This is a genomic window from Amaricoccus macauensis (genome assembly GCF_049800915.1).
In the GTDB taxonomy this organism is placed as follows: Bacteria; Pseudomonadota; Alphaproteobacteria; order Rhodobacterales; family Rhodobacteraceae; genus Amaricoccus; species Amaricoccus macauensis_A.
In genome coordinates, this window is the sequence record NZ_JBNAFY010000009.1 from 57,672 (window position 1) to 115,342 (window position 57,671).

Here is a 57,671-nt window from a genome sequence, read left to right on the forward strand (position 1 = left end):
TGCGCCAGAGTGCGTCTTTCTTGATCTGGGCAACGGTGGGGTAGTCGACGAGATCACTTCCGCGCGCTTCCTCAAGCAGTTCAGCATTGCAATCGCCGGGCTTGAAACCTTCGACCGCATCCACCGCTATGTAAAGCGGATTGAGAAAGCGCCGGTTGGATGGGGAGAAGGGGCTGCAATGGGCCGGATTCGCAAGGAAGAGGGCGTGCAGGGGGTTGAGGCCGACGAAATCGGCACCCGCCGCCCCGGCGATCTTCGCGAACTCCGCGAGGTCGTTGAAATCCCCTATCCCCCAGTTGCGGTCGGAGCGAAGCTGGTAGAGCTGGAGCGCGATGCCCCAGAGCCGTCCATTGCCATGCAAGGCGTCGGGGAGGTGGCAATGCGTGCCGGGCGGTGCTGCCAGTTCGGGCGCGGCGTCTGCTGGTGGTGCCGCAGCGAGCGCAGCCTCGGGGTCGCTCGTGTCGACACCAAAGGCGCTCAACAGGGCTTCGAGCGTGGTGTCGGGTGCTGTACGCTCGACACCGTCCACGTCTTCGTAGGTATCCGCGATCGCGTAGCGGCGGGCGAGGTCTGCAATTTTGCTCATGGCATATGTGCGGTTTCTGTGGCGAAGGCAACACTGAGGCCGGGCAGTTCACCCGAGAGCCCGGCGCCATTCTCGGCGTGCAGCAAGGACCCGCGAAGCCGGGGGCCCCTGCGGGGCGTCTGGTCGAGATTCGCGCGCATGTGAAGCATGAGCCGGTCGAGCGCCCACGACACGGCGATCACACCATCCTTCGCGGCGAGCGTGCGGCCCGCGCGTGGCCCGGTGCCCGCGAGACGCGGTACGATCACCCTGTGACGTATCTCGAGCAGGGTGCGGTGGAGGGCGAGCCATTCCGATCCCGGGGGTGTGTCGCGGGCCTGCCAGTCGATCTTCGAGGCCTCGAACGTCGCAGGATCGTTGGGATCGGGAATGCGTGCGCGCTGCTCGGGGTCCTTGAAGGCCGAGAAGTGCTGGAATTCCTTTCGTCGACCTTCGCGCACGGCATCAGCCAGCTCGCCGTGGAAATCGGTGAAGAAGTTGAAGGGACGGGTCTCGCCCCATTCCTCCCCCATGAAGAGCATGGGGATGTGAGGCGATAGCAGCAGGATGGTCGAGAGCGTTCGCAACATCTGCGGCGAAGCAAGCGAGATGAGGCGCTCTCCCATGGCGCGGTTGCCGGCCTGGTCGTGGTTCTGGAGAAAATCCACGAAAGCAAGCGGCGGGAGATGCCGACTGTCGACCCCACGGGGTTCGGGCGATTCGCCGGTTGGTTCGCCCTGGAAGACGAAGCCCTCAGCCAGCGCACGCGCGAGTTTGGTCCAGCGGTCCTCGGCAAAATCGGCGTAATAGCCTTCGGTCTCATCCGTGGCGATCACATGGGCGATATTGTGGAAGTCGTCGTTCCATTCGGCCGAATAGAGCGGAACCTCGCCGTTCGGCCCACGCTCATGCAGCCGCGTGATGTTGCGGTTGTCCTCGGTCGTGAGAAGGATGTGGCGGTCGGGAAAGGTTGAGCGGATCTTCCGGGCAATCTCGACCAGGATTTCAGGTTCGGACTTGGGATCGCGGACGTTATCGATAGCGTCGAGCCGGAGGCCATCGAAATGGTATTCGCCGATCCACATGAGCGCGTTGTCGATGAAGAAGCGGCGCACCTGCGGGCGTGAATAGTCGATGGCCGCGCCCCAGGGCGTATGTCGGCTCTCGTCGAAGAACTCCCGCGCATAGGCGTGGAGGTAATTTCCGTCCGGACCGAAATGGTTGTAGACCACGTCAAGCAGGACCATGAGCCCGAGCCCATGCGCGGCGTCCACCAGCGCCTTCAGATCGTCGGGGGTTCCGTAGGCATTGTGGGGCGCGTAGAGCAGGACACCGTCATAGCCCCAGCCGCGATTGCCGGCGAACTGCGCGACCGGCATGATCTCGATGACCGTAACACCAAGTTCCGCAAGATGCGGAAGCTTTTCCATCGCCGCCCGATATGTGCCTTCGGGGGTGAATGTGCCGACATGAAGTTCATAGATCACCGCCTCTTCGAGCGGGCGCCCTCGCCATTCGGTGTTCTGCCACGCAAAGCTCGTCGGATCGCAGACGAGCGAGGGACCGTGCACGTCGCCCGCCTGTGCGCGGGCGGCGGGGTCCGGGACGACCTGCCCGTCATCGAGGACGAAGGCATATTCCGAGCCGGGGTTCGCGCCGGGAATGTCGAGGGTGAACCAGCCGTCCCCGGCCTCTCGCATCTTCCTGTTCTGGCCGTCGAGGCGCAGCGAAACGCCGCTACGGGATGGCGCCCAGAACCGGAAACGGACTTCGTCTTCCCGCAGAACCGTGCCCCAGGAACGCGCCTCGCCGGCGTTGGCGAATGTCATCATTTCGGTCTTACCTCGAGAACTTTAAGGCTTCGGCCCTCCACGGGATAGGGTTCCGAAAGGTCTGCCGGAATGCCCACGCGTGTCGCCAGGCCGGTAGCGGTATCCACGAGCAAGGACCAATCTCCGGCGTCTGCGAATGCGCCGAGATCGAAGGGAACTGTTTCGAAATGAGCGTTGAAGAGCATGATCGTCTTCAATTCCTCGGTGTCGAGCAGGAAACCCAAGGTGCGCGACTCGCCGTTTTCCCAATCTTCTTCCTGCATAGGTTTGCCGTCGGGTCGAAGCCATTCGACATCGATTGGGTCCTTGCCCTCTGCGGTCTTGTGAATGAAGTTCGGGTAGCGGAAAAGCAGGCATGACTTGCGAAGCGATATCATCGCCGAGATGAAATCGAAGAAATCCTGATCGCGCTCGGAGACGTTTTCGAGGTCGAGCCAGTTGAGTGGTGTGTCCTGGCAATAGGTGTTGTTGTTGCCGTCCTGGGTGCGGCCGATCTCGTCGCCCATCAGCATCATGGGTGTGCCTTGCGAGAGCAGCATGGTCGCGGCCATGGCGCGCCGCAGCCGGTCGCGGAGGTCAAGGATTTCCTCGTCGTCGGTCGGGCCTTCTGCGCCGCAGTTCCAGCTCTTGTTGTCATCGTGGCCGTCGTTGTTGCCCTCGCCGTTGGCCTCGTTGTGCTTGTCGTTGTAAGATACGGTGTCCATCAGGGTGAAACCGTCATGGGCGGTGATGAAATTCACGCTGGCCCAGGGCCTGCGCCCGCGCTTGTCGAAGAGTCCGGCGGAGCCCATGAGATGGGCCGAGAGCCCGCCGATCTGGCCGGCATCGCCCTTCCAGTAGGAGCGGATCGTGTCGCGATACTGGTCGTTCCATTCGGCCCAGCCGGGAGGGAAGTTCCCGACCTGATAGCCGTAGGGGCCGGTGTCCCAGGGTTCGGCGATCAGTTTGACGCGGGACAGCACCGGATCCTGGCGTACCGCATCGAGGAAGGTCGCGTCCGATGAGAATGTGTCGCGGTCGCGCCCCAGGGAACTTGCGAGGTCGAAGCGGAACCCGTCCACATGGCAGGTCTCGACCCAGTAGCGCAAGGAATCCATTACCATCTGAAGCACGCGGTTGTGCTTGAGGTTGACCGTGTTCCCGCAGCCCGTGGTGTCGTAGTAGTAGCGCGGATCGTCCGCCAAGATGTAGTAGGAGGCGTTGTCGATCCCGCGGAAGCTGAGGGTCGGCCCCATTTGGTTGCCTTCGGCCGTGTGATTGTAGACCACATCGAGGATCACCTCGATATTGGCCTCATGTAGGCGTCGGACCATCAGCTTGAACTCATGCAGGTCCGAACCGGAGGATAAGTAGCGCGTGGCGGGCGCGAAGAAGCCGACCGTATTGTAGCCCCAGTAGTTCGTGAGGTTCTTCTCGATCAGATAGCGGTCGTCGAAAAATGCCTGCACCGGCATCAACTCGACGGCCGTTACGCCGAGCTTGACCAGATGGTCGATGGCACGCGGATCGGCGAGGCCGGCGAACGTGCCGCGAAACTGATCGGGAATGTCGCGATTGAGGGCGGTGAGGCCTTTCACGTGCGCCTCATAGATGATCGTCTCGGCCCAGGGGTGCGCGGGGCGAATATCTGGACCCCAGGTGACCGCGGGATCGACCACGACGCATTTCGGCATCACGAAAGCCGAGTTGCGGCGGTCGAAGGACAGATCCTCCGCACGGTGCCCGATCCGGTAGCCGAAGACGGAATCGTGCCAGCGGATTTCGGTGTTGAACTGCTTCGCGTAGGGGTCGAGCAGAAGCTTGTTGGGATTGAAGCGGTGCCCGGACTGCGGCTCGTAAGGACCATGAACCCGGTAGCCGTAAAGTTGGCCCGGACGGACCTCGGGCAGATAGCCGTGCCAGACCTCGTGGGTGTATTCGGGCAACGGAATGCGCGCGGTTTCGCGGCGGCCATTCGCATCAAAGAGGCAGAGCTCAACCTTCGTGGCGTTGGCCGAGAAAAGCGCAAAGTTGACCCCGGACCCGTCCCAAGTCGCTCCGAGCGGGAACGGGCTGCCTTCCCTTACCCTGTAGCCTTGGACCTGCATTCGCTCTGCCCCCTATGTTCCGCAGGGCAGTCCCTGATCGCCGCCCGCTTATCCTTAACGGAGACTTGGCTGAGGGGTTTCAAAAGGCAAGCAAGATGATCGCGAAAATCGTGGATGTGCACATAAAAGCGGCTGGTCGATTCAGGCGACGTCGCGCGTCTCGTGATCGAGCGAGAACCGCTCCACCGAGGCGGCGAGCGTCCGTGCCTCCGCCGACAGGGACGCGGCCGCGGTCGTGGTTTCCTCGAAGGCGGCGGCGTTGTCCTGCGTCATGCTGTCGAGCCGCGTCGTGGTGGCATTGATTTCCTGCAGTCCGGCAGATTGCGCCTCGACCGATTCCGCGATCTCGGTCACGTTTTGCGAAATCAGGGTGATTGCCGTTGCAATGGCCTCGATGAAGGCCCCTGTCTGACCTACGAGTTCCACACCCTGCCGTGTGTGTTCGCCACTCTGGGACAGAAGTTGGCCGATTTCCCGCGCGGCGTCGGATGACCGCTGCGCCAGCGCCCGGACCTCGGACGCCACGACCGCGAAACCGCGACCGGCCTCGCCTGCGCGCGCTGCTTCAACACCCGCGTTGAGAGCAAGAAGGTTGGTCTGGAAGGCAATATCCTCGATCACACTGATGATCTTGGTCACGCTTTCCGAAGAATCCGCAATACGCTGCATTGCTTCTTCCGTGTTGCGGACAATCCCGCTCGACCTGTCGGCTTCGGATTTTGCCTTGCGCGCGGCCTCATCCGTCGCGCGCGACTTCTCGGCGGCGACGCGGGTTGATTGTGTCAGCCCGTCCAGCGTTCTTGCCGCGGTCTGCAGCGACTGGGCCGAGCTCTCGATGCGACTGGAAAGTTCGCTCGTCGAGGCGCTGATACCGGAAGAACCGCTCTGGACATTGGCGGCGCTCTCCCGGATTGCGGACATCACCTCGGACAGAGTGCTGACGGTCGCGTTGAAATCGGCGCGCAGCGGCTCGTAGCCTTTTGGGAATTTCCGGTCGATCCGAGAGGCGAGGTCGCCTGATGCGAGGCGGCTCAATGCATTGGCGAGTTCGCTCACGACCTTGGCCTGTTCCTCGTGGCGGGCGCGTCTTTCGGCCTCCGCCATTTCTTCGAGGCTGCGTCTCTCGGCTTCCTGCTCCGCCCGGCGCCGTTGTTCTTCCCGCTGTCTTTCTCCTCTGCGGCGCTCTTCCTCGAGGAGGGCTTCCGCGCTTCTGCGCTCTGCCTCGCGCCTGTTCTCTGCGGCCTCCTGCGCCTGGCGGGCCTCATATTCGGCGGCGTCCTTCTCCCGCTTGGCGAGGCGTTCGGCCTCGATCATGTTGTCGCGGAATACTTGCAGGGCGTTCATGAGTTGGCCGATTTCGCCGCCCATTCCGGTCTTGCTGACGGCGTCGAGTGCGGAGCGATCTCGTCTCGCCAGTTTTTGCGTGGCGCTGATCGCCGATTTCAGCGGCCGGATCAGAAGGAACTGGATGCCGACTTGCGCAAGGACGAAGACGATAGCGGTGGCGGCACCGACGGTCAGAAGTTGCCGCTGTGCGCCCTCCATGTTGCCATTGAGAGCCGCCCCGGCAATTTCGATATTATCGACAACCGAGTTGCCGTAGTTTGCCGTTTCCAGAGCGATTTCTCCAACGAGCGCCGCCACATTGCGGGTGGAGGTGGCCATTTCCCGGCGGGACAGCAATACTTCGCGGCGAGAGGCGGCAATCCCTGTTTCTGGCGCGATGAAGGGGCGCATCCGGTCGATCTCGTCTACATAGTCCGGCAGGGTGCGTTCGGTGAAGCGTTTCATCTTGTCCCAAGCATCGCGCAATTCCGCTTCCGCCACATCAAGGTCATCCAGTCCGTCGATGACACCGATTGCCTGGGCCTGTGACAGAAGAGCGAAGATCTGGGTCGAAAGATCGGATGCATCGAGAATGATCCTGGCTTCCTTGTCCACCAGAGCATGGATGTCGAACCGATACTCGACCGTGGCGTCGTCGACCTGGTCTTCAAGGTGGTTCCGGATCTGGTCGATAATGTCAGTCAGCGCCGCGTCGCTTTCCTCACGCAGGTCAAGAACGCGTGGTGCCAGCCGGGAGGTGGCTGCCGGGTTCGCGAGTGCGCTCCGGGACGTGTCGATCAGGGAGCGGATGAGGTCCGGATCGGCGATCATGGGAGCGGCATGACCCGTCACGGCGGGTAGGGCTTCTTCGGCGCGGGAAAGCGCCGCCTCGGCAACACGAATCGTGTCCCGAGTGGCGTTTGAACTCTCCATGCCGCTGAGGCCGACAACGATGCCGGAGGCCAGGTTCAGGTCGGCCTGGAGTGCGAGTGCAGTCTGGAGCTGTGCGAGATCCTCTTCGACGAGGTGTTCGAACGCGATCCCGATATTTCTGACCGTCTCGCTGCCCGAAGTGCTCAGGCGTTCGAAGCTCACGCGGGAGAGGTTCCTGATCCTCCTTGAGATGACGGCGCTCATGTCTGCAAGTACCGTCTGAGCCGTCTTCTGGGCATAGTCGTTGCTGAATTCACGCGCTCGGATGACAACAAGTTGCTGGATCCGGATTCGCACATCCGCGAGGGGACCGGACATTGCCTCCCGCTGTTCGTCGGGCAGTTTCTCGACGACCTTCGTAAAGTCCGATAGCAGGGACATGTTCTTGTCCAGTGCGGCCTGCAGTTGCTCGGAATTTTCGGCAGCAACCAGCTCGGCGAAGCCATCCTTGAGCCTGACGGTTTGTACGATCACGTCGCGGCCGATGCTGATTTCGGGAACACGTTTGGTTGTCAGCGTGGCGACCGATTGCGACAGATCGACGAAGACGAAATAGGCAACGGCAATGGCCGCGAGCGTGCCCAAGCCCATGAGTGCCATGACTGCACCGAGTTTGACCGCCATGCTGCCGAAAAGGCTGCCGAATCTGCTCATTCTCTTCCTCGAACCGTCCCTCATCCGAAGTTGTCCGGGGCAACCGGATCTCGTGGGCGAGGGGGCGAGCAGATTGGCCCGCACAAGTCTCGAATTTGGTTCGGGAATACCGGGTGAGAAGCTAAAATTCCGCTAACCATGGTCGAATTGGCGGCGCCCGTGCCGCTATCCGGTAGTCATGCGCGAGGCTTCCGGGAAGAACAGGGGTCCGATGGAGTTCGTTTTCGAAAATTTCCAGGCCGCCTCGGGTCGCATTGCAGCGCGCACGCGCTCCTGACTTCGGTGAAAGGGACAGAGGTCCCTCGGCTGCTCTGCCGAGGCCTCTATCGACCCGCTCAGCTCTTCAGGGTGAAATCGGCGAGACGTGGTGAAAGCGCGTTTGCAAGCGCCTGAGGGGCGATTTCAAACACGTGATGCGGGGTGCCGGCTGCGGCCCAGATCGTTTCGTATTGCAAGATATCCGGGTCGAGGAAGGTTTCGATCGGGGTCAGGTGCCCAAGCGGCGAGACCCCGCCAATTGCGAAACCGGTATGCTTGCGCACGCCCGCTGCATCCGCCTTTTCGAGAGTAACACCCGCGGCGGCACTGGCCTTCGCCGGGTCCACCCGGTTGTCGCCGGCGGTGAGAAAAAGTACGTGCCTGTCGCTTCCCGTCACACGGAAGATGACCGATTTCACGATCTGGCCGACTGTGCAGTTGCAGGCCGCCGCGGCATCCGCAGCGGTCCGTGTTCCGTCGTCAAGCCGCAGCGGGGTGATCCCGAGGCCGAGTTTCTCGGCTTCGGCAATCACCCGCAGGAGCGACTTGCTCTGTTTCGGCTCAGCGCTTTTCGACATCCACGTAATCGCGGGGGCCGGAGCCGGTGTAGAGCTGGCGCGGCCGGCCGATCTTGAGCTTCGGATCTTCGAGCATTTCCTTCCACTGCGAGATCCAGCCGACGGTGCGCGCCAAAGCAAAGATCGGCGTGAACATGGAGGTTGGGAAGCCCATGGCATCAAGGATGATGCCCGAATAGAAGTCCACGTTCGGGTAGAGCTTCTTCTCGACGAAATACTCATCCTCGAGCGCGATCTTCTCGAGTTCCTTCGCGACCTGGAGCGTCGGATTGTTCTCGATGCCGAGAAGGCCGAGCACCTCGTCCGCCGACTGCTTCATCACCTTCGCGCGCGGATCGAAGTTCTTGTAGACCCGGTGACCGAAGCCCATGAGGCGGAACGGATCGTCCTTGTCCTTGGCCTTCTTGATGTACTCCGGGATGCGATCGGGTGTGCCGATTTCGCGCAGCATGCGCAGGCAGGCCTCGTTCGCGCCGCCATGAGCCGGTCCCCAGAGACAGGCCACGCCTGCCGCGATGCAGGCGAACGGGTTCGCGCCCGAGGACGAGGCGAGACGCACGGTCGAGGTCGAGGCGTTCTGCTCGTGGTCCGCATGGAGTGTGAAGATACGGTCCATCGCCCGCGAAAGGATCGGATCGATGTGATACTCCGAAGCGGGAACCGAGAAACACATGTTCAGGAAGTTCGACGCGTAATCGAGGGAGTTGTTCGGATACACGAACGGCTGCCCGATTGAATACTTATACGCCCATGCGCAGACGGTCGGCAGCTTGGCAATCATGCGGATTGTCGCGACCTCGCGCTGCCAGGGATCCGCGATGTCGGTCGAGTCGTGATAGAAGGCCGACATTGCGCCCATGGCGCCGCAGACGATGGCCATCGGATGCGCGTCGCGGCGGAATCCGCGGAAGAAGTAGGCCATCTGCTCGTGGAGCATCGTGTGGTTGGTCACACGGCTCTCGAAATCCTCGATCTGTGTGGCGTTGGGAAGCTCACCGTAGAGAAGGAGGTAGCAGACTTCGAGGAAGTGGGATTTTTCCGCCAGCTGCTCGATCGGATAGCCGCGGTAGAGAAGCTCGCCCTTTTCGCCGTCGATGTAGGTGATCTCGCTCTCGCAGGAGCCGGTCGAGGTATAGCCAGGGTCGAAGGTGAAGACGCCAGCCTGTCCGTAGAGCTTGCCGATATCGATGACGTCCGGCCCGATTGTTCCTGAGTAGACAGGCAGTTCGTAGCTCTTCCCCTTGAGTGTCAGCGTGGCGCTCTCAGCGGACTTTGTATGCATTCGTTCTTCCCTCTGTCGGGGTGCCACGACACGGTCGGACACCAGATGGATCGCGAGGCGGCGGACCGCCTCGGAGCGTGTCAAATGGACGGTGTTTTATGATGTCTGGCTAGTCAACGATTCCGCGCATTCCTCAATTCGTGCGAGGGACTCTTCCTTGCCGAGAATTTCCATCATGTCGAAGACGCTTGGCGAGACCGTCCTGCCGGTCAGAGCCACACGAAGCGGCTGAGCAATCTTGCCAAGGCCCAAGGATTGCTCTTGAGCGAACTCCCTCACGACACCCTCCAGATCTTTGGCTGCCCAGCTAGCATGTTGCAGGCGCGTGGTCAAATCTTTGAGCATACTTTGGGATACTGACGAAAGAACCTTGCGCCCGGCCTTGTCCGGGACGAAAGGACGTTGCTCCAGAAGGAATCCTGCCATCTCAACAATTTGCGGAAGCGTTTTGGCTCTTTCCTTGAGTCCGGGCATCGCGGCGAGCATCTTTGCCCGGAGATTGTCGTCCATCGCGGGGCGATTTTGCAGCGCGAAAAATGCGTCCAACTGCGTCAGAAGTGCTGCATCGCCGCTCGCGCGGATGTGCTGCCCGCAGAGATTCTCCAGTTTGGCAAAATCGAATCGGGCGGGCGACTTGCCGATCTGCGGAAGGTCGAACCATTCGACCGCCTGTTCGGTGGTGAAGAACTCGTCGTCTCCGTGGCTCCAGCCAAGCCGGGCGAGGTAGTTGCGCATGGCCTCCGGCAGGTAGCCCATGTCGCGATAGGCCTCGACTCCAAGTGCGCCGTGGCGTTTTGAGAGCTTCGCGCCATCGGGGCCATGGATCAGCGGGATATGCGCGAAGGTGGGCACGTCCCAGCCCATCGCCTTGTAGATCAGGCTCTGGCGGGCCGAATTGGTCAGGTGATCATCGCCGCGGATGACATGCGTCACGCCCATATCATGATCGTCCACCACGACGGCCAGCATGTAGGTCGGGCTGCCGTCCGAGCGCAGGAGGATGAGGTCGTCCAGTGTCTCGTTTTTCCAGGTGACGTCGCCCTGCACCTCGTCGCGCACGGTGGTCTCACCGGTGCGCGGTGCCTTGAGGCGGACGGTGTAGGGGGCGTCGGGTGCCGTTGCCGGATCGGCATCACGCCAAGGCGAAAGGAAGAGTGGCGGACGTCCCGCGGCCTTGGCTTCCTCGCGAAAGGCCGTGATCTCCTCGGGAGTGGAGTAGCAGCGATAGGCCTCGCCTTTCGCCAGCATCTCGTGGGCGACTTCCGCGTGGCGCGGTGCCCGTTCGAACTGGCTCACGGCATCACCGTCCCAGTCGAGGCCAAGCCAGCGCAGGCCGTCGAAGATCGCCTCCGTGGCCTCCGGCGTGGAACGGGCGCGGTCGGTATCCTCGATGCGCAGGAGGAACCGACCGCCATTGTGTCTGGCAAAGAGCCAGTTGAAGAGCGCCGTGCGCGCGCCGCCGATATGAAGGTAGCCCGTAGGCGAGGGAGCAAAGCGCGTGACGACCGTGTCGGGGGAGGGCATGAATTAACCTCTCGGAAACCGGGTGGGTTCTAGAGCGGTGTCTTAGGCGATTTCTGGAACGGAGAACAAGGCACGTGGGCCAGAATGGCCTGATCAGCTCGCTCATCGAGGCGCAGCGCCGGAATTATCCGCTCTGGGTGCCGGTCTTTCTCGGTATCGGCATAGGGTTCTATTTCGTTCTTCCGGCAGAGCCTCAGGGCTGGATGCTGGTGGCCTTGGGCGTTCTGATCCTGATCGGTATCGGATCGCTGCTCCAGGCGGGGCACCTGGCACGGGTGCTCATAATGGCCGCGATCTTGCCCTGTGTCGGGCTCGAGCTGGCCGCCTGGCGCACGGCAAGGCTCGCGGCGCCTGTTCTCGAACGACCCATGAACGTCAACGTCGAGGGGCGTATCGTGGGGCTGGACCGCTCAGCGAGTGACCGGCCGCGCGTGCTGCTCGATCGCGTGGTCCTGCACGGGGTGGAGCCGAAGCTTACGCCGGTGCGGGTTCGCATCTCGCTCGAGAAGGACACGGATCCGGCGGTGCTGCAGCCGGGGTTGCGCATTCTTGGCTATGCGCGGCTCTCTCCGCCCGCGGCCCCTGCGGAGCCGGGCGGATTCGATTTCCGCCGCTATGCCTGGTTCAAGGAAATCGGCGCGGTTGGCTATACCCGCACGCCCTTCGTCGAGCGCTGGAGCGAGGGGGGTGGTTGGCGGCAGTGGATCTTCAAGACCCGAATCTGGCTCTCGCGCGGCATCCAGAGGGCTCTTCCCGGCAGGAAAGGCGGATTTGCTGCGGCGATCCTGACCGGAGATCGATCGGGGGTGAACCCAGGGGATCTCGTGGCGCTGCGACAGTCGAACCTCGCGCACCTGCTGGCGATCTCCGGGCTTCACATGGGACTTCTTGCCGGTTTTGTCTTCGCGCTGGTGCGCTACGGCCTTGCCCTGGTACCCCGGGTAGCGCTCTATCATCCGACCAAGAAATACGCGGCTGTCGCGGCGCTTTGTGCGGGGGCGGCCTATCTCGGGCTTTCGGGGGCCAGTATCGCAACCCAGCGTGCCTTCATCATGACGGCGGTCGTGCTGGTGGCGGTGTTGCTTGACCGACCGGCCTTGACGTTGCGGGCCGTGGCACTTGCGGCGGTGATCATTCTCATACGTGCGCCAGAGAGCCTGACGGAGGCCGGGTTTCAGATGTCCTTTGCCGCCACGACGGCGCTGATCGCGGCTTACGAATGGCTGCGGCGGCAGGGCTGGTGGCGAGAGACGCAAACCGATGTGCGCTGGCGGTTTGCACGACCGGTGATTGGCGTGGCTGCGACGTCTTTTGTCGCTGGCGCCGCGACAGCTCCCATTTCCGCGTTTCATTTCAACATGATGTCGCAATATGGCCTGATCGCGAACATCCTCGCCGTGCCTGCGATGGGGCTTCTGGTGATGCCTGCGGGTGTCATCGCGGGGCTTCTCGCGCCACTTGGCCTGGCTGTCATTCCGCTTTGGGTCATGGGAGCCGGGATCGACTATATCCTGCAGGTCGCGAGTTTCGTCTCGGGTCTCGAAGGCTCTGTACGCGCGATTCCGGCAGGCCCGACAGCCGCTCTGTCGCTGATTTGCCTGGGCGGGATCTTTGCCGTACTCTGGATCGGGAAGGGCCGCGGGCTGGCGCTGCTGCCCATTCTGGCGGGCGTGGTGCTGTGGGCGGGGGCGGAGCGGCCGGATGTGCTGATTGCGGAGAATGGCCGGCTTTTCGGTGTTTGGACGCCTGCGGGACGGGTGGTCAACTCGGAGAAGGGCAACAGTTTCGCCGCCTCGATCTGGCTCGGGAACGACGGCGATGCGGCCCCGCAGGCGGAGGCGTATGCCCGGGCAGCGATGGAGCGCAGACGGGGCTTCGCCGCGGTCGACCTGCCGGGGCAGGCGGGAAGGATGGTCTATCTCGGATCGCGGCAACCACCTGAAAATGCGCATGAAATCTGCGGACAGGCCCGGATACTGCTTGCGCCGTCCTGGTGGGACAGGCCGCAGGGAAACTGCTTCTTCGTGGGAGCCTCGGAGCTGCGGAGACAGGGCTCGCTGGCGATCCGGCTTGGCAGTTCGGGCCTCGAAGTGGAGGGTGCGCGGACGGTCTCGCGCGGGCGGCCCTGGACCGGCAACTGACGCGGATTCCGGCAATTTCCGCGATACACAAACGATATGCATTTGATATGCATTCCATATGCATAAAACTCTGCCTCCGAGCCGATCGGCAGACTTGAATCGCGGGGCAAAATGAACTAAGTTTATTAAACTAAGTTCGGATGCCGATAGCCATGAAAACCGTCAATATCCATCAGGCCAAGACCCACCTCTCCCGGCTCATCGAGGAAGCCCTGGGCGGTGAAGCCTTCGTGATCGCCAAGGCGGGCAAACCGCTGGTGAAGGTGGTGGCGCTTGAACCCGAGAGCGGCAAGCGCTCGCGGCTGGGGTTTCTCGAAGGCCGGGTTGCCGTGCCGGATGATTTCGACACGATGGGGGCCGTTGAAATCGAGGCGATGTTCTCGGGCAAGCCTTGAAACTGCTCTACGACACGCATCTGCTCCTCTGGGCCGCGGGGTTTCCGGGCCGTTTGCCGGCCCGCGCGCGCGAGACGCTTGAAGACCCGGAAGTGCAGCCGGTGTTCAGCGCCGCGAGCATCTGGGAAATCGCGATCAAACAGGCGCTCGGGCGCGCGGATTTCCGGGCCGAGCCGCAGGAACTGCGGCGTGGATTGCTCGAGAACGACTATGAGGAACTGGCGATCGACGGGCGCCATGCAGCGGCGGTCGGGGGCTTGCCTTCGATCCACGGCGACCCGTTCGACCGGATGCTGATTGCCCAGGCGCAGGTGGAGGGCATGCGGCTTCTCACCTCCGACCGTATCCTGGGGGAGTATCCCGGACCGGTGGAGGTGGTTTGAAGTTGTCTCGACACGTCAGTTGCCGAATGAGGCCGTGCTGTATGGTCTCGCGCAATGGGCGAAACAGTTGTCTTTCTCGGAGGAACATAGGGCCTGCACCGCCCGTCATGCCGGAGACACGCCGCCATGAGATCGCACACCTTTGGTGCGACGAGGCGGACGGTCGCAGGCCCGGCGGTGCTTGCGCACCTTGCTCCGGGCCAGGGCGTCAGATTTCGTGCGGTGAAATGAGACCGGTTTGCGCGCAAGACGGCCTCAAATAGCCTTCCAACCGCAATTATGGCGAAAACAAAATGTGCCGCCTCCGTTCGGAAGCGGCACTGAGAACGATGTGTGATCCCTGAGACCAATGTGCTTCGGAGTGTCCCGAACATCCCGTTCGAGGTCCAATTCACAATGGTACCGCATTTCACGAGACCACACCTTACTCGCCGGGCTGCCAACCATATTCCGGAGCGTCATGTTCCGAGGCATTTCGCGAACCTAGATATTGCCCTCGAGGAAACTTTTCGATGCTTTCTCATGCCCTTCAAATGCGGCGGGATGGCTGGCAATAGCCCGCCCCTTCAGGTCGAAGCGCCCAAATCCTGGCGCAACTGCAGAAGACAGATCAGCCGTGCGGTCGGTCTTGGCGCGCTCCAATATGGACAGGCGGAATTTCGCTCGTTAGGTTTGACGCATAAATTTAGCCGGGGTGAGGCGATGTATATTGAGGGGTCAATCGGCCCCGATGTTCTCGATGGAACATCGGATGCTGACCAGATTCACGGACTGGAAGGCGGAGATCTTATTCTCTCAGGCGTGTCCGTCGTCAGATGATCTGGAACACGAGCGGCTAATGTATAGCGGAGGCTCTGGCTCGTTGATGGTTCAGTCTATGCCGCGGTCTGACGGTGCAGCAAGCGGCGCTTCTTGATCGTCTGCGCTTTGATCTCCTTTCTTCGTTTGAGGATGGCTTCTGCCCTGCCGAGGTAGACATCGGCAGGCGTCAGGTTGCCCAAGCTCTCGTGGTAGCGGTGGTTGTTGTAGTGGTCGACGAAGCCGGCGATGGCCTCCTCGAGCGCACCGGGCAGGTAGTAGTTCTCGAGCAGGATGCGGTTCTTCAGTGTCTGGTGCCACCGCTCGATCTTGCCTTGGGTCTGGGGATGGTTCGGGGCGCCGCGGACGTGGTCCATGCCTTGCTTCTCGAGCCATTCGGCGAGATCACCGGAGATGTAGGACGATCCGTTGTCGCTGAGCAGGCGCGGACGATGGGCTACCATTGCGCTGTCGCATCCTGAGGCGGCCAAGGCATCCTCCAGGGTCGATGTGACATCCCCGGCGCGCATCGTTGTGCAGATGCGCCAGGCGACAATGTAACGGCTGTAGTCATCAAGGATGGTCGAGAGGTAGAACCAGCCCCAGCCGATGACCTTCAGATAGGTAAAGTCGGTCTGCCAGAGCTGGTTCGGCCGGGTCGTCTTCTCATGGAACTCATCCGCCGCCTTGATCACCGCGAAGGCCGGGCTCGTGACGAGGTCGTGGGCCTTCAGGAGCCTGTAGACGCTGGCCTCTGAGACGAAGTAGTGCTTCGTATCAGTAAACCGGACGGCCAGCTCGCGCGGCGACAGCTCGGGCGCGTCGAGGGCCAGGTCCACGATCTGACGGCGTACGGCGTCCGGGATGCGGTTCCAGACCCGACCAGGCCGCGAGGGCTGGTCCTCGAGACCGGCCTCTCCCAGGGAGATGTAGCGGTCATACCATCGGTAGAACGTGGTCCGCGGAATGCCGAGCATCTCCAGTGTACGCTTCACCGCGAAGTGCGACCGCTCGACGATGCGGATCTTCTCCTCCGCGCTGAACTGCCGCCGGGTCTTCCGACGGATGTCTTTGACGACCTTCTCCGCCGCCCCATGCGATGTCCCGGATCTCTGTCTCATCTTCACTCTTTGACGGTTCAGATGAGCCAGAAATCCTCCGTTGCTCAATTACGCAGATCTGTCCCATGGGTGCTGATGCCGGACAATTTCTCGGGCTGGACTGGTTCGAGCACGATTTCGGCAATGTCGAGTATGATGCGCCGGAGTTCGACAATGCCATGGGCGTGCGGGGGCTCCATAGGGTTTCGGGGCCGGTGAGGTCTTCTGAGCGCCCCACCGTGCTACCGCCGGATCTGTTTGAAAAGTTTGCGGGTTATACGTTCTGGGACGATGCAAGGGGAACGAAAGCTTGGCGTATCGCGCAAGAGCGGAAAACCTCGAGCGGCTAGCTGAGGATCCTGAAATTACTGGCACCGCCGCGCGAGATCATAGCTCCGCGTATCAGGTGCCTGCTCAACATGAGTTGATCAATGTATACCCAACCGGACTTCGGTCGCGATTTACGATAGTTTAGTTGCTGCCGTCTGATTGGGACTGTCTTCCCGAGGCACCGTTGTGCCCATGAACGGCGTTGTTCATGTCGTAAATGGCGGGATCGTATGAGCCCCAGCAGATTGAGGTCAATCTTTCGCCAGAAACCACTGAGGCGATCCGACGCTGGCGGGGGTCTATGGAGTCAGGAACCGATCATCAGCATCGGTAGGGTTCACTGGGCTCAACGATGCTTATCAATGCAACTTTCTATAGTTCATTAATTTTGCACAATAATCAGCACATCGGACTGAGAAAAAGGCGATCTGCTCAATTACAATGCCGTTCGGCGGCATATTTCGCCAAAAATAAGCAATGGTGCCACCAGCCATCACAAGAAGCTTACTGCTGTTCACTGGGTATTATACCAGCAAGCCATAAAGCATCAGTCTGAATTATACCTCTTAGATAGCCGGCACTGCAGCCCTGCCATCATGGTTCTTGCCCGCATAATTTGAGTGCAAATGATCGAATTGCTTGTCCTGTTACTGAGTTGGCACGGAAATTGCTGTGTATAATTTTACTCATATTAAATTTCTCGCGCCTGCTGCTGCTCCGGCCATACGCGCATCACCAGAAAGGGCTTCCATGGATAAATCGACGCTCATCCTCTCAGGAGGACTGACTCGAGAATTGGGTTTCTTGCTCATGATCGGCGTGGGGATCGTCTTCCTCGGCATCGCATACATGATTAAACGCAAACTCGTACGAAACACCCATGATTTCATCATCTCGAACCGCAAGATCGGTCTGGGCTTTGGAGTTGGGTCCGTCGTTTCCGTCTGGACCTGGGCGATGGCCGTGATGATGAGCACTGCAATGACATACCAATGGGGACTTTCTGGTCTCTTTTGGTTCGTTGTTCCAAACGGACTTGCTGTCATGGCCATGGTGCCGTTGGCCAAGATGCTCAAGAAGCGAATGCCGGCGGGCTATACTATAAGCCAGTTCATCTACAACCGGTTCTCGTATTCGAAGGTCGCTGCCGGTGTTGTCACCGTGACAATGATCTTCGGTATCCTACTCGAAATCCTGATCAATCTGAAGGGTACGTCGGTGGTAATGTCCATCGTCTTCCCTATCGATTGGCGGATCGCAACCCTGCTGACCGTGGTCGTCGTGCTGGGATACTCCTATTTCGGCGGGTTGTGGACCAGCGTCATGACCGGAACAATCAATACGTGGATGATCACCGTTCCGGCCGCAATCGTAGTCGTCGCGGCATTCGGCATGATCGACGGTGGAGCAGGGACGGTTCTCGATGCGGTGCGGGCCGACGATACTACCAATCTCTCAATTTTCGAAGCTGATGCGGCAGCCGGTTTCGGTATCACGCTTGCCTTCGGACTGCTTGCCGCGACCGTTGCCGATCAGACTTTCTGGCAGAAGGTCTGGGCGATACGCCCGAGCCAGGTGGGCCGCACCTTCCTTTGGTCCGGACTGCTTTTCTACCCGATTCCGATCTGCCTCGGAATGCTTGGCCTCATAGGTATCGGCTATGGTCTCGTGCCCGACGACTTCGGCGGCGACATCATCGCGGTCGGGCCATACATCATCTCGCATATTGGCCTGCCAATGGTGCTGATTATCGCCTATGTCCTGGCAATTCTTGCCGCATGCTACTCCACAGTGGACGGAGCAAGCTCGGCGCTCTCCTCGATCGTCGCTATCGATCTGGTCAAGCGCTTCCGCCCCAAGACGTCTGAAGCCGCTCTCTTCTACATCACCAAGCTTTCGATGCTGATAGGCGGCATAGTGGCAGCGATGATCGTCCTCTCCGGCGTCGACTTCACGTCGCTTGTACTGACAACCTATGCTCTCAAGACCGCAATTCTCCTACCTCTGGTTCTCGCGATCATCTGGCAGCGCACCAACACGATCGGCTTCGTCGGTGGGGTTGTGCTTGCAATTCTTATCGGCATGCCGATCCGGTCGTTCTATGGCGAATTGATCGGAACCCTTTCGATCCTCTCGATCAGCGGTGGTGTGGTGGTACTCGCCGGTCTGCTCGGCGGAGCGAAGTTCGAAATGGAAGACCTCGAACTCAGCCAGGCTGCACGCCTCGAGAGCTGACATTCCGCCCGGCGTCGCGCGACCTCGCCGGGTATTCCCCGCTGATCAAAAGGAAATCTGATTCAATGACACCGCTCATGCTCTTCTTCGTCGCCTGCGGCATCGGCGCAACGCTGCTCTTTGTCGCCGGATATCTCCGCGGCGTACGCGTCGCCCTTCGCTCCTGCAATGATGATCGAATAGAAACCGATACCTCAGGCGACCTGACGGCCTACTGGTGGAAGATCGGCATTGGAGTCTTGGCTGCGTCTGCCCTCATCTTCCTGGCCGGGACGTCACCCATCTTCGTCTATGCCGCGCCATTCATGGCCATCATGACAGCTGCCGCGAACGGGCTTGCCTTCTTCGTGGAGAAGCTGCCGGAGGATTGGGAATGAGCCTTTCGAATACCGCATGCAGCAGCGCCTCCGGCGCTGCTGCAACGGCCGCTCGCGGTCAGGCCCCAATGACCTTCGGAATCTGGCTTCCGGTGTATGGAGGATGGCTCCGCTCACTCGACATTCCTGCCGAACCCGATGTGGCCAGTTGCGTGGCCGTTGCCCAACAGGCGGAAGCTCTCGGATTCGATTTCCTCTATGCTTCCGAAAACCTTCTTAATTGCATCCACGGCCCCAGCACCAATGTCATAGACGCTTGGAGCCTGCTTTCAGCCATTGCAGGTTCGACCAGCCGCATCGGGCTCTGCGGCGCTGTTAAGCCCGGGTTTAGATCGCCACTTCTGGTGGCACGCATGATCGACACGATCACCCGCATTGCTCGTCGGCCCGTATCGCTCAACGTGGTTTGCGGCTGGTGGCAGGACGAGTTCCACCTCGCGGATGTCGACTGGCTGGATCACGGCCGCCGTTATGATCGCGCAGAAGAATTCCTTCGGACCATCAATTGCCTGTTCGATCCGGAGATTGATCGATCATTTTTCAACAGCTTGCTGGAAGAGGAAGCGTTTCACCAAGGCAGCGGAATCTACGGAAGCCCCGCAGCGAAAGACCGCCCGCATACATTCGGCCTAAGCAAGAAAAACTGTCCGGCCATCTGGATCGCGGGCCAGTCCTCGCGCGCCGTGAGCATGACCGCTGCCTGGGGAGACTGCCTGTTCATCAATGGCATGAGTGACAGCGCACTTTCCGGCAAGATCGCTGAGGCCCGTCAGGTTGCAGGACGTTGGGGAAGAGACATCGACATGGCAGTCAACGCCTACGTCATCGCGACGGAGGAACCGGATCAGGCGGTTCGGCGTCGCGAAAAGGTGGTTCAGGACCGCAATGACGCAACCATCGCTTATTTCCGGGAGATCATGAGCCAGTCCGGAGCAAGTACATGGTGCGGCCTGAGTGACGAGGAAATGGTCGACTCCAATGCCGGATTCAACGCGGGCCTCATCGGTAGCTTCGATGAAATACGCCGGAGGCTCTCGCAACTCAGGGAAATCGGTATCAACCGCGTCGTTTGCCAGTTCGACGACCCAATGCGCGATGCCGGCCCGTTCATGAAACGCGTTGTCGAGCCCTTCCAAGCCGATTGCGCTGCCGAAGCAGAAGCCGAACCAGCCCGATAACAGCTCCCATCGTGGCGCTCCGAACCCAGCAATATCATCAGGGAAACAATCCGAATGACACCTTCAGAGAAGAAAAAGGCCCACCTGCTCGGCTTCATTCAGCATGGGGTCAACAGCCATGCCACCGGAATGTGGCGGAACCCGACGGACAAGATCGGCTATCATTTCTCTCGACCGGAATACTGGCAGCACATGGGTCGGACGATGGAGCGCGGCCTATTCGATGCAATGTTCATTGCCGACGAGCTCGCCCCCTACACAACCTACGAAGGTAGTTCGGACGCCACGGTGAAATACGCTGTGCAATGCCCGACGCATGAACCGTCGACGATCGTTCCAATCATCACCTCCGCAACAAAGAACCTCGGGGTAGGGGTAACTCTTTCGACCATGTTCACCCACCCTTATGCGATGTGTCGACTGCTCTCGAGTCTCGATCACCTCTCAAATGGGCGTGTGGCCTGGAATATCGTCAGTTCATACTCCAAGAGCGAATGGGAGGCGTATGGTCACGAGGACATGACCCCTCGGTCTGAGCGATACGACCGAATGGATGAGTATATCCGGCTTTGCTGCGAACTATGGGATTCATGGGAGCCCGAAGCAATCGTCGCTGACAAGGCCACTGGGGTCTACGCCGATCCGTCCAAGGTGAAAGTCATCGACCACGATGGGAAATACTTCAAGTGCCGCGGACGGCATTTCTGCTCGCCCTCACCTCAGCAGCGTCCGGTATTCTGGCAGGCGGGATCTTCCGGCCGGGGTCGCGACTTCGCGGCCGAATTCGCAGAAGCGATCTTTGCCGTGCATCCCGGGGTGGAGCGGATGCGCGAATACGCCGACGATCTGAACGACCGTATCATCAACAAGTTCAATCGCCCTGCCGGCAGCGTGAAGCTGATCTACGGCGTGCAAACCGTTGTGGCTCAGACACGCCAAGAAGCTCAGGAAAAATATGAACGTATCCGGTCTTGCATTCCGCTCGAAGGCGCACTGGCCTGGATATCGGGTCACTTCGGTCTCGATTTTTCGAAGATGGATCTCGACGAAAACATCAAGAACCTCGAAGTTCCGGGTATCCAGGGACTTTTCGAATCCATCATCTACGCTAAGGATCCGAAGGGCGAGCAGCCTGTTACGGTTCGAGAAGCCGCGCTCATCTACGCACAGGGCATGGGAATGCCCGTCCTCTGCGGAACTGCTTCCGACATAGCCGACCAGCTTGAGGTGTTTATGGACGAGGGAGGCGCAGACGGCTTCATGCTCGCGGCCACCTATACGCCGGGATGCTTCGAGGAATTTGTCGATATGGTCGTGCCCGAACTTCAACGTCGCGGCAGATACCGCACGTCATATGCTGGCCCAACCCTTCGCGAGAATCTGCTGCAGGAGTAGGCACCATGACCATACGAACTTCTTGCGAACTTGCGAGCACCGCGCGCGCCAAGAACGCGGCCCTTACCGAGGAGACTTACCGGGCCGGCATGGCCCGGCTTGCCGGTGCTGTGAACATCGTCACAACCGATGGACCTGCCGGAAAAGCCGGCTTCACCGCCACAGCCGTTTGCAGTGTCTGTGCCGAACCACCAACCCTGCTGGTCTGCGTGAACGCGAACAGTACCGCAGGCCCCGTGTTCTCCGCGAACAACACCATCGCAGTCAACACCCTGACACCGATGCAAGAAAGGCTTGCGCGGATATTCGGTGGCCAACTCCCGATGTCGCAACGGTTCGAGGACGGAGAGTGGTGTGCCGGCGAGAGCGGTGCTCCTCTATTGAAGGATAGTTTGGTGTCGTTTGATTGTGAGGTTACGAGATCCGTTGGAATGGGCACCCACGCTGTCCTGTTTGCGCGTGTCCGAAGTGTGATCATCGGCAGAGACTCGAAGGCCAGCGTCTACTACGCGCGCCGGTTCCACGAAATTGGGGAGCCGGCATGAACATGGTCCAGTTTCGATCCAGTGCCTTAACGCCAGTCATGGCAGAATTGATGGCCCAACGTTCGGTCACCATGATCGACCAGCGGCGGAACCGTGGGTTCTTCGTTTGCCCCGCGGGGCAGATGCAGGCGGAGGAGGTAAACTTCATGGCAAAGGAGGGCAAAAGCCTCGTCTGCCTCGCGCTCCCCGCCTCGACAATTGCTGACCTGGGTCTCCCGCTTATGGCCGAGCGACATCGTACTAATGGCGAGTGGCGTCACGCCATTTCGATTGAGGCGAGAAACGGAATCACCACGGGGATTTCCGCGGCCGAGCGAGCACACACGATACGAACGGCCGTAGAGCCGGGAGCATCGGGCGGCGAAATTGTCTCGCCCGGGCATGTCTTCCCCGTCTGCCCTCCGGCCAATGCCGCCCCGCTGGATGATCCGATTGGGGCAATGCTGTCGCTCGTTCGCAAGGCTGTCGGCCTCGAAGCCGCGGCATTCTGTATCATCATGGGTGCAGACGGATCGGTCGCTTCGAGCACAGAAGCCCTGAAATTTAGCAAGGCCCTCGGACGTCAAGCCATCAGCCTCGATGAGGCTCTGGCTCCGACATTGGGTGCCCCAGTGGAAGGCCAAGAAACCTCATTCGGTTTCAATTGCTTGACAACTCCGGGATAAAATCCGCTGTCTTGGGTCGAGTGGCATTCTGCGGGAGCGGTCGTTTGGCATACAAAGGCTCAATGACTTTTGAACAGCTTCGGGTCTTCGTCGAGGCCGCGCGCTACGGCAATTTCACCTTTGCTGCACGGGCACTGGGCCTCAGTCAGGCTGCAGTCAGCATGGCGGTTCGCCGTCTGGAAGAGCAGCACGAAGTGACCCTCTTTGACCGTTCATCCCGGAACCTCGCCCTGACCGAAGCCGGCCAGACGCTTCTAGGCGAGGCAGAGCGTATACTGCGAGACCTTGAGCTTACTTCCCTCAGGTTGGAAAGCTTTCGAAGCGCGGATCGTCGCGTTCTGATCATCGCCTGTACACGGAATGCATACAACTACTGGCTTTCAGGAGTGGCCACACATCTCAGGGGGCGGCGGGACGACTCCAGAATAGAGCTCATCTGCGGCTCAGCGGAGGATGTCGCAGCTTGGGTTCTGCGGGGCACGGCCGATGCAGGTGTGAGCGAGAGCAACCCCGGTCATCCCATGTGCCGGTATTTCGGCGTCTTTAGGGATTGCCTGATAGTCGGCGCCACTCCCGACCTCGCGGCCCAACACCCCCGCCTATCCACTTGGACGGACATCCAACGAGTTGGACCAATCCTTGCCGAGAGTGGAACCGACCTTTCACCTGTGTTGCAAACGGCATTGGAAAAAGAACAAATCGACACGCGCCGCATGCTGCATAGAGATATCCGCCTCGAATCAAGCGAAGCGGTTGTCACCGCAGCGCTCGAAGGCCGGTATCCGGCGTTAGTCTCGGAAACCGTAGCGAAACCGTACCTCGATGCCGGCCGGATTGTCCGCATCGGCCCTGCGCCCATCGTATTCGACTACTGGTGTTTCGGCCTCCAGCCCTACGATATTGAGCCACTCGCGACACTTGTATCACGGACATCACGAAAGATGCGCAACGCAGGCTGAAAACTAAGATTAGTCGATCAACATGAGGTTGATAATATTCCCAATGCCGAAAGGGTTTCAATACTCGCTAGACATTGCGCTTTGCCATGGGATCTAACCTCAGCCATGCGCATGAGACGATCCGGAGGTCTTTTCTACATGTCCGGGCTGGACGGCGAAGTGCGGTTAATGTCCCCCATCGAGCTTGACACCCGCAATTGCCCAAGGATTTGGCGTGTGGTTGACCAGCGGCGCAGTCTAATAGCGCCGGTCTTGCCGGATCCGTTCACTTTGGCCTCATTTTTTGCCTCTTCAGGCCGAGTCATCCCATGAGCGCCCGACGCTTGTGGAAGATGAGGCGATCGAAATTACGGGCGAGATTGGCGAGGGTCAGTCTTGTTTCGGCACGGGCGAGACCGATGGTGCGAATAAAGAGCCCGAAGCGGGTCTTCTGATGTGCGAAGACGTGCTCGATGCGCGCCCGGATAGCCGACTTCTTCGCGTTGGCGCGCTGTTGCCTGCGGCATCGGTTTTCCCGCCGACCTGCGTCGATGAATACGGCTCGTAAGCATTCTGCTTGCCAGCCACTTATTGTTTCGTTGCAATCGATATGCGCTGTCGGCCCAGACCTCCGACAAGGCGTTGTCAGTTGTCACCCGGGTTGCGGAGCATGCGACCGTCGGCGGCAGAGGCCGAAGTGACGGCGCTCTCACTGATGAAACCACAGCGCCGGTCGATGGCGATATGGCTCTTGTAGCCGAACACCGGCGTGGCGATCTGCGGAAGGGGCGTGCCGTCAGGCCGATACCGCACTTTCCCGCCGTCTTTCAGCGTCCAGCGCGCACTGGTATCCTTCTGGGCTGTCTTGTTCGGCTCGTCGGGCCAGATCTCGGCAGCGGTCTTGCCCGCCTTGATGACATCCATTTTCACGTCGGTGTTGCGCCGCTTGGGTGCAGGCACCAGGCTGGCATCCACGATCTGTCCTGACATCGGGATGTCGCCCTTCTTCTTCATTTGCCGGTCGAAGGCCTTCATTCCCCGCTTCAGTGTGCCGGTCTCGGTCAGCCGGTTCCGGAAGTGCCGGATCGTGTTCTCGTCCGGTGTTGGCCCGCCAAGGTCGAACCCCGGGAACCGCATCCACGACAGACGGTCGCGGATCATGACCTCCATCCGCGCATCACTCAGAGTGTGCTGGGCCTGCAGGATCAGCGCCTTTAACAGTGAGGCCCCGAACGCGATCCGTCCGAGTGAGCGGGCCGAACACCGGATCAAACGGAGGTCGACCGCCCTTGCTGCCGGCTCCATACCCGAGACCTTCCACGAGCCAACCGCGGAAACACTCAATATCCACCGTCGCATCGAGCACCTCGAGCGGATCGCCGTGCTTGCTCATATCCTCCAGGTGATCAGACAATCAAAAAAGTCATCTTTGCTCCATCAGCCCGCTCCCCATGCCGATGAAACCAGTGAATCACATCAGCCTCGCAAACGGGAGGGTTATTGCGGGCCGGTGCAGCTGACAGCTTGATGGCCATGGTCGAAATGGGGCTTTTCTGCCGATCAAGTGGCGTACATTCAGTATGACAACTCCAGATATCTTATCTGACGAATTGTCTGGCGATGGTCCGATCCGGGGCGGCGAGACGGACGCAACAATTTCACTTCTGCGCGAAACTTGAACGAAACATGATCCGAATGGTCATGTGCTGTTCAATTGGGCAACTTGTGCGGGTCAGATCCGTTCCGGGAGGCGGATGGGGTGACAGCCCTGCCCGAATAGGCAAAAGGTTAGGAGTTAAACAAACCCATCAATTAACGTTGTAGGTCGAGGGGCAATCGTGACGACTGCAGTCGAAGAAAAGGTATCCGCACCCGCAAGCGAAGAAGATGAGGCGATCCGGTTTCTCGGCCGGCTTCTTGGCCGGATTCTGCATGCTCAGGAAGGCGGCCTGGCCTACGAGACGGTGGAGGAGATCCGGCGGGCTTCGGTTGAGTTGCACCGCACCGGTGACGAGGCGGCCTATGAGCGGCTGCATGATACCATCGTATCGCTGCCCGAGGACCTGACCGTTCAGGTGCTGCGCGCGTTCACCTATTTCCTGCACCTGCTCAACATTGCGCAGGACGAGCAAACGCTGATCGACCACCGCAAGACCTCCGGCGAGACGCTTTCGAACACGATCGGTGCCGCGCAGGCCGCGGGCTTCACCGATACCCAGATCGCGGGGTTCTTTCGCTCGGCGCTGGTGAGTCCGATCCTCACCGCGCATCCGACCGAGATCCGCCGCCAGAGCATCATGCGGGCGGAATTCGAGATCTCGCGGCTGCTCGACGAGCGCACGCGCGCGCAGCTCGTGGGACGCGACTGTTCCGAGATCGAGAAGGGGATCGAGCGGGAGATCGAGACGCTCTGGCAGACGCACCTGTTGCGAACCTCGAAGCTCAGCGTCGCGGACGAAATCAAGAACAGCCTGGGCTATTACGACCATACCTTCTTCAGCGCGGTGCCGAAAGTGCAGGAGACGCTCCTGAAGGCACTGAGCAAGACCACCTTCGGCTATGACTTCCCGGCCTTCCTGCGCGTCGGCACGTGGATCGGCGGCGACCGCGACGGCAACCCCTTCGTCACCGACGCCATCCTGCGCGAGTGTTTCCGGCTCCAGGCCGGCCACGCGCTGCGCCACTACCTCGACGAGGTTCACCGGCTCGGGGCGGAGCTGTCGATGTCAACGCGCATCGTGCAGGTCAGCGAGGAAATGCAGGCGCTGGCCAATGCCTCGCCTGACACCTCGCACCACCGGATGGACGAGCCCTATCGCCGGGCGCTGATCGGCATCTATGCCCGCCTGGCCGCAACGCTTGCCGATGTCGATCCCGGTGCGCGCCCGGCGCGGACGACGATCGATCCCAAGGCCGGGCCGGGGCAGGGCGCGCCCGAGGCAGAGCCCTATGCGCGGGTCGAGGACCTTCTGCGCGAGCTCGATATCATCGACCGCTCGCTGCGCTCGCATCACGCCGTCGCCGTCGCGGACGGACGGCTTCTCGGTCTGCGCCGCAAGCTCAAGAGCTTCGGCTTCCATCTCGCCAGCGTCGATCTGCGGCAGAACTCGGCCATCCACGAGGCCACCGTGGCAGAGCTCTTCGAGGCGATCGCGCCGGGCACGGACTATCTCGCGATGGACGAGGCGGCGCGGGTGGCTGTACTGCGCGAGGAGCTAAACTCGCCGCGCGCGCTGATCCGGCCGCACTGGACCTACTCGGAGAAGACGGCCGGGGAGCTTGCGGTCTTCCGGACCGCGAGGCAGATCATCGACCGCTTCGGCCCCAAGGCCATCGTGACCTCGATCATCTCGAACGCCCAGTCGGTCTCCGACGTGCTGGAGCTCTGCGTGCTCCTGAAGGAGGCGGGCATCCTCTCGCTTGAGGGCAAGTGCTCGGTCGCCATCGCGCCGCTCTTCGAGACCATCGCCGACCTGCAGAACGGTCCGGGAATCATGAAGGCGCTGTTCGAGATCCCGGAATACCGTCGCATCGTCGACGGTCAGAAGGACGAGCAGGAAATCATGCTCGGCTATTCGGACAGCAACAAGGATGGCGGCCTCGTCACCTCGAGCTGGGAGCTTTTCAAGGCCGAGCGTGCGCTGGTGGACCTCTTCAAAGCGGAGAAGATCCGGCTGCGCCTGTTCCATGGCCGGGGCGGTTCCATCGGGCGCGGCGGCGGGCCGGCCCGCGAGGCGATCATCGCCCAGCCGCCGGGCGCTGTCGATGGCCAGATCCGACTGACCGAACAGGGCGAGGTGATCTCGTCGCGCTACTCGCATTCCGAGATCGGCTATGCGCATCTGGAGACACTGGTCTCGGCAACGCTCGAGGCGACGCTGATGCCAGCGGCCGAGGAATCGATCGACGAATATGCGGCGGTCATGGATGCGATGTCGGATTTTGCCTTCCGGGCCTACCGCAGCCTCGTCTTCGAGACCGAAGGTTTCGAGGAGTTCTTCTGGTCCTCGACGGTGATCAGCGAGATCGCCTCGCTCAACATCGGCTCGCGGCCCGCATCACGCGGCAAGACGCGGGCGATCACTTCGCTTCGCGCGATCCCTTGGGTCTTTTCCTGGGCGCAGTGCCGGATCATGCTTCCGGCCTGGTACGGGTTCGGCTCGGCGGTGGCTCAGTTGTGCGAGGCGAATGACGACCCCGAGGGGCTGCAGCTTGCCGCGCTCTACGAGGGCTGGCCCTTCTTCCACGCGATGGTCTCAAAGATCGACCTGATGATCGGCAAGAGCGATCTGGCCATGGCGGCGCGCTATGCCGACCTCTGCGAGGACCGCGAGATCCGCGACCGGATCTTCGGCCAGATCACCAACGAATGGAATCTGACAGTCAAGGCGTTGGAGATGATCACCGGCTCCTCGCCGGTCGAGCGCAACCAGTCGGGCGAGGTGAAGGCCAAGATGCGCCACCGCACCCCCTATCTCGACCCGCTCAACCACATTCAGGTTGAACTCCTGAAGAAGGTGCGGCTTTCGGGCACGGACGAGATCTCGGAAAAGACCCAACGGGGCATCCTGCTCTCGATCAACGGCGTCGCCTCGGGGCTGCGAAATACTGGCTAGCGCACGGAGGCCGAGCAACACTGGACAAGCGTGCGGAGTGTAAACCGAAGGTAGAGCGATAAGGCGGAGACTTCCGCCTTATCGGCTGCTGTCACATTCTACTATTTTCGTTTGGATATTTGCACGACTCTCTTGCGTATGGGTTCGGTATGGATCGAACGAACCCGCTGACGCGGGAGAGGTGAGGCTATTGGCGTGAATGGTCTCCTTATCAAAAGTTTGGTTGCCGAGGCCAAACCTTTGATAAGGGGACGATCCGATGACCGATGTCACGCTCGCGGTGAGCTCGCTGCGCCGCCGTATGATTGACGATTTGGCGCTTCGCAACCGGTCGCCAGCCACACAACGAACCTATCGTTACGCAATCGCCAAGTTCAGCCGGTATTTTGACTGATCACCGGATCAACTGATAAGCCTCCCCCACTGAAGTCGTCCGCCGTTATGATTAGAGCGTTTCGGTTTTGCACCTGCCCCCAACGTTAGGCCACCCGGGTCTGGAAAATCCGGGCTCTTGCACGCTGGCGGGCCGGATGGCGGGGAAAGGTCAGTATGCCAAACGAAATTTTTCAGCTCAACATGTGGCGACGTACTGGTCTGCAACCGTCACCGGAGTTATCGTTGAGCCATACTAACAAAGACTGCCAAGCCAGCCTGCGCCGGATATCCGTAGACATACTGAAGCTGCCGGTCTAGATACACATTGCATGCAATCCAATATTTCTCATCGACCCGACCAAATCAAAAAACTCACCTCGACTGAGAGGATACGGGTTACGCTCGCGGATGAGATTGTCCGGGGTGTGATTGGCCCTGGTGTCGTTCTGGATGAAACATCCCTCGCGCGACGGTTTGAGGTTTCGAGAACGCCCGTGCGTGAGGCTATTCGTCAGCTCGAGGCTATTGGATTTGTGGACGCCCGGCCACATCGAGGAGCCGTCGTGCCGCATTTTACGCCCGAACGGGTGAACGAAATGTTTCTCGTGATGGCGGAACTGGAGGGGTTGTGTGCAAGGATGGCGGCGGAAAACATGCCGGATGATCAGGCCGGCCGGCTGATCGCTGCGCATGATGCCTGCCGGAGATGTGCCGAAGCTGATGATGTTCCCGGATACTATGATTTTAATGCCGCGTTTCACGAACTCATTTATGTTCTTGGCGGAAACGAGTTTATGTCCGATGTCACCCGCGGAGTGCGCAATCGGCTGCAGCCGTTCCGTCGGGCACAGTTTAGTTCATCCGGTCGCATTCACAAATCGATTGAAGAGCACGCAGCCATAGTCGAGGCAATTCTCAGCCATGATGCGGAGGCGGCCGCACGTCTGGCCAGGGACCACATTCAGTTGGTGCGCAATACGGTGGGTTCGGTCGCTCCGTCATTGCGGGGCTGACGCCAAATCATCAAGGGGACTTTGCCCGCTCGACAGTTTGTTCGAGCGTATCTGCATCCAGGCGCGCCAGCCACCGAATGAGGAAACGTCCTCGGCATCACGTGTGGCAAGTTCCTCGCATAAAAAACCCTTGGCTTCCGTCCCGTCCTCGAGGAACAGCGTGCCGATACCCAACGGGGCAGGGATGTTGGCGACAAAGGTGCCAAACGCCGCGGGGGACAGACCCCAAAGTTCGACATCTATGGCCGTACCGCCCGTTTCTCCGACCCGCAGCAGGCCGGGCTTGGGAGGAGTGGTTTTTGGCAGTTCAAAAAGCCTGTAAACGGGGGCGGTTTTCGTCTTGCGCAGCAGCTGGCCGCCCAGATCAGCAAGTTCGCCATTCAGTGGCATGCCGCTGAGATGGGCGCCCACAACGACCAGTGTGATCGTCTCGGTGTCAGGCCGGGAGGGATGCGATATGTTATTTGTCATTATTTTTGGAAAACCTAATAAAAAGGGGGCCAACCCGCGGCTGGCCCCGGAAACCGAAGTCAGGGTGTCTCAATCTCAAGTCCTTCCCACGCCTTCAGTACGATTTCATCGTTTAGCAAGGTGCCCAGATCGACTGGACCGGCCAGGGCCTTCTGTTCCCCTTCGCCCAATTGCAGGTACGTCATGTAGGTTTCCCATCCATCCGGAAGAAACGTACCATGTGAGCTGACGCTTTCGGGCGCGACGTAGTAGGTCTGAACCAGTTCCCAGAAAGGCTCGGCAACAGGATTGTCGCCAAGGCTGGCAGCCGCATATTTAGTCTTGAGCAGAACGAAGGTCTCATCAGGATTGCTCATGCCCCAGGCCCAGCCCTTGATGACGGCGCGGGTGAATTTGACCAGCAGTTCGGGATCGGATTCGTATGTCTCCTCACGGACGGACAGGGCGTCACCGGGGAAGGTCGCGATCACGTCGGGTGTAATGGACCGTGTCTCAATGCCCTGGGCGGGAATGAGGAGAAGGTCGCGCTTGGCGCCCGCATAGGCCTGGATGCGATCGGTCTCAAAAGAGCGGATTGTGGTTGGGTCGCCCTCTCCGGCAATCACAAGCTTGACGTCGGAACCCTCGGCAAGGCCACTCTCGACGATCGATGCACGTACCATTGGCACCTCGCCTCCAGCGAGGTCGGATACGCCGATGGTTTTACCCACCGTATCTTCCATGGATTGGATCGGGCTGTCTGTTGGCACGACGATGTCAAAGGTGTCAGGATAGTAGACCTGCATGATCGCCTTGAGGAGAAATCCCCGTTGTGCCGCCTGCATGGTTGCTGCCGCGGAGAAGATACCCCACTCCACGTTGCCAGCCGCAAGCTGGCGCGCGGCGTCGGACGACCCCTTGGAGTAGTTTAGCGTGACATCGAGGCCTTCTTCCGCAAAGAAGCCCATCTCCTGAGCGATAAAAATTGGGAAGACCTGAGCCGTGGGACCTCCTTGCGCGGTGACGCCGTCAAACTTGATCAGGTCCTCCGCAGCCAGCGAAGTTGCCGCGGCGGCGAGGCAGCCGCCCAACAGTGCCGTATGAAAGACCCTGCAGAGTCCGGACGGGTGTTTTGTCATTTCGTGTCTCCATTGATTGGGGATTTTCAGCGTCAAAAAGGATTGTTTTGTCGGAACTAAATCAAAGTGAGTTCCAGAAAATCACGCGGTTCTCCATCCACTCGATCAGTTGATAGATGAACAGGGTGAAGAGTGAGAGCAGTATGATGAGGAAAAACACGGCCGGGATATCGAGCTGGAAGTTCATCGCGTAAATGAGATACCCAATTCCGGCAGATGCTCCGACGAACTCGCCGACGATCACGCCCAGAACAGCAAGGGTCCAGCACAGTTTAACGCCGGCCATCATGATCGGCGCGGCATTCGGCAGCAACAGCAGTCTAAACGTCAGCCAGCGGTTGGCGGTCAACGAACGCATGAGCTTGATGGCGTTCGGATCCACGGATGAAAGTCCGGTCAACGTATTCAGGAACATCGGGAAAAAGCACATGACCACGGAAATGGCGATTTTGGATTCCATATCAAAACCGAACCACGTAACGAAAATTGGCGCGAGCACGATCTTGGGTGGGGCCTGAAGTCCGACAAGATAGGGGTAGAGGGTCGCGCGAACGAACGGGAACATGGCGACCAGAATGCCCAGCACCGCTCCTGAACCCATGCCGAGTGAGAAGCCCCAAAAGATTTCCTGCAGCGTGACCCAGACGTTTGGCCAGAAATAATCAGCAGTTACGACCCTTCCGGCCGCCTCCAACGTCGCGATTGGAGTCGGGATAATAAGCGAATGGACAAGACCACCATGAGTTGCCGCAGCCCAGATGATCAGAACGAGGATGCCGAATCCCAGGGCAAGCAAACGGTTTTGAATAAGTTCACGCCGGGCACGACGGCGCTCCTCAACAACGAAGCGTTCGACAGTGTCGACCTGTCGGCTCTCGCCCTTGGGCGCAATTTGGGTTGGTACTGTTTCTGCTATGGTCATCTGTTCGGCCTCAATGATCGACGCCGAGCATGCGGCGGATTTCAAAGACCCGTTCCGAGTATCGTGGGTCACGCATGAGATCGGTGGTGCGGGGGCGGGGCAGGTCGATCTCGAGAATACCTTCGAGCCGTCCCGGTCGGGGCGTCATGACAAAGACGCGGTCGGAGAGAAACACCGCCTCTCCGATATTGTGGGTCACGAAGATGACCGTTTTTTTGGTCGCTTCCCAAATCCTCAGGAGTTCGAGATTCATTGTCTCCCTGGTAAATTCGTCGAGCGCCCCGAAAGGTTCGTCCATCATCAGGACCTGAGGATCATGTGCGAGCAGTCGAGCCAATCCCACGCGTTGCTTCATGCCGCCAGAGAGCTCGTCGGGATAACGTTCCCCAAACCCGTTCAGACCGACCATATTGAGCAGTGCCTCGGTGCGCTCGACCTGATCCGACTTGTCCAGTTTGAGGATTTGGCCTGGAAGGCGGATGTTTTCCCGGATGGTCCGCCACGGAAAAAGTACCGAGGTCTGAAACATCATGCCAACATCAGGACGGGGTGTGGTCACCTGTTCGCCGGAAATGCTGAGTTTGCCGAGGCTCTTTTCCTCTAGGCCGCCGAGTATCGACAGCAGGGTCGACTTTCCACAGCCGGAGGGTCCTACGAGAGATATGAACTCACCCTCGTTGATCCCGAAGCTGATGTCATCTAGCGCAACCAGAGGCCCGGTGGCCGTCGAATATACCTTAGTGATGTTTGTTCCCTGAATAATCTCAGTGGTCATGTGGGCTCCTTGATGTTGCATGCAACTATGCATGCAATCTAAAACTCCGCAATTTTCCGCTTAAGCCTTTTGCTGTATTTCGGGCAAATAAGCTGAAGATGCCTACAAAAAATGCTGGTTTTTTGGGTGATGCGGCAAATTCGAGCAGGTTTGGCGCGCAGTGCCCGTCGTCAGATGATCTGGAACACGAGCGGCTAATGTATAGCGGAGGCTCTGGCTCGTTGATGGTTCAGTCTATGCCGCGGTCTGACGGTGCAGCAAGCGGCGCTTCTTGATCGTCTGCGCTTTGATCTCCTTTCTTCGTTTGAGGATGGCTTCTGCCCTGCCGAGGTAGACATCGGCAGGCGTCAGGTTGCCCAAGCTCTCGTGGTAGCGGTGGTTGTTGTAGTGGTCGACGAAGCCGGCGATGGCCTCCTCGAGCGCACCGGGCAGGTAGTAGTTCTCGAGCAGGATGCGGTTCTTCAGTGTCTGGTGCCACCGCTCGATCTTGCCTTGGGTCTGGGGATGGTTCGGGGCGCCGCGGACGTAGTCCATGCCTTGCTTCTCGAGCCATTCGGCGAGATCACCGGAGATGTAGGACGATCCGTTGTCGCTGAGCAGGCGCGGGCGATGGGCTACCGTTGCGCTGTCGCATCCTGAGGCGGCCAAGGCATCCTCCAGGGTCGATGTGACATCCCCGGCGCGCATCGTTGTGCAGATGCGCCAGGCGACAATGTAATGGCTGTAGTCATCAAGGATGGTCGAAAGGTAGAACCAGCCCCAGCCAATGACCTTCAGATAGGTAAAGTCGGTCTGCCAGAGCTGGTTCGGCCGGGTCGTCTTCTCATGGAACTCATCCGCCGCCTTGATCACCGCGAAGGCCAGGCTCGTGACGAGGTCGTGGGCCTTCAGGAGCCTGTAGACGCTGGCCTCTGAGACGAAGTAGTGCTTCGTATCAGTAAACCGGACGGCCAGCTCGCGCGGCGACAGCTCGGGCGCGTCGAGGGCCAGGTCCACGATCTGACGGCGTACGGCGTCCGGGATGCGGTTCCAGACCCGACCAGGCCGCGAGGGCTGGTCCTCGAGACCGGCCTCTCCCAGGGAGATGTAGCGGTCATACCATCGGTAGAACGTGGTCCGCGGAATGCCGAGCATCTCCAGTGTACGCTTCACCGCGAAGTGCGACCGCTCGACGATGCGGATGTTCTCGAGCTTCTCGGAGGCTGGGTATCTCATGCGTCGCCGTCCCCACCCCCGAGCATGCTTTTTTTGAGCAAGCGGTTCTCGAGCATGAGATCCGCGACCGCCTCCTTGAGCGCCGCCAACTCTGAGCGCAGTTCTTTCACCTCGGGCGCCGTGGCCTCGCGTGTCGTATCGCCCGCAAGCCGCTTCTTCCCGGCCTCGAGGAACTCCTTCGACCAACTGTAATAAAGGCTCGTCGCGATCCCTTCGCGACGACAAAGCTCGGCGATGCTCTCCTCGCCGCGCAATCCCTCCAGCACGATGCGGATCTTCTCCTCCGTGCTGAACTGCCGCCGGGTCTTCCGACGGATGTCTTTGACGACCTTCTCCGCCGCCCCGTGCGATGTCCCGGATCTCTGTCTCATCTTAACTCCTTGACGGTTCAGATGAGCCAGAAATCCTCCGTTACTCAATTGCGCAGATCTGTCCCATGGGTGCTGATGCCGGACAGGGGCGCGCGTGCGATGTCGCGGTCCCGGCACAGGATCGCAGTCCTGACGGTATCGAGGGCTGCCATGGCACAAGCCTGTTCGTAGCGAGCGGCTTCGAGGGTTCTGGCAGGCGCCAGTTCGCGTGCGAGATCTGCCACTTCGATCTGGAATCGGCAGAGTCCCAAGAGCAGGGTTTCCATGGTCTGCGGTGCGATCAGCATCGCCCTCTCCGTCAAGGCCTGGAAGACGAGGTCGCTCATAAGCGTCAACCTATGGGCGATCGTCTTCGCGTCGCACGGGACATGGGTCCGCAACGGGAACAGCAGCAAAGATCTGGAGGGGGTGGTTCACAAAGATTCTGGAGAACCGGACGCGGCCAGCGTCGGCGCCAGTGAAAGCCGGTGGGGCGATATTCGAGGTGGTGCTGAGTCCTGTTTCGACGATGCACTTCCGATCTTCTCCGCGCGCCTGTGCCAAGCGGAGTGACAGGAAATGTGCCAGAATCGGGTATTCTCCGACACTTTCGGCGAAAATCGTTCTGAAACAGGAAATTACGTCAGATTGGCTCCGGCGGTAGGGTTCGAACCTACGACCAATTGATTAACAGTCAACTGCTCTACCACTGAGCTACGCCGGAACTCGTCACCTGACGAGGGCTGCGTATAGCAAAGCCATTTTTGGACGTCCAGAGCATTCTTCGGCAATTTCTGCTCGTTCCCTGACGTTTTTTCGCCCTACACGTTTGGTCGAACTGGTTGCAATCACCGCGGCACGTGCCAGATCCTTGGTAAGCGCCATGGATTTCGTATCCAAACTGCGAGAGTGCAAACGGGAGGTTCTGGTGGTCTCGACAAGAAGGCCGGGCGGCACGTTACCGGCAACAGATGTTGCCCGGTTCCTGGAGAAAGCCCGGTCTCACGCCATTGACGATTCGTCTCTCGGTAGTGGTCGTCTCATTTTCGCCCTCGATGCGACAATGAGCCGACAGCCGACGTGGGATCTGGCGTGTTCTCTGCAGTACGATCTTTTCGATGCCGCGTCGAAGAACGGGAACCTCCATGTGAAACTCGCCTATTTTCGGGGGCAGGCTGAAGCGCGCGCCTCACGATGGTTCTCCGACCCCGCAAGCCTGAAGGCCGCAATGGCTCGGATCTCGTGCCAAGGTGGTCTCACCCAGATTTCCCGGATCCTCGACCACGCAGTCGAGGAGAGTAAGACCGCCCCGCTCTCGGCCATGGTTTACGTTGGGGACACATGCGAGGAGGACGTGGACCAACTCTGCGGACGGGCTGGCGAACTTGCCTTGCGAAACACGCGGGCATTCATGTTTCTGGAAGGCGACAATCGGCAGGCCGAGCAGGCATATCGGGAAATCGCAAGGATTACCGGTGGCGTCTTCCTGCGCTTTGATCCCGCTGCGGCGGAGAAACTTCGAGCATTGCTCTCCGCTATTGGCACCTACGCGACAGGTGGAAGGGCTGCACTCGAGGCGCGCGATACGCGGGAGGCAAGGCTGCTGCTGGAGAACCTCAGGCGATGACTGCTTTGTTGCCATGGGTGGGCGGAGCGATCCTGGTGACCGTGCTCACGCTGCTGATGGTGCGATTGCCGCCGCGAAGGGCGCTCGCCGTGCTGGTGTTGGCCTTAGCTGCTGTCCTGGTGGCAGTTCGACAATTCGCACTTGCGCTGCCTCTCGGCCTGCTCGCATTTTCGCTTTGGCAGAAAGGAGGATCAGCCCAAGGCTCGAGTTCTCCGGCACCCGGACAGACATCCGATGTTTCGACCGCCTGGTTCGAAATGACGCTCGATCACGACAGCGGTAGAATTGACGGGAGAATACGGCAGGGGGATTTCGAGAACCGGCTCTTGTCCGATCTTTCGCTCGTCGAACTCCGCGCACTCTGGGCTGAAATAGAGACCGGAGGGGACAATGAGAGCCTGTCGTTGCTCGAGGCTTACATCTCACGGCACAGATCCGATGAAGCAAGGCCCGATGAGAGCGACGCGCGGCAGGACCCGCCACCATACGGGTCAGAGCCGGACATGCCGGTGGAGGAAGCCTATCGGGTGCTCGGTCTGGAACCCGGGGCCGACACGGATGAAATCCGCGCAGCTTATCACCGGTTGATCCGGAAGGTTCATCCCGACAACGGCGGATCGAGTGCGCTTGCCGCGCTCATCAACGCTGCACGGCAGAGGCTCGATCCCGGATCCAGCCAGAACTCCCCCCGCGATTGAGGTGCCTGGAGATGTTCGGACCGTTGCGGTTGGTTGCTAGCGGATCGCCGTGACGTCGTTTGCAGCAACGGTCACGCCGCCCGACGCGATCAGCGAAGCTCCATCTTCCGTCAACCGCACCTCGTCGATGGCAGAGAAGACCTTGCCTCTCTGCGTGGAAATGACCGTGCCATCGGTTGCCGAGGACTCGAGCTGGAAGGAGTAGAGCCCGTGGTCGGCTGCCGTTCCTGAACTCCGAGTTCCGTCCCACGTCAGGGTGGTTGCGCCACCATTCGCGGCCTGGCGCGCGACAATCGTGCCAGTCGCATCGCGGACGACAAGCACTGCACTGTGAGCGCCATCGACAGCATCAACCTCGACTTCCACCGGCGTGCCGGAATATTGAGCATAGCCCCCTTCGACCAGCACTTCCTTCCCGATCCAGGCGGCCACTTCACCAGCCTGACCAACGCCGAGCTTTTCCGAAAGTGCGGAAAGCGTATCGTTGGTCAGAATCTGCTGCTCGACCGCGGAGAAGCTGGCAAGCTGTGCAACGAATTCGGTGTTGCTCGTCGGCTCGAGGGGATCCTGGTTGTTCATCTGAGCCGTCAGAAGCTGAATGAAGGTATTGAAGTCACCTGTCAGGGCATTGGCGGCGGCGCTTTCGCTTGCACTGGCGGCGGACGCAGAGCTCTGACTGGTGGTCGATGTGGAGGCCGCTGACGTTGAATTCACATCCATTGCATGACTCCTGTTCTCAAGGCCTGGGGGGAACTCACAGCCGGATGTCCAGCGAAGTCAGGCCGGTCGTCTGGCTGTAGCGTTGCGGGGTGGTCTCAGGTCGAGGCGATACGTCTGGCAGCGTGTCATCGCCCGATGTGGGCGAAAGATGCGCCTGGTGCGCGTTCTCATCCGAGCGTTCGCCGGTCTCGTTTCCACCGGTGAAGTCCAGTGAGATCGAATTGAACCCGGCCTCTTCAAGATCCCTGGTAAGCACATCGGAATTGCGCCGCAGAAGATCCTGGGTTTCCGCCCGTTCCGCCATGACAACAGCGCGCACGCCATCTTCCGAGGTCTGCAGCTGGATCTGGACGCGGCCCAGCTCTGCCGGATCGAGACGAACTTCGACTTGTCCATTTTGCGCCGAGCTCACGGCTACGGAGAGCTGCTGGGCGACTGTCTGGGGGCGCGCGGTCGTGGCAGATTGCATTTCCGCGGTGCGGGTGCTCAAGGCACTGGTCGCCTCTGCGCCGAGCCGCCAGGATGGAGACCGACCCGATTCAAGATTGATCGTTTGCTCGAAGGAGCGGCCTTCATTTGAAAGGGCAGGGGTGACTTCGGGCTGAGCGGCAGCCGGGTTTGCCGAAACAGTGGGCCCCGCGGGAGCGGGTCGTGCCTCGGTCGGAGAACTCGCGCTCGGTAGTGCCTGCCGGGGTTCGGCCACAGCCTCATCCCGCGGCCGTGCGGAACTCTCCGCTCCGGCCTTCTTCTCGGCTTCGACTGTCACGGCAGCTTGCATGATCGTGGCTTGACCGCCCTGAGCGGGAGCGCGCGCCAATGTGGCGCTGTTGGCTGCCTTCACGTCCGTTGCCGGTGTCCGGGCCTGCACTTCCACGTCCAGAGGCATTTCGACGTCGGACGTAGTGGCCCCGACAACCCGAGCAACCTCGGAAACACTGCCGGAAGATGCGACCGTTTGAGGTGTAACGGGATCGATCTGTCGCGGTGCATGATCCATGGCGCGTGGCAGGTCCTGAGACACGGTAGAGGATCTGGCTTCAGCAGTGACCGGCGCATTCAAAAGCGTTGCGTCTTGCGACTTTTCAGACTGGCCCACTACTGCCGAAGTTTCACTCGCCGCTGTTGCCCTATCCGGGCCCCTACTGGCATCGCCTGTCTGGTCGTTCGGTTTGGAGCCATCGACTTCTTCGACGGTTGTCTCGCTGCTTGCAATCGAGGGCCATTCCGTTTCGACACCCTCGGATTGCCGGCTGATCTGTTCGGTCTGCACGTTCCTCGAAAGCAATTGCGCAGGTGGCGTTTCGCTCGCGACTTGTGACGTCTGGAGCCGAGCTTCGGACGGAACGGGTTGCGATATGGTTTCAGTACCCAAGCGTTGAGCGGGGGGCGACGGAATCTCTTCCGCTGGTGTTTCCGGCGCTGAGGCTAGGGTTTCCGGCACAACGGGTGAGCTTTCCGGCACTATGGCTGGACGTTCCGGTGTTACGGCGGGGCTTTCCGGCGCTGACTTATCGCCGGCCGAAGCCGAGACCTTTTCCGCATCCATTGCGGCCAACCCAAAGGACGGAAGAGTAGGCGCTTCACCGGGCTGTGCAATCACCTTAACCGCCGCCGCCCGGTGCGCATGACTATTGGCAGGAGAAGGACGCCGTGGTCCGTCCTGCTGCAGCTCCGCATCGGGTGCTTGCAGTTCTGTCTCGAAATCGATCGAGCTCTTGGACGTATCGTCACCGGCCTTGCCGGATTTGGGGCTCTCCGCGCCAGAGGAGGGCGACGCTGGACGTCCCAAGGCAAACATATCCGTAGGGGTCATCAGGACTCCGTCACATGGGGTGCCCCTGTTTTTGTTCCAATCCCTTACGATTTATTTACCGCATACGGCCAAAACTGACCTCAATTTAACTCAACAGCCGTCGAGGCCGACCTGTGGAACTGACACCGCCCCAGCCGATACTGCCACTTGAGGGACCGGCGGCCTCGCCGGTTTCGGACCTTGACCCTGACGCACAGCTTCGAAAGACGGCCCAGGATTTTGAAGCCGCCTTTCTTTCGGAAATGCTGAAATACACGGGCATCAATGCCGCTCCGGAAGAGTTTAGCGGAGGATACGGCGAAGATGCCTTCGCGAGCCTCATGACACAGGAATACGCACGAATCCTTGCCGAGTCCGGTGGGATCGGCCTGGCAGAACAGATTTTCGAGTCACTCAAGGAAAGAACGGCGACAGAATGATTACAGAAGCCCTGACATCTTCCCGCTACTCCAAGATTCTCCGGATGCTTGATGAGGAGCGGCAACTTCTGCTCTCGGGTCCTCTCGACAAGCTTCAGGCGCTCGTATCCTCGCGGGAAGCCGCAATGAATGAACTTCTGAGTTCGGGCGCGAGCCTGCCTGAAGCCTTCATCGTTGCATTGAAGGCCCGCGCGGAGCGGAACGGTCGGTTGCTGCGCGCCAGCATCGACGGAATGAAATCCGCACGCGCCCAGATCGAGGAGATCAACAAGCAGACCGACGAGCTGCGCACGTATACTGCCGACGGGACACAGGTCCGTGTCTCTCGTACTCAGGGAACGCGAGATACACGTGCCTAAGGCAAGAGCCCTGCTACCGGAAACAGGGCGGTTTCGTTTCGTTCCGTTCGACTATTGCTTCACCGCTTCAGACGGAAACGCCGGCTGAAACGACCTTGCGCCCGGTCATCAAGCCAGGCGCATTTCCGGCACATCCGCGGGAACAATAAGCTTGGCAGCGGTTTTCGAGACGATCTCGTCGATCTCCACTCCTGGACCGCGCTCCCGCAGCATGAGCCCGGCATCGGTGGGCTCGATTACCGCAAGCTCCGTGACGATCAACGTTATACGTCTCGCCGCGGTAAGGGGCAGGGTGCATTCAGGAACGATTTTCGGGCTACCCTTGGCACTGTGAACCATAGCGACAATGACGTTCTTTGCTCCGGCAACGAGATCCATGGCTCCGCCCATACCCGGGACCATCTTGCCCGGGACCATCCAATTGGCGAGATAGCCTCTCTCGTCGACCTGGAGCCCCCCCAGCACGGTCATGTCGAGGTGCCCGCCTCGTATCAGTCCGAAACTCATCGCGCTATCGATCGATGCAGCTCCCGGCACGGCGGTGACAAATCCTCCGCCAGCATCCGTCAGGTTTGGATCTTCCATACCCTCCGGAGGGCGCGATCCAAGGCCGATCACGCCGTTTTCTGCCTGGAAGAACACGTGCACGGATTCGGGCAGAAAATTGGCGACCATACTCGGAAGCCCGATTCCGAGGTTCACGAGTTGCCCCTCCCGGATCTCGAGGGCGACCCTCCTGGCGATGACCTCTTTCGGACTCATGGGCTTCTGGGATTTTTTGTCCATGATTGTCATCACGAAGCTCTTTCAAGCATGTAATCAACGAGAATGCCGGGCGTCTTGACCGCATCGGGCGGAATGGCTCCGACAGGGAGAATATGATGCGGTTCGGCAATCACCGTATCGGCGGCCAGAGCCATGATCGGATTGAAGTTATGGGCAGTGAGGGAATACTCGAGGTTCCCGACGTAATCGGCTTGCTGAGCGTTCAGCAGCGCAAAGTCGCCACGGATCGGCTTTTCGAGGAGGAAGGGTTTGCCGTCCACTTCGATGATGTCCTTTCCGTCTTCGACCGGCGTGCCGATTCCGGTCCGCGTCAGCACACCTCCGAGGCCCACTCCCCCCGCGCGGATCCGCTCGACCAAGGTTCCCTGTGGAACGAGTTCCACTTCGATGTCGCCCTTGATCATCTTGGCCTGCGTCTCGGGATTGAGGCCAATATGCGAAGCCACGACGCGGGACACCTGTCCGGAAGTGATGAGTTTGCCTATCCCCTTGCCGGGCATCGCGGTGTCATTTGCGACCACAGTCAGGTCGCGGACATTGCTCGACACGATTGCATCGATCAATCGATGAGGGGAGCCCACCCCCATGAAACCTCCGATAAGAAGAACGGCACCATCCGTTATCTTTTCAGCCGCAGCATCGGGCGATATGGCAATTTTCATAGTCTTTTCCCAACTTCCTCCGGACCATCGCCAATTGTTTTCATAGTCACGCGGACGCAAGCAGCTTTTTCGCCGCACGCGCTATGACGATTTCCTCATTCGTCGGAACCACCAGAACGTGGGTTCGGCTGAACGTGCCGTTGATGCGGCGCTCGTTTGCCTCGTTGCGCTCCCGATCCAGTTCGATTCCTATCCAGTCCAGGCCGTCACAGATCCGGCTTCGGATATAGCGCGAGTTCTCTCCGATCCCGCCACAGAACACCAAGGCGTCAAGTCCGCCGAGTGCGGCCGCCAATCCGCCCAGTTCTCGGCGACACCGGAAGACGAAATAGTCGATAGCCTCTTTTGCCTCGGGCGTTCCTGCCGCTTCCAATGTCCGCATGTCATTGGAAAGACCGGAAATCCCGAGCAGGCCCGATTCCTTGTAGAAGAGATCCCGAACCTCGTCGATCGTCTTTCCTTCCTGCTGAACCATGTAGAAAATGACACCGGGATCGATCTGACCAGTTCTGGTGCCCATCGGCAAACCGTCCAGTGCCGTGAACCCCATGGTGGAGACGACGGACCGTCCATTGAGCATGCCGCACATGGACGCGCCATTTCCGAGGTGAGCGATCACAACGCGCCCTTCGCAGAGCAAGGGCGCAAAACTCTTGAGTTCGCCGGACACGTATTCATAGCTCAGGCCATGAAACCCGTATCGGCGCACGCCCTTCTCGTAATACTCGCGAGGCAGGGCGAACTCATCGTTCACTTTGGGCTGGTGCCGGTGGAACGCCGTATCGAAGCAGGCCACTTGGAGTGCCTGGGGAAACGCCTCCAAGGCAGCTTCGATGCCCGAGATATTGTGAGGCTGGTGAAGCGGCGCGAAGGGCGAGAGCGCGCGAAGTTCGCCCAGAACCCCCGGAGTCACGACCATCGGTTCGGAATACCTGGGCCCACCGTGAACCACCCGATGACCAACCGCCTCCGCATGCAGGTTGGTGATACGTTCGCGCAGCAGGTCTAGGACAGTATCGAGTGCCGACTTGTGATCACGCGCCTCCTCAGCGCTGAGGTCCCTCTGGATCTTTCCATCGAGGTCACCGAAATCCGCCTTGATCCGGGGCTGGCCCCCAATTCGTTCCACGAGACCTGCGGCTATCTCCTTTGGCGCATCGGAAATCTCGAAGACGCCAAACTTCAGCGAAGACGAACCTGCATTCAGGGTAAGTGCAATCGGCATACTCATTCGGCGGCCAGTTTCTCGATATCGCGGCCAGACATGCGCGCATGGTGGATGGCAGCGACGGCGCAGGAAGCCAGTCTGGCCATGTCGTCATCGGCCCGCGAGGTCAGGATGATCGGGCAGGAGGCCCCCATGACAAGCCCGGCGGCTTCCGCCTTGGCGATATAGGTGAGCTGTTTCGCGAGCATGTTGCCTGCATCGAGATCCGGCACGACCAGAACCTCGGCGCGGCCAGCAACATCCGACTTTATCCCTTTCGTCCGAGCTGCCGCGAGATCGACCGCGTTGTCCATGGCGAGCGGCCCTTCGACCAGTCCGCCGGTGATCTGACCACGATCTGCCATCTTGGAAAGAAGCGCGGCGTCGACCGAAGACGGTATCGCGGGGTTCACGGTTTCCACCGCGGAGAGAACACCGACCTTGGGAACCTGGATGCCGATCGAAATCGCAAGATCAATGGCGTTCTGCACGATGTCGATCTTGGTCGGGAGGTCCGGGGCAATGTTGATTGCAGCATCCGATACGATCAGGGGATGCGGCATGCCTGGCACATCAAGGACGAAGACATGGGTGAAGCGCCGCCCCGCGCGAAGCCCGGTCTGCTTGTTCAGTGCGGCCCGAAGCAGATCGTCCGTATGCAAATGACCCTTCATGAGCGCCTTCGCCCGACCGGCCCTGACCAGTTCGACCCCGGCATTCGCGGCTTCAGCGTGGCTGTTGATCTCGATCATCTCGAAACCGGATATGTCCGCGCCCAACTCTGATGCGGCGGCAGAGATCTTGTCCCGGTTCCCAATCAGGATCGGTGAAATGATCGTGCGCTTCGCGGCCAGGATTGCGCCGCCGAGCGAGTTCGGCTCCTCCGGGCAAACGATGGCCGTCGGTATGGGCGGAAGCGGTTCCGCCATCCTGATCAGGGCATCGAAATGGCGATGGCGTTGAACCACCAGTCCCGGAAGGTCATGGTCGTCCTGCGTGATCTTCTCCGTGGGCGCGACGACTACGGCCTCGCCACGGACAATCTCGACGTCATCCGCTGCGCGGCGGACGTGCGTCGCGAAGACGACCGTGCCATCTTCGTTCTTCGCCGTCAGCATGACCTTGATGACAAGCTCATCCCCTGCATGCGCCCGGCCGACGAAGTCGAAGTGCTGCGAACAGTAGAGCGTTCCAGGCCCCGGGAGAATATTGCCCAGTACTGCGGAAACGATAGAGCCGCACCACATGCTTGGCGCGACGGGTTCTTCGCGTTCACCGCCTTCCCGGTCCGTATCGGGTAGATGCATCGGGTTGTGATTGCCGGAGGCGACCGCAAAGATATAGAAGTCATCTACAGTGCAAACGCGGTGCAACTCATAGCTGTCGCCGATCTGCAGTTCGTCATAAGTCTTGTTTTCAGTAATCATTGTGCTGCTGTCCCGAATTCGGAATTGCCACCCTCCGAGGCTAGAGGATCATCGAGCACGTCGACTATGGTCGTGTCCAGCCCGAGCACTTCACGGAACCTCCGGAGGAGTTCGAACGTATGCGGGGCCATTTCGTCTATGGGACCAGGTACGAACTGCACCACCTTCACCGCGAGTTCGCGAGATGCTGCATCAGGGAACAGGCTGGGCAGGGACTCGATGGCCTTTTCCGGCTCATAGGTTGCGATCAATGTCTGCTCGTGAATGATACGTGCACGCTCCTCCATCGACAGTGACATGAACGGCTCATCCTGGGTGAGAACCCGGGCGGAGCGCTCAAGCCGATCACGACGAACCGTCCCGCGCGATTCCGAGAGAAGGATCAGCATTCGGACCACCCCCTCGACGAAACCACCAGACGAAATATGAGCAAGTGCCGATTGCACTTCAGGGAGGAATCGTAGCTGTTCTGGGGTCTTCAGGGTCCGGCGGGTCGAATTCCGCTTGCCATAACGACGTGCCCAGGGCGTGTTCCAGACCGAGTAGAACATCATCTCATAGGCCGCATCGCGCAGGTCGCGGAACATGTCGAGTTGCTGGGTATACAGATCCGCGAAAATTTGTTCCGCCTGGGCGAAAGGGTTCTCAGGAGCACAGGGAGTACGATTTCCAGCTGTCGTTTGGGCGGCACTCTGCAGCTGAGCCATGAGGGGATTCCGGCTCGACATCATGCTGCGCTGGAGCCTCAGCGGATGCATGACCCGGGAGATCTCCGCCATGGGCGGCGTGACTGTGGCCTGCACAACGGGGCGTACCCACGTATCATACAGTTCGGACTGGATCTCGGACAGCCTTGCCACGGCACCAAAAGCCTCTTCATCCTCCCTTCCGTCGTCGATCTTGTTCAGGTCATCAAAGGTGCGTTCCGCGAAGCTTACCGTGTATTCGTGGCCGGTCGGGCCTCTGTTTTCCACGGTGTCGATCTGCATCTGATAAAGCCCCGGTGCCAGGGCCTCGATCGTCTTCAGGGTCGACGCGACTTCGGTATGCTCCTTCTTGGCGATCTTGGAAGAAACGAAAATTCCGAGGTGCCCGACCTGGTCGTGGAGGACATAGACAATACGTTGCCCCCGGATCCGGATTTCATCCACGCTCGCGTAGGTATCGGTGATCCAGTTGAGGGCCTGCTGAGGCGGGGTGATGTTGTCTCCGTGGCTGGCAAAGCAGATGACGGGCGCACGGGTCTTCTTGATGTCGATGGGCCGGCCGGTCTCGAGGAAAGCTTCGTTCCGGGTCAACTTGTTGCCAACAAAAAGCTGTTCGACGATCCAGTGGATTTCCGCCTCGTTGAGAAGGAAGTATCCTCCCCACCATTTCTCGAACTCGAGGAAGCGTTTCCGGCCTGTGTCGATCGTCGTGAAGACGTCGTAATACTTGCGGAAAAAGTTTCGGCTCGGGTTCAGCATCTCGAAGTTGGAGACGAGATGCGCCCCGTCGAAAACTCCGGCCCCAAGATCGGAAAAGAACAACGGCATCCATGTGCCACCCAGGACGCCGCCATTGTAGCGCATCGGGTTCGTGCCAACTTCCCCTGACCATGTTGCCACAGGTGCACCGCTCAGAACGATCGGACCGACAATATCTGGATTGGTCGCGGCCAGAACCAATGTCGCCCAACCGCCCTGGCAGTTTCCTACAACCACCGGTTTGGGGCTCTCCGGGTGTCGTCTGGCAACCTCCCTCACAAACTCGGCCTCAGCCTGCGTGACGCTCGCAAGCGTCTGACCCGGTTCCGGCATGCGGCGAAAGCTCACGAAATAGACCGGATGACCGTCACGCAGTGCCACACCAACCTGACTGTCGGGTTTGAAACCGCCAATACCAGAACCATGACCTGCGCGCGGATCCACGATTACATATGGCCGCTTTGCATCGATCACTTCGATGCCGCGTGGCGGGATAATGCGGAGCAATTGATAGTTGCACGGGTTCGGCAGATCCGCACCATCCACGATGATTTCGTAGTCGTAGACGAGAACCGGCGGACAATCGGCAGCCTCGTGATCCAGAAAGATGTCACCGCGCTCGCGCAAGGTATCCATGAAGAGGACCGTTCTTTCCCCGCGATCCCGCAAATAGGAAAGCCAGTCCTGTACGAGATCCCCGCCAGCCCGCTCCGTGGCTGTCATGCTACGGGTGCATTCGACCAGATTGTCGATCGTCTTCTGGGTTCTTTCGGAATGCGTACGCGCGATGTTCGAACTGTGTCGCGTTGAGGAACGCATCAAGAGTTCGCCTGCGTCATTCAGGTCATGGAACCCCGTTGCGAAGTGTTCGAGCCCTTCGCCCGGCGAACTTGTGAACTGTTCATAGAAAGACCGGGCAAACTCCTCGGCCTTCCTGAAATTCGGCGCTGAGCGGTCCATTTTTGTCTCCATCAACCTACGATGCTGTATCCGCCGTCAATCGGATGAACTCCCCCCGTAAGGTTGCTTGCTTCCTTGCTTGCGAGAAATACCGAGTAGGCCCCGACATCCTCGATCGTGGCGAGCATGTGGGTCGGCGCGCGGCTGGCCGCTGCGTTGAGAAGGTCATCGAACTCCTTGATCCCAGACGCCGCCCGAGTCTTCAAAGGCCCGGGAGACAGGGCATGCACCGAAATTCCCTTGGACCCCAGTTCGGCTGCAGCGTAGCGAACGACCGATTCAAGGGCAGCCTTGACCGGCCCCATGACGTTGTAGTGTTCAACAACCTTTTCGGAACCGTAGAAACTCACTGTCATGCAGGTTCCGCCACTCGGCATGAGTGGCTCGGCAAGACGGATCATCCTCAGAAAGGAATGCACCGATACGTCCACCGCGATGCCGAACCCCTTTGCCGAGCAATCGACCACGCGACCGTGCAAATCCTCCTTGGGGCAGAAGGCAATCGAATGCAGGATGGTATCGATCCTACCCCAACGGGACCTGATCTCCTCGAATACGGTCTCGAGCTGACCGTCTTCCGTGACATTCAGCGGCATGAAGATTTCCGCACCGAGTTCTTCTGCTATCGGCGCAACATGCGGCTTGGCCTTTTCGTTCAGGTAGGTGATCGCAATTTCGGCGCCCGCCTCGCGCATCGCCTTGGCACAACCGTAGGCAATGGATTGATCATTGGCGATACCGACAACTAGAGCCTTCTGACCTTCGAGAGAAAACATTCGCCACTCCGAATCCGGTATACTACCGGGATTAGCCTATGCTGCGTTGCAGCAATATGAAACCCGTCTTTCTTCCGGGTTCGTAATTTTCTTGCGCCCAATGCCGCACAGCCATTTCATTGAACAGCATCCTTATCAAATTGCATGCCAATCGCTGCGCCCGTGTCTTGCGAAACGCGGGCGCATCTTGATGCCATGCGAGTTTTGTGGCGCAAGAATAGAGGTATCCTGCAACAGTATCATGACCCGGAGGGTGAGCCAAAAAGCCAAGAAGGATAGTTATGTTAAATACTATCTCTTTGCCGTCTTGAAGTTCAGCAAGCTGCAATCGCAAACCAATCGACTCGCTTGAAATTTGCAATCATCTGGGGCGATCTCTAGGTTGTCCCGCACCGGTATCTCATGGTGGCAGAACGTGAGATTTCACCACGGTAGAATATTGCAATCTATACGGAAACGCGCAATTTGAACTGGATTATCGCTCATTTCGAAATTGTCTTTGGGGGAACCCTGGCAATTTTTGCCGTGCTGCTTCTGGTCCAGAAGCGCAGGTCGCCGCAGTCGACGGCAGCCTGGTTGCTCTTCGTTTTTCTCGCTCCGTATATTGCTCTTCCCGCCTTCCTGATGTTCGGCGTGCGCAAACCGAAATCTGCACGACAACTCAAGTTCTTCGACAGACCGGAAATGCCGCCTGTTCGCTCTGATCTTGACGAGACGTTCCGCGCTTATGGACTGCCGCCTGCGCAGTCCGGCAATCGGTTCAAGTTACTGACCACCGGCGAAGAAGCGTATGCGGCGCTTCGCGATATGATCCACAAGGCGCAAAGATCGATCGATTCCGAGTTCTATATCGTCGCGAACGATCCGGTCGGAACGGCATTCGTCGAGCTTCTTGTGGATCGCGCTCGAGCGGGTGTCCGCGTTCGGTTGCTCATAGACTATTTTGGCGGTCTTTCGCGCCCGCGGGATGCGCTCAAAAAACTTGAGGAGGCCGGTGGCGAAGTCCTTCTATCGTTACCATTCCTTGGTTTGCCGGGGTCCGGTCGGATCAATTTGCGAAACCACAGAAAGACCCTAATTGTCGACGATTGCTTGGCGTTTGCTGGCGGAATGAACATTGGTCTGGACTATATGTCTCTTGGCGATGGTTCCGCGCCGGCGCAATGGACAGATTTGTCATTCTTGATCGAGGGGCCCGCGGTCGAAGTCTATCGTGAGGTTCTCTTCTCGGATATTCGAGCCGCTCAGCGACACCAAGGAGCGCAAACTGATGCAATCTGCGCTCTTCCGGCGAGCGAGAACGAAGGCGCAATTTTGCAGTCCGTTGCGTCAGGGCCGGACTTCTTCATGGATGCTCTTCACGATGGGATTGTAAGCGCGATATATCGCGCGAGACAGCGGGTTTATATCGTTACGCCCTATTTCCTGCCGACCGATCATCTGTCCCACGCACTTTACATCGCCTGCCAAAGGGGTCTGGATGTCAGGCTGCTGATACCGGAGAAATCCAACCAATCACTCGCCAACCTTGCACGAGGCTCCTACCTCAGAACGTTCAGGGATGTCGGCGGCAGGGTTTTCATGCTCAAAGGTGGCATGATCCATGCCAAAGCCGGGATCATAGATGACCTGGGATGGGCCGGATCCGCCAATTTCGACGTACGATCCATGTATCTCAACTACGAGATCGCAACATTCATCCATGACACCGGGACGTTGCATCACCTGGAAGACTGGATGACATCGCAGTTTGCGCGCTGCGAAGAAGGACTTCCAGATATCAGCTTGCCGCGCAGGATCGCTGAAGGTGCGTTTCGACTTGCGGCCCCCGTCCTTTGAGAGAGCTCATGCACGATACCGGCAAACTCAGAGCGGTCAGCTACAATATCCGTAAAGCCATGGGCACGGATCGCCGGCGGCGACCAGGCCGCATTCTTGACATAATCAATAGCCTCTCCCCGGATATCGTGCTGCTCCAGGAAGCAGATCTGAGGCTCTTTGGCCGTCCAACGGTCCTGCCGCGTGACGCGATTGAAGCGCGAACCGGACTTGTGCCCATGCTGGTTGCAAAGACGACACACAGCCTGGGATGGCACGGGAATGCCGTTCTTGTACGACCCGAGGCCTTGCAAGGGCCGATAATCCAGATCGACCTTCCGGGCCTGGAACCTCGCGGTGCCGTTATCGCCGAGCTTGAGCTGGGCGGCACGAAGATGCGCGTGGTCGCAGCGCATCTCGGGTTGCTACGTCGTTCCAGAAGAAAGCAACTTGACGCCTTGAACACCCGACTGCACGGTCTCGCACATCTGCCAACTCTGGTTGGTGGCGATTTCAATGAATGGTCGACCCAGGAAGGCCTGGGGCGTCTTGCACGGCATTTTGAGATCCTGGCACCCGGAAAGACTTTTCATGTCCGGCGGCCGATCGCTTCGCTTGACCGATTTGCCTTCTCCGACGGGTTGCAGCCAATCGCATATGGCGTCGAGATCAACGAGGTTACCCGCGTCGCTTCCGATCACTACCCGATCTGGATCGATTTTCGGGTCGCCTAGGCTCTGTGCATGCGATTCTGAGCCTACAGGAAGTCGATCACGTTGTTCTCGATCAGATCATCATGGTCGCGCATGTTCCGGAAAGAGATGGTCTGAACGTCATCGACCACGATCTGTGCCTTTCCTTTGGTGAACGACAGCTCGAGGTCTTCGAACGAGTTGTCGTCGAACCCGACAAGTTTGATTCTGTCGTATTTCGAACGGAAGTCTCGGATCACGTCAAAGTCTGTTTCACCGGCAGTCAGATCGCTAGCACGGAACTCGAACACGTCGCTTCCGCCCCCGCCGGACATGTCGTCTGATCCGCTTCCTGCGATGATCAGATCGTCTCCGCTGCCTCCCTTGATACTGTCGTCACCAAGACCGCCCCAGATCGTGTCGTCTCCCCGACCCGACGAGAGGTCATCATTCCCATCGAGCAGATCGATCTCTATTCCCGTCCGCAGGGCAAGACGCAGTTTGTCATCGCCGTCGGTCATCTCCATACTTTCCGGACCTGTATCGACGATTTCACTCAGGGCCACGGATTGAATGTCCCGGTCGGTAGCCGTGCCGGTATGGAATTCGAAACTGTCCGCGGTAAGGTCAGCCAGCTTTACACGAACCAACTGGATACTGCTTCCATTCCCAAGATCGATGTCCGTGGACTTCCTTCCCTGGGAGAACGACAGATCGCCGAAACCGCCCGAAAAGCCTTCAATGCGGATAAGGTCCAGTCCGATCTCGAACTTCTTGATCACATCGATGCCGGAATCGGCGGTATGGAAAACGTATGTATCGCTCCCACGGCCCCCGTTCAGCACGTCGGAACCGGCGCCCCCATAGAACAGATCGTCTCCGTCCTTGCCGACGAGGTGGTCATCTCCCTCCCCGCCGTATACGAGGTCATTGCCTTCGCCGGCATCGATACGATCGTTCCCTTCACCGCCCGAGACCGCGTCGTCTCCTTCGTCGCTGCGCAAGCTATCGGCATCTGCGCCCCCGAAAATGGTATCATTGCCGCCTCGCGAACGAGCACTGTCACGTCCTGACCCTGCGATGATCAGATCGTCGCCTTCTCCGCTGTCAATTTTGTCTCGACCGTCGCCACCCTCGATCGTATCATTCCCACCGTTCGACTTGAGGGTGTCGTTACCACCCTGGCCGAGCAACCGGTCATTGCCCTCGCCCGTTTTGACACTGTCGTTGTCATCGAGTCCGAGAACAACCATGTCCTCAACTGTCGCGGTCTCGTATTGATCACGGATCTCTGTCAGGCGGACTATACGGGCGTCTCCAAGATCGGGCTCAACGGGATCTTCCGGGTCCTCCGGTTCCGCGGGATCCTCCGGGTCACCTTCACCAACGAGGCGAATTACACCATCATTCCCGACTTCTATCGACTGGGAGCCGGAGAGATCAGTTACATCTACAATGTCGTCTGCATCGAAATCGACAATGATGTCTCCGACAAGTTCATCGATCGTGCCGCGCACGATGTCTGCGCCAGCACCCAAGGTGTAGGTGTCAGTTCCCAATCCACCGCACAGCAGGTTGTCGGCTGCATTGCCGATGACGATGTCATCACCTGATCCACAGACAACAGCTTCGATAACGCTACGCGTATCGTCGTCAAAGAGCAGTGACATATAGATGTGGGCCGACGCGTAGACCCATTCTCCCGATGAATACCCCAGGCGCGATCGTTGGCTCAGTCCACCTACGTCAAGATCTGTTCCCTCTCCGGGGTTCAGGTTTACACTGAGATTGGTGGAATACGAGGCAAAGTCGAGCGTGTCGAAACCATCACCGTCCCATAGGGTGCGAAATACACGGTTCTCCGCGGGGGTCGCATAGCTGACTCCGTCAACGCGCATTTCACCAGTATTGGGGTCAAAACTGTAGGTCGTATTCCCAGAACGCGTGGAGTAATCCGCGCCGTAGGTCGCTTGAATGGCCGCAATATCAAGCATCATGAGCGATTGCGCGTAGCCATGGGCTTCGTTCGTGTATCCACCGCCCGAGTGGCCGACGTAGGATTTGTAGCTCATCACCGTGTATTCGACACTGTCATACGACGCCGGCAGATTTGTCCCGTCGTGTGGGTGTTCCATGCCGAGAGCGTGACCCACTTCATGCATGGCCGTGGTGTACGCATAGGTGCCTACCGCACCCGAAAGGTCCCCGACGGAGGCTACGTAGGCCGGAATGTAGTTGGTGTTGTTCCAGATATCACCGCCTCCGGCCCATCCCTCCGATGGGTAGTAGGCCCAGGCGGTCGTTGGTGCATTGGAGCCCGCGATCCGAATTTCTGCTGACGAAGGAGAACCTGACTCGACAATGGAAAGACCAGAAACCTCATCCCACTGACTGATTGCATCCCGGAAAATTTCCTTGCCGCCATTCGACAGTTCCTTGAACGAACCCTTCTCACCGTTTGGTGCGTCGCTGTTGTCATACTGAGATTTGCTGGTTGTGAATCCGAACGAGATTTCGTTCGAGCTCCAGTAGTTCCCGGAGAGAATGCCTGAAATGTGACTGATCGAAGGCGCACTAAGTACGGGATTCAGTGCGGTTCCGCCGTCGGGCAAACCGCCTGCGTATTCCGCTTCCAATTGAAGCGGTGCTTCACAATAGCCGCAACTTTCCCCATCGCCATGGAATACACACATGACAGAATCTCCCCAGCACCAGAACTTGTAGTCTGGCCTGCTCTCTCAAACTGACGAGTGATGCTGCCCCTTTTTCGCTCCCTCCTGGCGCATGCAGCTGTGGGGAAGATCAATGAGACCTAGGCGGCAAAAGGGAAATCCCCTTAGACGACACAGCATTTAAGGGTCGTGTTGAATTCAAATGCCCCAAGAAAACCCAGACTATCTTAGGAAAGACGCCAGGTTTTCGGTGGCTTAAGATTTCTAACAGTTTCAGTGTATTACGAAGCTAGAATAGGGCAAGAACTGTAATTTGAGACCTGAGCAGGGCTTCAGCAATTGGCTTAACGACAGTTCCCCGAAGTAACCACATGCCAGAAATTGTCCAGTTGCCCGCCGACATGCAGGCCGGGATCCTTGGACACTCGGAATTAGGCTGCGATTTGGTTCAAACTGGTTCGGCGAGTTCTGACGATCCTTTTGGTGTCACCCTAAAGGCCCTCACATAGCCGATGCGCCCTGCGATCTTGCAGCGGCATTTGGTGGCCGAGCAATGAGTCTGGCCCGACCGTGTTATAGTCGTAGCGCTGCAGGGGCGGCTTCCGTAGTGCGTCGTCCAAACTGTCTGGACTGCACCTATTCGGCTGCTCTTGGCACATTGCTGCGAGCAAGAGCCTCCCAAGCGTCGTACTGCGAGAGAAAAATTCGACCATTGAGATCGTCGACGAGATGCGACCGACGCAACCGATCCATCACCGGGCCCTTCACTTCTGAGAGGTGCAGCCCCACGCCCATGTCCCGGAGCCGATGGTTGATTGCCTCCAGGCTTTCCAGGGCTGAGTAGTCGACCTCGTTCACTGCCGAGAACATGAGCACGACATTTCGGATCGCGCAGCCTTCCGTGACGCGTTTCTGTACCAGATCCTCCAAGAATCGCGCGTTGACGAAATAGAGGCTTTCATCGACCCTGAGCGTCACCAGTTCCGGGCAGGTATGCACCTTATGCCGATTGACATTGCGGAAATGCTGCGTTCCGGGAACAAGGCCCACTTCGGCAACATGCGGCCGTGATGTCTTGTAGAGGTGCAGCAACACCGAGAGCGCAACGCCCGAGGCGACGCCCACCTCGACTCCCATCCCGAGGGTGAAGAGGATTGTCGTGACTACGGCAACGAAGTCCGCCCGCGAATAACCCCATGTCTTCTTCAGAATTGAGAGATCTACGAGGCCTAGAACCGCAACGATGATGGTCGCCGCCAACGTTGCATTCGGCAGGTAGTGGACCAGCGGCGTCAGCGCAACTGCGGCAATCGCCAGACCCAGCGCCGTGAAGGCGCCCGCTGCCGGTGTCTCCGCGCCCGCATCGAAATTCACGACCGAACGGGCGAACCCGCCGGTGACGGGATAGCCGCCGGTGAAGGCCGCCCCCAGATTGGCCGCACCCAGCCCGATCAGTTCCTGATCCGGGTCGATCCGCTGGCGCTTCTTGGCCGCGAGTGTCTGTGCGACTGAAACGGACTCCACGAAGCCGATGATCGAGATCAGGATTGCGGGCAGGAGCAATGCACCCAGAAGTTCCGAGGAAAGACCCGGCATTGTCAGGGGCGGAAGGCTCTGAGGCACGGAGCCCACGATGTTCACGCCCCGGTCGGCCAAGCCGAAGGCCCAGACCGCCACGGTCGTCGTGACGACGGCCGCGACGGGACCGGCCTTGGTCAGGAAATCCGCAAGCAGCGCCGGCGTGCCCAGCCGCCCGAGCGCGGGCCTGAGGTTCTTGCGCACCCAGAACAGGAAGGCCGTCGCCGCACCGCCGATGAACAGCGTGATCCAGTTGGTTTCGTTCAGGTGGGCAAGAATCGACACCAGCATCTCGGGCAACGTATGGCCATGGGCGCCGACGCCGAGGATATGCTTGAGCTGACTCGTAGCGATGAGGATGCCCGAAGCAGTGATGAAACCTGCGATCACTGGATGGCTGAGGAAGTTTGCGAGAAACCCCAGGCGAAGCAAACCCATCAGCATGAGAAACCCGCCCGAAAGCAGGGCGAGGGTCAGTGCCGCCACGGCGTATCCGGCCGTGCCCTGCTCGGCCACTTGGCCAACGGCCGTGGCCGTCAGGAGCGAGACGACCGCCACCGGCCCGACCGCCAGCGCACGACTGGTGCCGAAAATTGCGTAGAGCAGGATTGGCGCGATGGAGGCATAGATTCCCGCTTCCGGCGGTAGTCCGGCCAGAAGCGCATAGGCCAGCGATTGAGGAATGAGCATGATCGTGACGATGAGCGCCGCGATTAGATCGTTGGCCAGGGCTTGCCTGTCATAGCGCCGCCCCCAGTCGAGGATCGGTAGGTATCTGCCAAAACTGGGCATGGCGGCTGTGCTCCGGCCTGTTCTTAGGTGTCTGCGTCTTTGGAGCGAAAACGGTTCACGCTAGAACATTTTGAACCCAAGGTTTCGCTCCAACTCGTCGATTTGAGTAAGATTCTTTTCAAGATGGTGATTCCGACAGAAACGGCTTCGCTTTGACGAAGCCGGGAAAGGTCTGTCAGCCGGTGGCGACCTTTAACTTCTCGGGTTTGGCCATCCATTCCTTGCCGCGCAGCATCGCCCGCCAGTAGATCGGCGGGAGCATCCGCTCCTTTAGGAACCACGCGGCACGGGTCGGTTGCGTGCCGTCAATGAACCAGGACGGGAAGGACGGTTTCAGCGCCCCGCCATAGCCGAACTCGGCCAATACGATCTTGCCCCGCTCGACCGCCAGTGGACAGGAGCCGTAGCCGTCATACTGCGCAGCGGCGGACCGGCCCTGGATATCGGCGACGATGTTCTCGGCCACGGTTGGAGCCTGCTTGCGCGCGGCCGCAGCGGTCTTCGCGTTCGGCGCATTCATTACGTCACCGAGAGACCAAATATTGTCGAAACTCTTGTGGCGCAGCGTTGCCTGATCGACATCAACCCATCCGGCAGCATCCGCGAGCGGCGAGACACGTATGAAATCCGGTGCAGTCTGGGGCGGGCAGACATGGATCATGTCGAATTCGACCGTGACTTCGCCGGCTTCGGTATCGGGCTTGGCTACCTTGAAGGTCGCCGTCTTCGCCGCGCCGTCGATCGCAACAAGGTTATGGAAGAAGTTCAGTGTGGCGTCGTATTTCTCGACGTATTCCATGAGCGCGGGAACGTAGTCCTTCACCCCGAAGAGCACGCCGCCCGCGTTCATGAACTGGATGTCGATATCGTTCAGGACGCCGCGGCGGAACCAGGCATCGCCCGAGAGATACATTGCCTTCTGCGGTGCGCCAGCGCATTTGATCGGCATGGGTGGCTGAGTGAAGATCGCGCGGCCTTGCTTCATCTCCTGCACAAGCTGCCACGTGTAGGGAGCGAGATCGTAGCGATAATTCGAGGTGACGCCATTTCGGCCGAGTGTCTCCTCCAGCCCCTCGACCTTGTTCCAGTCGAGCTTCAGGCCGGGGCACACCACGAGCCGGTCGTATTTTACCACCCGGCAGCCATCGAGAATGACGGCGTTGTTCCGCGGCTCGAAGGCCGCGACGGCAGCCTTGATCCACTTGACTCCGCGCGGGATCAGCGAGCCCAGGGTCTTGGCGGTCTGCTGCGCTTCGAAGATACCGCCCCCCACCATGGTCCAGCCGGGTTGGTAGTAGTGGATGTCGGCCGGGTCGATCACGGCGATGGAAAGGTCGGATTGGCGCGCATGGAGGCTCGCCGCAACCGAGATGCCGCCAGCTCCCGCGCCGACGATCACCACATCGTATTTGGCATCGCCGGTTTCCGTCGGGGTCTTGCCGCCATTCGCGATCCGGCGCGCCACCCCGTTCATGTCGAAGCCCGCGGTCTTGGTTGCGGACAGGATTTCGGGCATCGGGCGCTTCTTGGCCTCGTGAAGCGACCAGAGCGTCGCGGAGCGTGTGCCGCTCCGACAATAGGCCAGCACCGGGCGCGGCAGGTCCTCGAGGACCACCCCAAAGGCTTCGACATCCTCGTCCGCGACCATACCGCTTTGAACCGGAAGATATTGCGTCTCGATCCCGACCGCGCTCGCGGCCGCTTCTATTTCCTCGTAGCCAGGCTGATCCGCACCTTCTCCATCCGGGCGGTTGCAGATGATCGCACGGAAACCTGCGTCCCTGAGCGCTGCGACATCCTCGATCGAGATCTGCGGGCTGACCGTGAATTTCGGCGATATCTTCTTCAAGTCCATGTTCCAAACCTCCCAGGTTTTTAATTTTTTGTCGATCACAGCCCGTTCAGCGGCACCTTGAGCATCGGATTTCCATCCTTGTCGGTCGGCACGTCGCCCGCCCGCATGTTCACCTGCAACGACGGAATGATGAGCCTGGGCATGGCGAGCTGTGCATCACGCTCGGTGCGGAACTTGACGAAATCCGCCTTTGTCTTGCCGTTGCCCACGTGAATGTTGTGCGCCTTCTCGTCACCCACAGTGGTTTCCCAGGCGATATCGCGTCCGTTCGGCCCGTAGTCGTGGCACATGAACAGCCGTGTCTCGTCCGGAAGGGCCAATACCTTCTGGATGGAATCGTAGAGCACGCCCGCGTCGCCGCCGGGGAAGTCCGCGCGCGCCGAGCCGCCATCGGGCATGAAGAGTGTATCACCGACGAAAGCAGCGTCCCCAAAGACATGCACCATGCAAGCCGGGGTATGGCCGGGCGTATACATGGCGAAAGCCTGCATGGTGCCGACCATGTAGGTGTCGCCATCCTCGAAAAGCCGGTCGAACTGCGAACCGTCGCGCTGGAACTCTGTGCCCTCGTTGAAGATTTTGCCGAACGTGTCCTGCACCACCAAGATTTTCGAGCCGATGCCGATCTTGCCGCCCAGTTTGTCCTGGATGTAGGGCGCAGCGCTCAGATGATCCGCATGGACATGGGTCTCGATGATCCATTCCAGAGTGAGCCCCTGCGTCTCGATCTGGCGGATAAGTTCGTCCGCATGATCATAGGTGATCCGCCCGGCCGCGTAATTGATATCCATCACACTGTCGATGATCGCGCAGGCGGTCGAAGCCGGGTCCTTTACGATATAGCTGATGGTATTGGTGGCCTCGTCGAAGAAAGCCTGAACCTTCGGCTTGAGTTCCATGTTAACTGGATACATGGTCATTTCGTTTCCTCCGGAATCAAGGGCGTGAGGGCTCTGCACCTTCCGTCAGG

48 protein-coding genes, 1 tRNA gene and 1 pseudogene (2 of these 50 cut by a window edge) are annotated in these 57,671 nt (G+C 59.5%); 21 read left to right on the plus strand and 29 right to left on the minus strand.

The features are described from left to right. The 7 genes from malQ to gltX form a co-directional block, all read right to left on the minus strand. Window positions 1-586 carry the 5' portion of a 4-alpha-glucanotransferase gene (malQ, locus tag ACP15W_RS19050; RefSeq protein WP_424934531.1) on the minus strand. 1,253 nt of this gene lie to the left of the window's left edge, so the window shows 586 of its 1,839 coding nt (coding positions 1-586); the start codon lies at window positions 584-586; the stop codon falls past the left edge of the window. Next, window positions 583-2,397 (minus strand): malto-oligosyltrehalose trehalohydrolase, encoded by a 1,815-nt coding sequence (treZ, locus tag ACP15W_RS19055; RefSeq protein ID WP_424934532.1) that lies wholly within the window; start codon window positions 2,395-2,397, stop codon window positions 583-585. Before treZ ends, malQ begins: the two co-directional genes overlap by 4 nt. Continuing rightward, entirely contained in the window at window positions 2,394-4,484 is a 2,091-nt protein-coding gene (glgX, locus tag ACP15W_RS19060; RefSeq protein WP_424934533.1) for a glycogen debranching protein GlgX, read from the minus strand. Before glgX ends, treZ begins: the two co-directional genes overlap by 4 nt. Before the next feature lie 141 nt (window positions 4,485-4,625). Next, on the minus strand, window positions 4,626-7,397 hold the full coding sequence (locus ACP15W_RS19065) for a methyl-accepting chemotaxis protein (RefSeq protein WP_424934534.1): 2,772 nt from the start codon (window positions 7,395-7,397) through the stop codon (window positions 4,626-4,628). 335 nt (window positions 7,398-7,732) lie between these two features. Beyond that, window positions 7,733-8,233 (minus strand): YbaK/EbsC family protein, encoded by a 501-nt coding sequence (locus ACP15W_RS19070; RefSeq protein WP_424934535.1) that lies wholly within the window; start codon window positions 8,231-8,233, stop codon window positions 7,733-7,735. Next, complete coding sequence (gltA, locus tag ACP15W_RS19075) at window positions 8,217-9,515, minus strand: citrate synthase (protein WP_424934536.1); 1,299 nt, start codon at window positions 9,513-9,515, stop codon at window positions 8,217-8,219. Before gltA ends, ACP15W_RS19070 begins: the two co-directional genes overlap by 17 nt. Window positions 9,516-9,611: 96 nt before the next feature. After that, window positions 9,612-11,039: a glutamate--tRNA ligase gene (gene gltX / locus ACP15W_RS19080; RefSeq protein WP_424934537.1), complete on the minus strand. Its 1,428-nt coding sequence runs from the start codon at window positions 11,037-11,039 to the stop codon at window positions 9,612-9,614. Window positions 11,040-11,113: 74 nt separating this feature from the next. Here gltX and ACP15W_RS19085 point away from each other — a divergent pair, with 74 nt between their 5' ends. The 3 genes from ACP15W_RS19085 (at window position 11,114) to ACP15W_RS19095 (ending at window position 13,958) form a co-directional block, all read left to right on the plus strand. Then, window positions 11,114-13,180, plus strand: a complete 2,067-nt coding sequence (locus tag ACP15W_RS19085; RefSeq protein ID WP_424934538.1) for a ComEC/Rec2 family competence protein — start codon at window positions 11,114-11,116, stop codon at window positions 13,178-13,180. Between the two features lie 152 nt (window positions 13,181-13,332). Further along, complete coding sequence (locus ACP15W_RS19090; protein ID WP_424934539.1) at window positions 13,333-13,575, plus strand: type II toxin-antitoxin system Phd/YefM family antitoxin; 243 nt, start codon at window positions 13,333-13,335, stop codon at window positions 13,573-13,575. Beyond that, window positions 13,572-13,958: a type II toxin-antitoxin system VapC family toxin gene (locus tag ACP15W_RS19095; RefSeq protein WP_424934540.1), complete on the plus strand. Its 387-nt coding sequence runs from the start codon at window positions 13,572-13,574 to the stop codon at window positions 13,956-13,958. The genes ACP15W_RS19090 and ACP15W_RS19095 overlap by 4 nt, the downstream gene beginning before the upstream one ends. 875 nt (window positions 13,959-14,833) lie before the next feature. Here the strand turns inward: ACP15W_RS19095 and ACP15W_RS19100 are convergent. After that, window positions 14,834-15,793 (minus strand): annotated as a pseudogene (locus ACP15W_RS19100) (IS3 family transposase); the annotation flags it as partial. Between the two features lie 149 nt (window positions 15,794-15,942). Between ACP15W_RS19100 and ACP15W_RS19105 the strand changes: the two are divergent. From ACP15W_RS19105 to ACP15W_RS19145, 9 genes are all read left to right on the plus strand, one after another. Continuing rightward, entirely contained in the window at window positions 15,943-16,206 is a 264-nt protein-coding gene (locus tag ACP15W_RS19105; protein ID WP_424934541.1) for a hypothetical protein, read from the plus strand. Between the two features lie 730 nt (window positions 16,207-16,936). Further along, a complete protein-coding gene (locus ACP15W_RS19110; RefSeq protein WP_424934542.1) occupies window positions 16,937-18,421 on the plus strand; it encodes a sodium:solute symporter family transporter in 1,485 nt (494 codons plus the stop codon). Between the two features lie 65 nt (window positions 18,422-18,486). Beyond that, window positions 18,487-18,798, plus strand: a complete 312-nt coding sequence (locus tag ACP15W_RS19115) for a hypothetical protein (protein ID WP_424934543.1) — start codon at window positions 18,487-18,489, stop codon at window positions 18,796-18,798. 68 nt (window positions 18,799-18,866) lie between these two features. Beyond that, window positions 18,867-19,976: an LLM class flavin-dependent oxidoreductase gene (locus ACP15W_RS19120; RefSeq protein WP_424934544.1), complete on the plus strand. Its 1,110-nt coding sequence runs from the start codon at window positions 18,867-18,869 to the stop codon at window positions 19,974-19,976. Window positions 19,977-20,030: 54 nt separating this feature from the next. Further along, window positions 20,031-21,371, plus strand: coding sequence for an NtaA/DmoA family FMN-dependent monooxygenase (locus ACP15W_RS19125; RefSeq protein WP_424934545.1), 1,341 nt, complete (start codon window positions 20,031-20,033; stop codon window positions 21,369-21,371). Window positions 21,372-21,376: 5 nt separating this feature from the next. Next, entirely contained in the window at window positions 21,377-21,916 is a 540-nt protein-coding gene (locus tag ACP15W_RS19130) for a flavin reductase (protein WP_424934546.1), read from the plus strand. After that, complete coding sequence (locus ACP15W_RS19135) at window positions 21,913-22,581, plus strand: 3,4-dihydroxy-2-butanone-4-phosphate synthase (RefSeq protein WP_424934547.1); 669 nt, start codon at window positions 21,913-21,915, stop codon at window positions 22,579-22,581. Before ACP15W_RS19130 ends, ACP15W_RS19135 begins: the two co-directional genes overlap by 4 nt. Window positions 22,582-22,643: 62 nt before the next feature. Next, window positions 22,644-23,540, plus strand: a complete 897-nt coding sequence (locus ACP15W_RS19140; protein ID WP_424934548.1) for a LysR family transcriptional regulator — start codon at window positions 22,644-22,646, stop codon at window positions 23,538-23,540. A gap of 325 nt (window positions 23,541-23,865) precedes the next feature. Then, window positions 23,866-24,087, plus strand: coding sequence for a hypothetical protein (locus ACP15W_RS19145; RefSeq protein ID WP_424934549.1), 222 nt, complete (start codon window positions 23,866-23,868; stop codon window positions 24,085-24,087). 77 nt (window positions 24,088-24,164) lie between these two features. Here the strand turns inward: ACP15W_RS19145 and ACP15W_RS19150 are convergent, their stop codons facing one another. Then, window positions 24,165-24,824 carry a transposase gene (locus tag ACP15W_RS19150; RefSeq protein WP_424934550.1) on the minus strand — a complete coding sequence of 220 codons (660 nt, stop codon included), beginning with the start codon at window positions 24,822-24,824 and terminating at the stop codon, window positions 24,165-24,167. A 533-nt stretch (window positions 24,825-25,357) separates the two neighbouring features. Here ACP15W_RS19150 and ppc point away from each other — a divergent pair. The 3 genes from ppc to ACP15W_RS19165 all read left to right on the plus strand — a co-directional run bounded on the left by ppc (window position 25,358) and on the right by ACP15W_RS19165 (window position 29,523). Continuing rightward, entirely contained in the window at window positions 25,358-28,135 is a 2,778-nt protein-coding gene (ppc, locus tag ACP15W_RS19155) for a phosphoenolpyruvate carboxylase (protein WP_424934551.1), read from the plus strand. A gap of 259 nt (window positions 28,136-28,394) precedes the next feature. Continuing rightward, on the plus strand, window positions 28,395-28,529 hold the full coding sequence (locus ACP15W_RS19160) for a hypothetical protein (RefSeq protein ID WP_424934552.1): 135 nt from the start codon (window positions 28,395-28,397) through the stop codon (window positions 28,527-28,529). Between the two features lie 310 nt (window positions 28,530-28,839). Continuing rightward, window positions 28,840-29,523: a GntR family transcriptional regulator gene (locus ACP15W_RS19165; protein WP_424934553.1), complete on the plus strand. Its 684-nt coding sequence runs from the start codon at window positions 28,840-28,842 to the stop codon at window positions 29,521-29,523. Here the strand turns inward: ACP15W_RS19165 and ACP15W_RS19170 are convergent. The 7 genes from ACP15W_RS19170 to ACP15W_RS19200 all read right to left on the minus strand — a co-directional run bounded on the left by ACP15W_RS19170 (window position 29,509) and on the right by ACP15W_RS19200 (window position 35,098). Further along, window positions 29,509-29,994, minus strand: a complete 486-nt coding sequence (locus ACP15W_RS19170) for an allophanate hydrolase-related protein (RefSeq protein WP_424934554.1) — start codon at window positions 29,992-29,994, stop codon at window positions 29,509-29,511. The genes ACP15W_RS19165 and ACP15W_RS19170 overlap by 15 nt on opposite strands. Before the next feature lie 59 nt (window positions 29,995-30,053). Then, window positions 30,054-31,112 carry an ABC transporter substrate-binding protein gene (locus tag ACP15W_RS19175; RefSeq protein ID WP_424934555.1) on the minus strand — a complete coding sequence of 353 codons (1,059 nt, stop codon included), beginning with the start codon at window positions 31,110-31,112 and terminating at the stop codon, window positions 30,054-30,056. A 61-nt stretch (window positions 31,113-31,173) separates the two neighbouring features. Further along, the gene (locus tag ACP15W_RS19180) at window positions 31,174-32,034 is read right to left on the minus strand and encodes an ABC transporter permease (protein ID WP_424934556.1); all 861 of its coding nucleotides are present in this window, start codon (window positions 32,032-32,034) and stop codon (window positions 31,174-31,176) included. 10 nt (window positions 32,035-32,044) lie between these two features. Further along, window positions 32,045-32,830, minus strand: coding sequence for an ABC transporter ATP-binding protein (locus tag ACP15W_RS19185; protein WP_424934557.1), 786 nt, complete (start codon window positions 32,828-32,830; stop codon window positions 32,045-32,047). A gap of 213 nt (window positions 32,831-33,043) precedes the next feature. After that, window positions 33,044-34,395 (minus strand): IS3 family transposase gene (locus ACP15W_RS19190; protein WP_424934558.1). Its coding sequence is split into 2 segments (ribosomal slippage): window positions 33,044-34,059 and window positions 34,059-34,395, totalling 1,353 coding nucleotides; the frame shifts between segments, so codons are not numbered across the junction. A 44-nt stretch (window positions 34,396-34,439) separates the two neighbouring features. Beyond that, a complete protein-coding gene (locus ACP15W_RS19195) occupies window positions 34,440-34,721 on the minus strand; it encodes a hypothetical protein (protein WP_424934559.1) in 282 nt (93 codons plus the stop codon). A gap of 302 nt (window positions 34,722-35,023) precedes the next feature. Then, window positions 35,024-35,098: transfer RNA gene (locus tag ACP15W_RS19200), tRNA-Asn, on the minus strand. Window positions 35,099-35,437: 339 nt separating this feature from the next. Here ACP15W_RS19200 and ACP15W_RS19205 point away from each other — a divergent pair. Together ACP15W_RS19205 and ACP15W_RS19210 are read left to right on the plus strand one after the other, a co-directional pair. After that, a complete protein-coding gene (locus tag ACP15W_RS19205; protein ID WP_424934560.1) occupies window positions 35,438-36,001 on the plus strand; it encodes a VWA domain-containing protein in 564 nt (187 codons plus the stop codon). Then, entirely contained in the window at window positions 35,998-36,699 is a 702-nt protein-coding gene (locus ACP15W_RS19210; protein ID WP_424934561.1) for a J domain-containing protein, read from the plus strand. Before ACP15W_RS19205 ends, ACP15W_RS19210 begins: the two co-directional genes overlap by 4 nt. Window positions 36,700-36,735: 36 nt before the next feature. Here ACP15W_RS19210 and ACP15W_RS19215 read toward each other — a convergent pair whose 3' ends face one another. Further along, window positions 36,736-37,419, minus strand: coding sequence for a flagellar hook capping FlgD N-terminal domain-containing protein (locus ACP15W_RS19215; RefSeq protein WP_424934562.1), 684 nt, complete (start codon window positions 37,417-37,419; stop codon window positions 36,736-36,738). Between the two features lie 34 nt (window positions 37,420-37,453). Beyond that, window positions 37,454-38,689, minus strand: coding sequence for a flagellar hook-length control protein FliK (locus tag ACP15W_RS19220; RefSeq protein ID WP_424934563.1), 1,236 nt, complete (start codon window positions 38,687-38,689; stop codon window positions 37,454-37,456). Window positions 38,690-39,345: 656 nt separating this feature from the next. Here ACP15W_RS19220 and ACP15W_RS19225 point away from each other — a divergent pair. Both ACP15W_RS19225 and ACP15W_RS19230 read left to right on the plus strand, forming a co-directional pair. Continuing rightward, complete coding sequence (locus tag ACP15W_RS19225) at window positions 39,346-39,651, plus strand: rod-binding protein (protein ID WP_424934564.1); 306 nt, start codon at window positions 39,346-39,348, stop codon at window positions 39,649-39,651. Then, on the plus strand, window positions 39,648-40,010 hold the full coding sequence (locus tag ACP15W_RS19230) for a hypothetical protein (protein ID WP_424934565.1): 363 nt from the start codon (window positions 39,648-39,650) through the stop codon (window positions 40,008-40,010). Before ACP15W_RS19225 ends, ACP15W_RS19230 begins: the two co-directional genes overlap by 4 nt. A 108-nt stretch (window positions 40,011-40,118) precedes the next feature. On the opposite strand, the gene ACP15W_RS19235 is transcribed toward ACP15W_RS19230, so the two are convergent. The 6 genes from ACP15W_RS19235 to fabI are packed head-to-tail and all read right to left on the minus strand — an operon-like array spanning window position 40,119 to window position 47,294. Next, window positions 40,119-40,772: a 3-oxoacid CoA-transferase subunit B gene (locus tag ACP15W_RS19235; RefSeq protein WP_424934630.1), complete on the minus strand. Its 654-nt coding sequence runs from the start codon at window positions 40,770-40,772 to the stop codon at window positions 40,119-40,121. A 32-nt stretch (window positions 40,773-40,804) separates the two neighbouring features. Further along, entirely contained in the window at window positions 40,805-41,458 is a 654-nt protein-coding gene (locus tag ACP15W_RS19240; protein ID WP_424934566.1) for a CoA transferase subunit A, read from the minus strand. Window positions 41,459-41,504: 46 nt separating this feature from the next. Continuing rightward, complete coding sequence (locus tag ACP15W_RS19245) at window positions 41,505-42,683, minus strand: acetate/propionate family kinase (protein ID WP_424934631.1); 1,179 nt, start codon at window positions 42,681-42,683, stop codon at window positions 41,505-41,507. 2 nt (window positions 42,684-42,685) lie between these two features. Further along, complete coding sequence (locus ACP15W_RS19250) at window positions 42,686-44,092, minus strand: bifunctional enoyl-CoA hydratase/phosphate acetyltransferase (protein ID WP_424934567.1); 1,407 nt, start codon at window positions 44,090-44,092, stop codon at window positions 42,686-42,688. Then, complete coding sequence (locus tag ACP15W_RS19255; RefSeq protein ID WP_424934568.1) at window positions 44,089-46,518, minus strand: alpha/beta fold hydrolase; 2,430 nt, start codon at window positions 46,516-46,518, stop codon at window positions 44,089-44,091. The genes ACP15W_RS19250 and ACP15W_RS19255 overlap by 4 nt, the downstream gene beginning before the upstream one ends. Before the next feature lie 11 nt (window positions 46,519-46,529). After that, window positions 46,530-47,294, minus strand: coding sequence for an enoyl-ACP reductase FabI (fabI, locus tag ACP15W_RS19260; protein WP_424934569.1), 765 nt, complete (start codon window positions 47,292-47,294; stop codon window positions 46,530-46,532). A gap of 465 nt (window positions 47,295-47,759) precedes the next feature. Between fabI and ACP15W_RS19265 the strand changes: the two genes are divergently transcribed. Together ACP15W_RS19265 and ACP15W_RS19270 are read left to right on the plus strand one after the other, a co-directional pair. Then, window positions 47,760-49,133 carry a phospholipase D-like domain-containing protein gene (locus tag ACP15W_RS19265; protein ID WP_424934570.1) on the plus strand — a complete coding sequence of 458 codons (1,374 nt, stop codon included), beginning with the start codon at window positions 47,760-47,762 and terminating at the stop codon, window positions 49,131-49,133. An 8-nt stretch (window positions 49,134-49,141) separates the two neighbouring features. After that, complete coding sequence (locus ACP15W_RS19270; RefSeq protein ID WP_424934571.1) at window positions 49,142-49,846, plus strand: endonuclease/exonuclease/phosphatase family protein; 705 nt, start codon at window positions 49,142-49,144, stop codon at window positions 49,844-49,846. 23 nt (window positions 49,847-49,869) lie between these two features. Here ACP15W_RS19270 and ACP15W_RS19275 read toward each other — a convergent pair whose 3' ends face one another. From ACP15W_RS19275 to ACP15W_RS19295, 5 genes are all read right to left on the minus strand, one after another. Next, window positions 49,870-52,497 (minus strand): M10 family metallopeptidase C-terminal domain-containing protein, encoded by a 2,628-nt coding sequence (locus ACP15W_RS19275; protein WP_424934572.1) that lies wholly within the window; start codon window positions 52,495-52,497, stop codon window positions 49,870-49,872. A gap of 615 nt (window positions 52,498-53,112) precedes the next feature. Continuing rightward, window positions 53,113-54,846 carry a SulP family inorganic anion transporter gene (locus ACP15W_RS19280; protein ID WP_424934573.1) on the minus strand — a complete coding sequence of 578 codons (1,734 nt, stop codon included), beginning with the start codon at window positions 54,844-54,846 and terminating at the stop codon, window positions 53,113-53,115. A 175-nt stretch (window positions 54,847-55,021) separates the two neighbouring features. Then, window positions 55,022-56,701: a TIGR01244 family sulfur transferase gene (locus ACP15W_RS19285; protein ID WP_424934574.1), complete on the minus strand. Its 1,680-nt coding sequence runs from the start codon at window positions 56,699-56,701 to the stop codon at window positions 55,022-55,024. Between the two features lie 35 nt (window positions 56,702-56,736). After that, window positions 56,737-57,621, minus strand: a complete 885-nt coding sequence (locus tag ACP15W_RS19290) for an MBL fold metallo-hydrolase (protein ID WP_424934575.1) — start codon at window positions 57,619-57,621, stop codon at window positions 56,737-56,739. A 45-nt stretch (window positions 57,622-57,666) separates the two neighbouring features. Further along, window positions 57,667-57,671, minus strand: the final stretch of a protein-coding gene (locus ACP15W_RS19295) for a YgaP family membrane protein (protein WP_424934576.1). The gene runs 97 nt beyond the window's last position; only the last 5 of its 102 coding nucleotides appear in the window; its start codon lies beyond the right edge, outside the window — the gene reads right to left on this strand; its stop codon occupies window positions 57,667-57,669.

Excerpts from the sequence above, each read along its gene's own strand:
- treZ (WP_424934532.1), bottom strand. The coding sequence starts at position 2,397 with ATGATGACATTCGCCAACGCCGGCGAGGCGCGTTCCTGGGGCACGGTT.
- glgX (WP_424934533.1), bottom strand. The coding sequence starts at position 4,484 with ATGCAGGTCCAAGGCTACAGGGTAAGGGAAGGCAGCCCGTTCCCGCTC.
- ACP15W_RS19065 (WP_424934534.1), bottom strand. The coding sequence starts at position 7,397 with ATGAGCAGATTCGGCAGCCTTTTCGGCAGCATGGCGGTCAAACTCGGT.
- ACP15W_RS19070 (WP_424934535.1), bottom strand. The coding sequence starts at position 8,233 with ATGTCGAAAAGCGCTGAGCCGAAACAGAGCAAGTCGCTCCTGCGGGTG.
- gltA (WP_424934536.1), bottom strand. The coding sequence starts at position 9,515 with ATGCATACAAAGTCCGCTGAGAGCGCCACGCTGACACTCAAGGGGAAG.
- gltX (WP_424934537.1), bottom strand. The coding sequence starts at position 11,039 with ATGCCCTCCCCCGACACGGTCGTCACGCGCTTTGCTCCCTCGCCTACG.
- ACP15W_RS19090 (WP_424934539.1), top strand. The coding sequence starts at position 13,333 with ATGAAAACCGTCAATATCCATCAGGCCAAGACCCACCTCTCCCGGCTC.
- ACP15W_RS19105 (WP_424934541.1), top strand. The coding sequence starts at position 15,943 with ATGGGTGCTGATGCCGGACAATTTCTCGGGCTGGACTGGTTCGAGCAC.
- ACP15W_RS19110 (WP_424934542.1), top strand. The coding sequence starts at position 16,937 with ATGGATAAATCGACGCTCATCCTCTCAGGAGGACTGACTCGAGAATTG.
- ACP15W_RS19115 (WP_424934543.1), top strand. The coding sequence starts at position 18,487 with ATGACACCGCTCATGCTCTTCTTCGTCGCCTGCGGCATCGGCGCAACG.
- ACP15W_RS19120 (WP_424934544.1), top strand. The coding sequence starts at position 18,867 with ATGACCTTCGGAATCTGGCTTCCGGTGTATGGAGGATGGCTCCGCTCA.
- ACP15W_RS19125 (WP_424934545.1), top strand. The coding sequence starts at position 20,031 with ATGACACCTTCAGAGAAGAAAAAGGCCCACCTGCTCGGCTTCATTCAG.
- ACP15W_RS19130 (WP_424934546.1), top strand. The coding sequence starts at position 21,377 with ATGACCATACGAACTTCTTGCGAACTTGCGAGCACCGCGCGCGCCAAG.
- ACP15W_RS19135 (WP_424934547.1), top strand. The coding sequence starts at position 21,913 with ATGAACATGGTCCAGTTTCGATCCAGTGCCTTAACGCCAGTCATGGCA.
- ACP15W_RS19140 (WP_424934548.1), top strand. The coding sequence starts at position 22,644 with ATGACTTTTGAACAGCTTCGGGTCTTCGTCGAGGCCGCGCGCTACGGC.
- ACP15W_RS19150 (WP_424934550.1), bottom strand. The coding sequence starts at position 24,824 with ATGGAGCCGGCAGCAAGGGCGGTCGACCTCCGTTTGATCCGGTGTTCG.
- ACP15W_RS19160 (WP_424934552.1), top strand. The coding sequence starts at position 28,395 with ATGACCGATGTCACGCTCGCGGTGAGCTCGCTGCGCCGCCGTATGATT.
- ACP15W_RS19165 (WP_424934553.1), top strand. The coding sequence starts at position 28,840 with ATGCAATCCAATATTTCTCATCGACCCGACCAAATCAAAAAACTCACC.
- ACP15W_RS19170 (WP_424934554.1), bottom strand. The coding sequence starts at position 29,994 with ATGACAAATAACATATCGCATCCCTCCCGGCCTGACACCGAGACGATC.
- ACP15W_RS19175 (WP_424934555.1), bottom strand. The coding sequence starts at position 31,112 with ATGACAAAACACCCGTCCGGACTCTGCAGGGTCTTTCATACGGCACTG.
- ACP15W_RS19180 (WP_424934556.1), bottom strand. The coding sequence starts at position 32,034 with ATGACCATAGCAGAAACAGTACCAACCCAAATTGCGCCCAAGGGCGAG.
- ACP15W_RS19185 (WP_424934557.1), bottom strand. The coding sequence starts at position 32,830 with ATGCAACATCAAGGAGCCCACATGACCACTGAGATTATTCAGGGAACA.
- ACP15W_RS19195 (WP_424934559.1), bottom strand. The coding sequence starts at position 34,721 with ATGAGCGACCTCGTCTTCCAGGCCTTGACGGAGAGGGCGATGCTGATC.
- ACP15W_RS19205 (WP_424934560.1), top strand. The coding sequence starts at position 35,438 with ATGAGCCGACAGCCGACGTGGGATCTGGCGTGTTCTCTGCAGTACGAT.
- ACP15W_RS19210 (WP_424934561.1), top strand. The coding sequence starts at position 35,998 with ATGACTGCTTTGTTGCCATGGGTGGGCGGAGCGATCCTGGTGACCGTG.
- ACP15W_RS19215 (WP_424934562.1), bottom strand. The coding sequence starts at position 37,419 with ATGGATGTGAATTCAACGTCAGCGGCCTCCACATCGACCACCAGTCAG.
- ACP15W_RS19230 (WP_424934565.1), top strand. The coding sequence starts at position 39,648 with ATGATTACAGAAGCCCTGACATCTTCCCGCTACTCCAAGATTCTCCGG.
- ACP15W_RS19235 (WP_424934630.1), bottom strand. The coding sequence starts at position 40,772 with ATGAGTCCGAAAGAGGTCATCGCCAGGAGGGTCGCCCTCGAGATCCGG.
- ACP15W_RS19240 (WP_424934566.1), bottom strand. The coding sequence starts at position 41,458 with ATGAAAATTGCCATATCGCCCGATGCTGCGGCTGAAAAGATAACGGAT.
- ACP15W_RS19245 (WP_424934631.1), bottom strand. The coding sequence starts at position 42,683 with ATGCCGATTGCACTTACCCTGAATGCAGGTTCGTCTTCGCTGAAGTTT.
- ACP15W_RS19250 (WP_424934567.1), bottom strand. The coding sequence starts at position 44,092 with ATGATTACTGAAAACAAGACTTATGACGAACTGCAGATCGGCGACAGC.
- ACP15W_RS19255 (WP_424934568.1), bottom strand. The coding sequence starts at position 46,518 with ATGGACCGCTCAGCGCCGAATTTCAGGAAGGCCGAGGAGTTTGCCCGG.
- fabI (WP_424934569.1), bottom strand. The coding sequence starts at position 47,294 with ATGTTTTCTCTCGAAGGTCAGAAGGCTCTAGTTGTCGGTATCGCCAAT.
- ACP15W_RS19270 (WP_424934571.1), top strand. The coding sequence starts at position 49,142 with ATGCACGATACCGGCAAACTCAGAGCGGTCAGCTACAATATCCGTAAA.
- ACP15W_RS19275 (WP_424934572.1), bottom strand. The coding sequence starts at position 52,497 with ATGTGTGTATTCCATGGCGATGGGGAAAGTTGCGGCTATTGTGAAGCA.
- ACP15W_RS19280 (WP_424934573.1), bottom strand. The coding sequence starts at position 54,846 with ATGCCCAGTTTTGGCAGATACCTACCGATCCTCGACTGGGGGCGGCGC.
- ACP15W_RS19285 (WP_424934574.1), bottom strand. The coding sequence starts at position 56,701 with ATGGACTTGAAGAAGATATCGCCGAAATTCACGGTCAGCCCGCAGATC.
- ACP15W_RS19290 (WP_424934575.1), bottom strand. The coding sequence starts at position 57,621 with ATGACCATGTATCCAGTTAACATGGAACTCAAGCCGAAGGTTCAGGCT.